The organism is Duganella paludis (assembly GCF_054461335.1).
This window is the reverse complement of sequence record NZ_CM136922.1, coordinates 6,302,114-6,357,350: the sequence shown is the minus strand read 5'-3', so window position 1 is coordinate 6,357,350 and position 55,237 is coordinate 6,302,114. Positions and strand designations below refer to the sequence as shown.

At 65.2% G+C, this 55,237-nt stretch carries 53 protein-coding genes (2 of these 53 cut by a window edge); 22 read left to right on the top strand and 31 right to left on the bottom strand.

Annotated elements, in window-relative coordinates; translation table 11 throughout:
* The 5 genes in view from ACXZ1M_RS28030 to ACXZ1M_RS28010 are tightly spaced (at most 2 nt apart) and all read left to right on the top strand, a layout consistent with a single transcriptional unit that may run on beyond the window.
* Positions 1-1,036: the 3' portion of a TIGR03088 family PEP-CTERM/XrtA system glycosyltransferase gene (locus ACXZ1M_RS28030; RefSeq protein WP_459050865.1), read on the top strand. Its footprint begins 128 nt before the window's first position; the window shows 1,036 of its 1,164 coding nt (coding positions 129-1,164); its start codon lies off the left edge, out of view; its stop codon occupies positions 1,034-1,036.
* Between the two features lie 2 nt (positions 1,037-1,038).
* Entirely contained in the window at positions 1,039-2,961 is a 1,923-nt protein-coding gene (locus ACXZ1M_RS28025; protein WP_459050864.1) for an XrtA/PEP-CTERM system amidotransferase, read from the top strand.
* Positions 2,961-4,169, top strand: coding sequence for a TIGR04063 family PEP-CTERM/XrtA system glycosyltransferase (locus tag ACXZ1M_RS28020; protein WP_459054085.1), 1,209 nt, complete (start codon positions 2,961-2,963; stop codon positions 4,167-4,169). Before ACXZ1M_RS28025 ends, ACXZ1M_RS28020 begins: the two co-directional genes overlap by 1 nt.
* Positions 4,166-6,595 carry a glycosyltransferase gene (locus ACXZ1M_RS28015; protein WP_459050863.1) on the top strand — a complete coding sequence of 810 codons (2,430 nt, stop codon included), beginning with the start codon at positions 4,166-4,168 and terminating at the stop codon, positions 6,593-6,595. The genes ACXZ1M_RS28020 and ACXZ1M_RS28015 overlap by 4 nt, the downstream gene beginning before the upstream one ends.
* Positions 6,592-7,335, top strand: a complete 744-nt coding sequence (locus ACXZ1M_RS28010) for a class I SAM-dependent methyltransferase (RefSeq protein ID WP_459050862.1) — start codon at positions 6,592-6,594, stop codon at positions 7,333-7,335. Before ACXZ1M_RS28015 ends, ACXZ1M_RS28010 begins: the two co-directional genes overlap by 4 nt.
* Here ACXZ1M_RS28010 and ACXZ1M_RS28005 read toward each other — a convergent pair.
* The 5 genes from ACXZ1M_RS28005 to ACXZ1M_RS27985 are packed head-to-tail and all read right to left on the bottom strand — an operon-like array spanning position 7,319 to position 14,457.
* Complete coding sequence (locus ACXZ1M_RS28005) at positions 7,319-8,482, bottom strand: hypothetical protein (protein ID WP_459050861.1); 1,164 nt, start codon at positions 8,480-8,482, stop codon at positions 7,319-7,321. The two genes, ACXZ1M_RS28010 and ACXZ1M_RS28005, sit on opposite strands and share 17 nt — an antisense overlap.
* Positions 8,483-8,484: 2 nt before the next feature.
* Positions 8,485-9,912, bottom strand: a complete 1,428-nt coding sequence (locus ACXZ1M_RS28000) for an MBOAT family O-acyltransferase (RefSeq protein ID WP_459050860.1) — start codon at positions 9,910-9,912, stop codon at positions 8,485-8,487.
* Positions 9,902-10,936, bottom strand: a complete 1,035-nt coding sequence (locus ACXZ1M_RS27995) for a glycosyltransferase family 4 protein (protein ID WP_459050859.1) — start codon at positions 10,934-10,936, stop codon at positions 9,902-9,904. The genes ACXZ1M_RS28000 and ACXZ1M_RS27995 overlap by 11 nt, the downstream gene beginning before the upstream one ends.
* A 9-nt stretch (positions 10,937-10,945) precedes the next feature.
* The gene (locus ACXZ1M_RS27990; protein ID WP_459050858.1) at positions 10,946-12,388 is read right to left on the bottom strand and encodes a lipopolysaccharide biosynthesis protein; all 1,443 of its coding nucleotides are present in this window, start codon (positions 12,386-12,388) and stop codon (positions 10,946-10,948) included.
* On the bottom strand, positions 12,385-14,457 hold the full coding sequence (locus tag ACXZ1M_RS27985; protein ID WP_459054084.1) for a glycosyltransferase: 2,073 nt from the start codon (positions 14,455-14,457) through the stop codon (positions 12,385-12,387). The genes ACXZ1M_RS27990 and ACXZ1M_RS27985 overlap by 4 nt, the downstream gene beginning before the upstream one ends.
* 106 nt (positions 14,458-14,563) lie before the next feature.
* On the opposite strand from ACXZ1M_RS27985, the gene ACXZ1M_RS27980 reads away from it, so the two are divergent.
* On the top strand, positions 14,564-15,823 hold the full coding sequence (locus ACXZ1M_RS27980; RefSeq protein WP_459050857.1) for a putative O-glycosylation ligase, exosortase A system-associated: 1,260 nt from the start codon (positions 14,564-14,566) through the stop codon (positions 15,821-15,823).
* On the top strand, positions 15,820-16,653 hold the full coding sequence (locus ACXZ1M_RS27975) for a polysaccharide deacetylase family protein (protein ID WP_459050856.1): 834 nt from the start codon (positions 15,820-15,822) through the stop codon (positions 16,651-16,653). The genes ACXZ1M_RS27980 and ACXZ1M_RS27975 overlap by 4 nt, the downstream gene beginning before the upstream one ends.
* Here the strand turns inward: ACXZ1M_RS27975 and ACXZ1M_RS27970 are convergent.
* The 3 genes from ACXZ1M_RS27970 to ACXZ1M_RS27960 are packed head-to-tail and all read right to left on the bottom strand — an operon-like array spanning position 16,583 to position 21,212.
* Complete coding sequence (locus tag ACXZ1M_RS27970) at positions 16,583-18,418, bottom strand: asparagine synthase-related protein (protein WP_459050855.1); 1,836 nt, start codon at positions 18,416-18,418, stop codon at positions 16,583-16,585. The genes ACXZ1M_RS27975 and ACXZ1M_RS27970 overlap by 71 nt on opposite strands.
* The gene (locus tag ACXZ1M_RS27965) at positions 18,415-19,641 is read right to left on the bottom strand and encodes a pyridoxal-dependent decarboxylase, exosortase A system-associated (RefSeq protein ID WP_459050854.1); all 1,227 of its coding nucleotides are present in this window, start codon (positions 19,639-19,641) and stop codon (positions 18,415-18,417) included. Before ACXZ1M_RS27965 ends, ACXZ1M_RS27970 begins: the two co-directional genes overlap by 4 nt.
* Positions 19,638-21,212, bottom strand: coding sequence for an acyl-CoA ligase (AMP-forming), exosortase A system-associated (locus tag ACXZ1M_RS27960; RefSeq protein WP_459050853.1), 1,575 nt, complete (start codon positions 21,210-21,212; stop codon positions 19,638-19,640). The genes ACXZ1M_RS27965 and ACXZ1M_RS27960 overlap by 4 nt, the downstream gene beginning before the upstream one ends.
* A 161-nt stretch (positions 21,213-21,373) precedes the next feature.
* On the opposite strand from ACXZ1M_RS27960, the gene ACXZ1M_RS27955 reads away from it, so the two are divergent.
* Genes ACXZ1M_RS27955 through ACXZ1M_RS27930 form a run of 6 tightly spaced genes read left to right on the top strand, consistent with a single transcriptional unit; the run spans position 21,374 to position 25,955 of the window.
* Positions 21,374-22,105, top strand: coding sequence for a GNAT family N-acetyltransferase (locus ACXZ1M_RS27955; RefSeq protein WP_459050852.1), 732 nt, complete (start codon positions 21,374-21,376; stop codon positions 22,103-22,105).
* Positions 22,072-22,314, top strand: a complete 243-nt coding sequence (locus ACXZ1M_RS27950; protein ID WP_459050851.1) for an acyl carrier protein — start codon at positions 22,072-22,074, stop codon at positions 22,312-22,314. The genes ACXZ1M_RS27955 and ACXZ1M_RS27950 overlap by 34 nt, the downstream gene beginning before the upstream one ends.
* Positions 22,315-22,316: 2 nt before the next feature.
* The gene (locus tag ACXZ1M_RS27945) at positions 22,317-23,279 is read left to right on the top strand and encodes a hydrolase 2, exosortase A system-associated (RefSeq protein ID WP_459050850.1); all 963 of its coding nucleotides are present in this window, start codon (positions 22,317-22,319) and stop codon (positions 23,277-23,279) included.
* Complete coding sequence (locus ACXZ1M_RS27940) at positions 23,279-24,106, top strand: hydrolase 1, exosortase A system-associated (protein ID WP_459050849.1); 828 nt, start codon at positions 23,279-23,281, stop codon at positions 24,104-24,106. The genes ACXZ1M_RS27945 and ACXZ1M_RS27940 overlap by 1 nt, the downstream gene beginning before the upstream one ends.
* The gene (locus tag ACXZ1M_RS27935) at positions 24,100-25,344 is read left to right on the top strand and encodes a glycosyltransferase (RefSeq protein ID WP_459050848.1); all 1,245 of its coding nucleotides are present in this window, start codon (positions 24,100-24,102) and stop codon (positions 25,342-25,344) included. The genes ACXZ1M_RS27940 and ACXZ1M_RS27935 overlap by 7 nt, the downstream gene beginning before the upstream one ends.
* Positions 25,341-25,955 (top strand): tetratricopeptide repeat protein, encoded by a 615-nt coding sequence (locus ACXZ1M_RS27930; protein WP_459050847.1) that lies wholly within the window; start codon positions 25,341-25,343, stop codon positions 25,953-25,955. Before ACXZ1M_RS27935 ends, ACXZ1M_RS27930 begins: the two co-directional genes overlap by 4 nt.
* A 12-nt stretch (positions 25,956-25,967) precedes the next feature.
* On the opposite strand, the gene prsR is transcribed toward ACXZ1M_RS27930, so the two are convergent.
* From prsR to ACXZ1M_RS27915, 3 genes are read right to left on the bottom strand one after another with little or no spacing between them, the layout of a single operon-like run.
* Positions 25,968-27,308 (bottom strand): PEP-CTERM-box response regulator transcription factor, encoded by a 1,341-nt coding sequence (prsR, locus tag ACXZ1M_RS27925; RefSeq protein WP_459050846.1) that lies wholly within the window; start codon positions 27,306-27,308, stop codon positions 25,968-25,970.
* Complete coding sequence (gene prsK, locus ACXZ1M_RS27920) at positions 27,295-29,382, bottom strand: XrtA/PEP-CTERM system histidine kinase PrsK (protein ID WP_459050845.1); 2,088 nt, start codon at positions 29,380-29,382, stop codon at positions 27,295-27,297. Before prsK ends, prsR begins: the two co-directional genes overlap by 14 nt.
* Positions 29,382-30,713, bottom strand: coding sequence for a TIGR03013 family XrtA/PEP-CTERM system glycosyltransferase (locus ACXZ1M_RS27915; protein WP_459050844.1), 1,332 nt, complete (start codon positions 30,711-30,713; stop codon positions 29,382-29,384). The genes prsK and ACXZ1M_RS27915 overlap by 1 nt, the downstream gene beginning before the upstream one ends.
* A 207-nt stretch (positions 30,714-30,920) precedes the next feature.
* Here ACXZ1M_RS27915 and nadB point away from each other — a divergent pair, with 207 nt between their 5' ends.
* Together nadB and ACXZ1M_RS27905 are read left to right on the top strand one after the other, a co-directional pair.
* Entirely contained in the window at positions 30,921-32,537 is a 1,617-nt protein-coding gene (nadB, locus tag ACXZ1M_RS27910) for an L-aspartate oxidase (RefSeq protein ID WP_459050843.1), read from the top strand.
* Positions 32,534-33,067 carry a GNAT family N-acetyltransferase gene (locus ACXZ1M_RS27905; RefSeq protein ID WP_459050842.1) on the top strand — a complete coding sequence of 178 codons (534 nt, stop codon included), beginning with the start codon at positions 32,534-32,536 and terminating at the stop codon, positions 33,065-33,067. The genes nadB and ACXZ1M_RS27905 overlap by 4 nt, the downstream gene beginning before the upstream one ends.
* 1 nt (position 33,068) lies before the next feature.
* Here the strand turns inward: ACXZ1M_RS27905 and ACXZ1M_RS27900 are convergent, their stop codons facing one another.
* The 5 genes from ACXZ1M_RS27900 to ACXZ1M_RS27880 all read right to left on the bottom strand — a co-directional run bounded on the left by ACXZ1M_RS27900 (position 33,069) and on the right by ACXZ1M_RS27880 (position 38,423).
* On the bottom strand, positions 33,069-33,794 hold the full coding sequence (locus ACXZ1M_RS27900) for a substrate-binding periplasmic protein (RefSeq protein ID WP_459050841.1): 726 nt from the start codon (positions 33,792-33,794) through the stop codon (positions 33,069-33,071).
* Positions 33,795-33,913: 119 nt separating this feature from the next.
* Complete coding sequence (locus ACXZ1M_RS27895) at positions 33,914-34,693, bottom strand: PEP-CTERM sorting domain-containing protein (protein WP_459050840.1); 780 nt, start codon at positions 34,691-34,693, stop codon at positions 33,914-33,916.
* Positions 34,694-34,797: 104 nt separating this feature from the next.
* On the bottom strand, positions 34,798-35,664 hold the full coding sequence (gene nadC, locus ACXZ1M_RS27890) for a carboxylating nicotinate-nucleotide diphosphorylase (RefSeq protein WP_459050839.1): 867 nt from the start codon (positions 35,662-35,664) through the stop codon (positions 34,798-34,800).
* The gene (gene nadA, locus ACXZ1M_RS27885; protein WP_459050838.1) at positions 35,661-36,815 is read right to left on the bottom strand and encodes a quinolinate synthase NadA; all 1,155 of its coding nucleotides are present in this window, start codon (positions 36,813-36,815) and stop codon (positions 35,661-35,663) included. Before nadA ends, nadC begins: the two co-directional genes overlap by 4 nt.
* A 6-nt stretch (positions 36,816-36,821) precedes the next feature.
* On the bottom strand, positions 36,822-38,423 hold the full coding sequence (locus ACXZ1M_RS27880) for an ABC-F family ATPase (protein WP_459050837.1): 1,602 nt from the start codon (positions 38,421-38,423) through the stop codon (positions 36,822-36,824).
* Positions 38,424-38,561: 138 nt separating this feature from the next.
* On the opposite strand from ACXZ1M_RS27880, the gene ACXZ1M_RS27875 reads away from it, so the two are divergent.
* Both ACXZ1M_RS27875 and ACXZ1M_RS27870 read left to right on the top strand, forming a co-directional pair.
* Positions 38,562-38,936, top strand: a complete 375-nt coding sequence (locus ACXZ1M_RS27875) for a hypothetical protein (protein WP_459050836.1) — start codon at positions 38,562-38,564, stop codon at positions 38,934-38,936.
* A 91-nt stretch (positions 38,937-39,027) separates the two neighbouring features.
* Positions 39,028-39,498 carry a hypothetical protein gene (locus ACXZ1M_RS27870; RefSeq protein WP_459050835.1) on the top strand — a complete coding sequence of 157 codons (471 nt, stop codon included), beginning with the start codon at positions 39,028-39,030 and terminating at the stop codon, positions 39,496-39,498.
* A 15-nt stretch (positions 39,499-39,513) separates the two neighbouring features.
* Here ACXZ1M_RS27870 and ACXZ1M_RS27865 read toward each other — a convergent pair whose 3' ends face one another.
* From ACXZ1M_RS27865 to queE, 5 genes are read right to left on the bottom strand one after another with little or no spacing between them, the layout of a single operon-like run.
* On the bottom strand, positions 39,514-40,434 hold the full coding sequence (locus tag ACXZ1M_RS27865; RefSeq protein WP_459050834.1) for an LD-carboxypeptidase: 921 nt from the start codon (positions 40,432-40,434) through the stop codon (positions 39,514-39,516).
* 7 nt (positions 40,435-40,441) lie between these two features.
* Positions 40,442-41,392: an alpha/beta fold hydrolase gene (locus ACXZ1M_RS27860; RefSeq protein ID WP_459050833.1), complete on the bottom strand. Its 951-nt coding sequence runs from the start codon at positions 41,390-41,392 to the stop codon at positions 40,442-40,444.
* A 41-nt stretch (positions 41,393-41,433) separates the two neighbouring features.
* Entirely contained in the window at positions 41,434-41,916 is a 483-nt protein-coding gene (gene tadA, locus ACXZ1M_RS27855; RefSeq protein ID WP_459050832.1) for a tRNA adenosine(34) deaminase TadA, read from the bottom strand.
* Between the two features lie 2 nt (positions 41,917-41,918).
* Positions 41,919-42,368, bottom strand: coding sequence for a 6-carboxytetrahydropterin synthase QueD (gene queD, locus ACXZ1M_RS27850; protein WP_459050831.1), 450 nt, complete (start codon positions 42,366-42,368; stop codon positions 41,919-41,921).
* A gap of 15 nt (positions 42,369-42,383) precedes the next feature.
* Positions 42,384-43,019, bottom strand: a complete 636-nt coding sequence (queE, locus tag ACXZ1M_RS27845) for a 7-carboxy-7-deazaguanine synthase (protein ID WP_459050830.1) — start codon at positions 43,017-43,019, stop codon at positions 42,384-42,386.
* Between the two features lie 159 nt (positions 43,020-43,178).
* Between queE and ACXZ1M_RS27840 the strand changes: the two genes are divergently transcribed.
* Positions 43,179-43,940, top strand: a complete 762-nt coding sequence (locus ACXZ1M_RS27840; protein WP_459050829.1) for a sensor histidine kinase — start codon at positions 43,179-43,181, stop codon at positions 43,938-43,940.
* A gap of 18 nt (positions 43,941-43,958) precedes the next feature.
* On the top strand, positions 43,959-44,948 hold the full coding sequence (locus tag ACXZ1M_RS27835; protein ID WP_459050828.1) for a sensor domain-containing diguanylate cyclase: 990 nt from the start codon (positions 43,959-43,961) through the stop codon (positions 44,946-44,948).
* Here the strand turns inward: ACXZ1M_RS27835 and ACXZ1M_RS27830 are convergent.
* The 5 genes from ACXZ1M_RS27830 to ACXZ1M_RS27810 are packed head-to-tail and all read right to left on the bottom strand — an operon-like array spanning position 44,945 to position 49,132.
* Complete coding sequence (locus ACXZ1M_RS27830; RefSeq protein ID WP_459050827.1) at positions 44,945-46,663, bottom strand: DUF4214 domain-containing protein; 1,719 nt, start codon at positions 46,661-46,663, stop codon at positions 44,945-44,947. The genes ACXZ1M_RS27835 and ACXZ1M_RS27830 overlap by 4 nt on opposite strands.
* Positions 46,664-46,673: 10 nt before the next feature.
* Positions 46,674-47,105 (bottom strand): hypothetical protein, encoded by a 432-nt coding sequence (locus ACXZ1M_RS27825; protein WP_459050826.1) that lies wholly within the window; start codon positions 47,103-47,105, stop codon positions 46,674-46,676.
* An 11-nt stretch (positions 47,106-47,116) separates the two neighbouring features.
* Complete coding sequence (locus ACXZ1M_RS27820) at positions 47,117-47,365, bottom strand: hypothetical protein (protein ID WP_459050825.1); 249 nt, start codon at positions 47,363-47,365, stop codon at positions 47,117-47,119.
* Positions 47,362-48,138 (bottom strand): DNA/RNA non-specific endonuclease, encoded by a 777-nt coding sequence (locus ACXZ1M_RS27815; RefSeq protein WP_459050824.1) that lies wholly within the window; start codon positions 48,136-48,138, stop codon positions 47,362-47,364. Before ACXZ1M_RS27815 ends, ACXZ1M_RS27820 begins: the two co-directional genes overlap by 4 nt.
* 31 nt (positions 48,139-48,169) lie before the next feature.
* Entirely contained in the window at positions 48,170-49,132 is a 963-nt protein-coding gene (locus ACXZ1M_RS27810) for a helix-turn-helix transcriptional regulator (RefSeq protein WP_459050823.1), read from the bottom strand.
* Positions 49,133-49,218: 86 nt separating this feature from the next.
* Here ACXZ1M_RS27810 and ACXZ1M_RS27805 point away from each other — a divergent pair, with 86 nt between their 5' ends.
* Positions 49,219-49,842 (top strand): LysE family translocator, encoded by a 624-nt coding sequence (locus tag ACXZ1M_RS27805; RefSeq protein WP_459050822.1) that lies wholly within the window; start codon positions 49,219-49,221, stop codon positions 49,840-49,842.
* A 132-nt stretch (positions 49,843-49,974) separates the two neighbouring features.
* Here ACXZ1M_RS27805 and ACXZ1M_RS27800 read toward each other — a convergent pair whose 3' ends face one another.
* From ACXZ1M_RS27800 to ACXZ1M_RS27785, 4 genes are read right to left on the bottom strand one after another with little or no spacing between them, the layout of a single operon-like run.
* Complete coding sequence (locus ACXZ1M_RS27800) at positions 49,975-51,156, bottom strand: glycosyltransferase (RefSeq protein ID WP_459050821.1); 1,182 nt, start codon at positions 51,154-51,156, stop codon at positions 49,975-49,977.
* The gene (locus ACXZ1M_RS27795) at positions 51,153-51,797 is read right to left on the bottom strand and encodes an HAD family hydrolase (protein WP_459050820.1); all 645 of its coding nucleotides are present in this window, start codon (positions 51,795-51,797) and stop codon (positions 51,153-51,155) included. The genes ACXZ1M_RS27800 and ACXZ1M_RS27795 overlap by 4 nt, the downstream gene beginning before the upstream one ends.
* An 11-nt stretch (positions 51,798-51,808) precedes the next feature.
* Complete coding sequence (locus ACXZ1M_RS27790; protein ID WP_459050819.1) at positions 51,809-52,447, bottom strand: FABP family protein; 639 nt, start codon at positions 52,445-52,447, stop codon at positions 51,809-51,811.
* Between the two features lie 33 nt (positions 52,448-52,480).
* Positions 52,481-52,900, bottom strand: a complete 420-nt coding sequence (locus tag ACXZ1M_RS27785) for an ATP-binding protein (RefSeq protein WP_459050818.1) — start codon at positions 52,898-52,900, stop codon at positions 52,481-52,483.
* A 54-nt stretch (positions 52,901-52,954) separates the two neighbouring features.
* On the opposite strand from ACXZ1M_RS27785, the gene ACXZ1M_RS27780 reads away from it, so the two are divergent.
* Together ACXZ1M_RS27780 and ACXZ1M_RS27775 are read left to right on the top strand one after the other, a co-directional pair.
* Positions 52,955-53,395 (top strand): FecR family protein, encoded by a 441-nt coding sequence (locus ACXZ1M_RS27780; protein ID WP_459050817.1) that lies wholly within the window; start codon positions 52,955-52,957, stop codon positions 53,393-53,395.
* Between the two features lie 3 nt (positions 53,396-53,398).
* A complete protein-coding gene (locus tag ACXZ1M_RS27775; protein WP_459050816.1) occupies positions 53,399-53,989 on the top strand; it encodes an OmpA family protein in 591 nt (196 codons plus the stop codon).
* A 7-nt stretch (positions 53,990-53,996) separates the two neighbouring features.
* On the opposite strand, the gene ACXZ1M_RS27770 is transcribed toward ACXZ1M_RS27775, so the two are convergent.
* Positions 53,997-55,237: the 3' portion of a CHASE2 domain-containing protein gene (locus ACXZ1M_RS27770; protein ID WP_459050815.1), read on the bottom strand. 880 nt of this gene lie beyond the right edge of the window; 1,241 of the gene's 2,121 nt are visible here — the last part of the coding sequence; its start codon lies beyond the right edge, outside the window; its stop codon occupies positions 53,997-53,999.

Genomic DNA, 55,237 nt, shown 5'->3' with positions numbered 1-55,237 from the left:
CTGCCTGGAACACGCCAGTGAGTTCCGCCTGCGCATTCAGCGGCCGGATGTGGAAATCGTCAGCCTCAACAAGCAGCAGGGCAAGGACTGGTCGCATTACCTGCGCCTGTTCCACACACTTCGGCGCTTGCGGCCGCAACTGATCCACACCCGCAACCTGGCCGGCATCGAGGCGCAGCTGCTGGCGGCGGCGGCCGGAGTGCGGCTGCGCATCCACGGCGAGCACGGCCGCGACATGAACGACCTGGACGGCAGTAACCGCCGCTACCGCCTGCTGCGCAAGCTGCTGCGGCCGCTGATCGGTCATTTCATCGCCGTCAGCACGGAGCTTGAACAGTGGCTGGTCGCCACCATCGGCGCGCGGCCGCAGCGCGTCACCCACATCTGCAACGGCGTGGACTGCCTGCGCTTCCACCCGCGCCTGGGGCCGCCCGCCGCCATCGGTCCGCCAGGCTTTGTGTCGGAACCGGCCTTCGTGATCGGCAGTATCGGGCGAATGGCCGAGGTCAAGGACCACCTCACGCTGGTGCAAGCCTTCCTGCGCCTGCTGGCGTACGACAGCATTCCGGTCCAGCGGCTGCGCCTGGTCATCATCGGCGACGGGCCGTGCCGACAACCCTGCCTGGACCTGCTGCACGCCTCGGGCGCCGACGGCCTGGCCTGGCTGCCGGGCGCGCGCGACGATATTCCGCAGTTGATGCGCGCCATGAATGTGTTCGTGCAGCCGTCGCTGGCCGAAGGCGCCTCCAACACCGTGCTGGAGGCCATGGCCAGCGGACTTCCCGTGGTGGCCAGCGCGGTCGGCGGCAATCCGGACCTGGTGCAGAGCGGCTGGACCGGCACCCTGGTGCCGCCACGCGACGCCACCGAGCTGGCCGCTGCGATCAGCGACTACTACCGCATTCCCGGCCTAGCCGCCCAGCACGGCGCGCGCGCGCGCCGCCGCGTGTTGAGCGAGTTCAGCATGAAGGCCATGGCGGACGCCTACCTGGCCGTGTACGACCGCCTTACCCATCAGCCATCGACGAAAGGATAGCCATGTGTGCGATCGCAGGAGTGTTTGATCTCTTCCATCAGGCCGATATCGATCCCGGCCTGTTGCAGCGCATGACCGATATCCAGCAGCATCGCGGCCCGGACCAGGGCGGCACGCACCGCGAGCCCGGCGTCGGGCTGGGGCACCGGCGCCTGTCCATCATCGACCTGGCGGGCGGCCAGCAGCCGCTGTTCAACGAAGACCACAACGTGGTCGTGGTCTACAACGGCGAAATCTACAACTTCAAGGCGCTGGTGCGCGAACTTCAACAGTTCGGCCACACTTTCCGCACGCACTGCGACACGGAAGTGATCGTCCACGCATGGGAGCAATGGGGCGCGCGCTGCGTGGAGCGCTTTCGTGGCATGTTCGCGTTCGCGCTGTGGGACCGCCGTCAACGCACCCTGTTCCTGGCCCGCGACCGCCTCGGCGTCAAGCCCCTGCACTACGCCGTGCTCGACAACGGCCAACTGATCTTCGCCTCCGAAATCAAGGCCCTGCTGGTGCACGACAAGCTGCGCCGCGACCTCGACCCGCTCGCCATCGAAGACTATTTCGCCTACGGCTACATTCCCGAGCCGCGCACCGTCTTCGGCCAGGTCCGCAAGCTGGAGCCGGGCCACACGCTGCTGGTGCGCCACGGCGCCAAGCCGGGATCGCCGCGCGCCTACTGGGACATCCCGTTCAAGCCGCAGCCCATCATCAACCATGAACAAGCGGCCGACGAGTTGATCGCCCGCCTGCGCGAGGCCGTAAAGGTGCGCATGGTGGCCGAAGTGCCGCTGGGCGCCTTCCTGTCCGGCGGCGTCGATTCCAGCGCGGTGGTGGCGATGATGGCGCAGCAGCAGGCCGCCGCCGTCAACACCTGCGCGATCGCTTTCGACGAAGCCCGCTTCGACGAATCGCGCTACGCGCAGATCGTGGCCGACCGTTACCACACCAACCATCACGTCGAACGTGTTCAGCAGCATGACGTTTCCATGGTCGACCAGTTGGCCGGCCTGTACGACGAGCCCTTTGCCGACAGCTCCGCCCTGCCCACCTACCGCGTCTGCCAGCTGGCGCGCCGGCGCGTGACGGTCGCGCTGTCGGGAGACGGCGGCGACGAAAACCTGGCCGGCTACCGCCGCTACCGCTGGCACATGCACGAGGAACGCATGCGCGCGCTGCTGCCGCTGGGACTGCGCAAGCCGGTGTTCGGCGCGCTCGGCAAGCTGTACCCGAAAGCGGACTGGGCGCCCCGCCCGCTGCGCGCGAAGACCACTTTCGAAGCGCTGGCGCGCGATTCCGTGGCGGCCTACTTCCACGGCATCAGCATCATGAAGGACGAGATGCGGGAAAAACTCTTCAGCCCGTCGTTGAAGCGCGACCTGCAGCAATACCACGCCATCGAAGTGCTGCGCCGCCATGCCGCCGCCGGTCCCGACGATGCGCTCTCGCAGGTGCAATACCTGGACCTGAAAACCTACCTGCCCGGCGACATCCTCACCAAGGTCGACCGCGCCAGCATGGCGCACGGGCTGGAAGTACGGGTGCCGCTGCTCGACCACACGCTGGTGGAATGGATCTCGGGCTTGCCGCCCGAACTCAAATTGCGCGGCAGCACCGGCAAGTACCTGTTCAAGCAAGCCCTGTGCCCCTATCTGCCCGACGAGATCCTGTACCGCCAGAAAATGGGCTTCTCCGTGCCGCTGGCCGAGTGGTTCCGGGGGCCGCTGAAATCGCGCCTGCAGCGCAGCCTGAGCAGTCCAGTGCTGGCCGGCTGCGACATGTTCAACCTCGACTACGTGCAGCTGCTGTTGCAACAGCATCAATCCGGCCTGCGCGACCACAGCGCGCCTCTGTGGTCGCTGCTCATGTTCGAATCCTTCCTGCGGCAATTACTGGAGACCCCAGACCGCGACACGGAAAGGCAGGCGGCATGATGCGCATCCTGCACATTCTTGACCATTCGGCCCCGCTGCACAGCGGCTACACCTTCCGCACGCTGGCGATTCTGGCCCAGCAGCGCAAGATGGGCTGGAAAACCATCCACTTGACCAGCGCCAAGCAAGGCGTCGGCGCGGCCGAACAGGAACTCGACGGCTGGCACTTCTTCCGCACGCCGCCTTCGCGGCAATGGTGGGCGCGCTTGCCGGTGCTCGGGCAACTGGCGGTGATCGCCGGCCTGGCCCGCCGCCTGCGGCAAATCGCCAACACCGCCCATCCGCACGTCCTGCATGCCCACTCGCCTTCGCTGAACGCGATTGCCGCCCTGCGCGTCGGCCGCGCTCTCGGCATACCGGTGGTGTATGAAATCCGCGCATTCTGGGAGGATGCGGCCGTGGACCACGGCACCAGCCGCGCCGGCGGCCTGCGTTACCGCCTCAGCCGCGCGCTGGAAACCTACGCGCTGCGCCGGGTCGACGCCATCACCACCATCTGCGAAGGGCTGCGCACCGACATCATCGCGCGCGGCATCGCCGCGCCGCGCATCACCGTCATTCCCAACGCGGTCGACGCCCTGCGCTTCCGCACCGCATCGCCGCCCAACCGCATGCTGGCCCAGCGCCTGGGCCTGAACGGCCAGCCGGTGCTCGGCTTCATCGGCTCCTTCTATGCCTACGAAGGTCTGACGCTGCTGGTGCAAGCACTGCCCCGCCTGCTCAAGACCATGCCGACGCTGCAATTGCTGCTGGTGGGCGGAGGCCCGCAGGAACCCGAACTGCGCGCGCTGGTGGCAAGGCTCGGACTGCAGGGCAAGGTACGTTTCGCCGGCCGCGCTCCCCACGACCAGATCGCCGAGTACTACAGCCTGATCGACATCCTGGTCTATCCGCGCCTGCCGATGCGGCTGACCGAGTTGGTGACGCCGCTCAAGCCGTTGGAAGCCATGGCGCAAGGCCGCCTGATCGTCGCCTCCGACGTCGGCGGGCACCGGGAATTGATCGAGCACGGCAAGACCGGCCTGCTCTTCAAGGCCGGCAGTGCCGACTCGCTGGCCGTGCAAGTGCTGTACCTGATGCAGCACGCGGATTTGTGGCCGGGCTTGCGACGGCAAGCGCGCGAGTACGTTGAGCGCGAACGCAGCTGGAGCGGCAGCGTCGCGCGCTACGGCGACATCTATCAACGCCTGCTGGCGCCAGCGCCATGAACGGATTGCGCATCGCCCTGGTCGGTCCGCTGCCGCCACCGGCCGGCGGCATGGCAAACCAGACCGTGCAACTGGCCGGCCTGCTGCGCGAGGCCGGCGCCACGGTGGAACTGGTGCAAGTCAACCCACCATGGCGGCCGGCGTGGGCGGCGCACATGCGCGGCGCCCGCGCGGTCCTGCGGTTGCCACCTTATCTATGGCGCCTGTGGCGCTGCGCCGGCCGCGCCCAACTGCTGCACGTGATGGCCAACTCCGGCTGGTCCTGGCACTTGCACGCGGCGCCGGCCATCTGGATCGGCTGGCTGCGCGGCAAGGCCGTGGTGCTCAATTATCGCGGCGGCGAAGCACCGGAATTCATGGCCCGGCGCGCGGCGCTGGTCTGTTTCACCATGCGCCGCGCGCAAGTGGTGATCGTGCCGTCCGCCTATCTGGCACGGGTATTTGGAGGCTACGGCATCCAAGCCCAAATCGTGCCCAACATCGTCGATCTGGCGCGATTTCAACCGGCGCCGCGAGAGCCGGGCGGCGCGCACATCCTCATCGCACGCCATCTGGAACCGCTGTACGACCACGCCACCGCGCTGCACGCCTTCGCCCTGCTGCGCGCCACCTGGCCGCAGGCACGCCTGACCATCTGCGGCGAAGGCCCGGAGCTGCCGCGTTTGCGCATGCTGGCCGAAGCCCTGCAACAGCAGGACGCCGTCCACTTCGCCGGCAAGCAAGACAATGCCGGCATGGCGGAACACTACCGGCAAGCCGACATCTCCTTGAATCCGAGCCTGGCCGACAACCAGCCCAACTCGGTGCTGGAGGCTTGGGCCAGCTGCGTGCCGGTCGTCAGCACCAATGTCGGCGGCGTGCCCGACCTGATCGCCGACCGGGTGGACGGCCTGCTGACGCCAGCGGGCGACGCCGAGTCCATGGCTGCCGCCATGCGCAGCCTGCTGGCAGCCCCGGCGGAAGGTCAGCGCTTGGCCACGGCAGGACTCGCCAGCGCGCAACGCTACAGCTGGCAGCGCGTGGCGCCGCTGCTGGCGGCCCAGTACCGGCGCGCGCTGGGACGGCGGCGCACGCCGGTCTACACGGCGTTGGTGTCCGGCCTGCTGTTCCCGCTGCAGGAATGGTTCAAGCGTCATCGCAGTCCAGTGTTGCTGCGCCAGATGGAAGGCAGTCAATGGTGGCCGCGTGAAAAGATCGAGCATCTGCAAGTGCAGCGCCTGCGCGCGCTCCTGCTCCACGCATCGGAGCATGTGACCTACTATCGCCAGATGGCGGCGCGCATCGGCTTCGATGCCACGCGCGTCCACGACTTGCGCGATCTGCGCTGCCTGCCGGTCCTGCGCAAAGGCCATATCAACGATCACCGCGAAGATTTTCGCGCCGACGACGCCGGGCGCCTGCAGCGCTTCACCACCGGCGGCTCCAGCGGCGAGCCGCTGATTTTCTTTCTCGGCAAGGAACGTGTCAGCCATGACGTCGCCGCCAAGTGGCGCGCCACGCGCTGGTGGGGCGTGGATATAGGCGACCGTGAAGCGGTGATGTGGGGCTCGCCGATCGAACTGCAAGCCCAGGACCGCTGGCGCGCACGCCGCGACCGCCTCATGCGCAGTGATCTGCTGCCGGCCTTCGACCTGTCCGCAGCGCGGCTGGATGAATATCTGGACCGCCTGCGGAAGCAGCGCCCCGCAATGTTGTTCGGCTATCCATCCGTGATGTGCCTGCTGGTGCAACATGCCCAGGCGCGCGACGTCGCGCTGGATCAGCTTGGCGTCCACGTGGTGTTCGTCACGGCCGAGCGGCTGTATGAAGACCAGCGCGCCTTGCTGGCTGGCGCGTTCAAGGCCCCGGTCGCCAACGGCTACGGCGGCCGCGACGCCGGTTTCATCGCCCACGAGTGCCCGGAAGGCGGTATGCACATCACGGCAGAGGACGTGATCGTGGAAATTCTGGACGCGCAGGAGCAGCCCGTGCCGGTCGGCGAAAACGGCGCCATCGTCGTCACACACCTGGCAAGCAAAGATTTCCCCTTGATCCGCTACGCCACCGGCGACGTCGGCGCGCTCGACCCCAAGCCCTGCGTCTGCGGGCGCGGCCTGCCGTTGTTGAAGCGGGTGGAAGGCCGCGTCACCGACTTCGTGGTCGCGCGCGACGGCAAGGTCATGCACGGCCTGGCGCTGATCTACATCCTGCGCGACCTGCCGCAGGTGCGGGCGTTCAAGATCATCCAGGAAAGTCTCGACTGCACGCGGGTGCTGCTGGTGAGCGTGGACGGCCTGTCGCCAGCGCTGCGGCTCAGCATCGTCACGCAATTCCGCGCGCGGCTGGGCGATAGCGTCGAGATCCTGATCGAAGAAGTCGCCGCCATTCCAGCCGAGGCCTCCGGCAAACACCGTTACGTCATCAGCAAAGTAGGAGCATCGTCATGACCTTGGTACTACTCAGCTGCACCAGCCTGTTCCTGCTGTTGGGCATCATGTACAAGCTGCGCCACGCGCATCTGCTGCTGTTTGAGATGCGCGACCTGACGCGCCAGGAAAACATCGGCCTGTACCGGCAGCTCGAAGCGCTGCAGGGCCTGTACGCCGAGCTGGATCTTAAAAACAGCCTGCCGCCGACGCGCGACTGGGCGGCATCGCCCGACTTCCTGCTCGAACTGGTCCGCCATGCGCGCACCGCCAAGCCGCTGGGCGTGGTCGAATGCAGCAGCGGAACTTCCACGCTGGTGCTGGCGCGCTGCATGCAGCTCAACGGCGGCGGACAGGTGCTGAGCTTGGAACATGATCCGGTGTACGCCGTCAAGACGCGTGCGCTGTTGCGCCAGCACGGTTTGCAGGACTGGGCACGCGTACTGGATGCGCCGTTGCAAACGCAAGTACTGGCGGACGAAAATTGGCCTTGGTATCACTTGGGCGACCTGCCTGCCGGCAACGGCATCGACATGCTGGTGATCGACGGGCCGCCGCAGGCCACGCGTAAGCTGGCCCGCTATCCGGCGGGCCCGCTGCTGTTTCCCCGTCTGAATCCAGGCGCCGCCGTCTTCCTCGACGACTCCGCCCGCGCCGACGAAAAGGCCATCCTGAAACGCTGGGAGCAGGAGTTTCCCGCGCTGTGGCAGGCCACGCGCGTCTGCGAAAAAGGTTGCGCCGTCCTTACAAAACCGACCTGACCATTGCAGTCTCGGCCGGATGCTCCTGATGGTAGCGGTCGCGCGCCGCCCGCTGTTCCGCCTGGTGCGGCGGCAGCGAGGCCGGCGTCAGCTCCACGCCGAAGCGTGCATCGTCCGCGCCGAACATGCGCGCCAGAATCATCTGGCCGACATTTTCCCGGTAGTGTGAGGTCTCCCAGTAGTGCGCCATCTCCGGCTGGCCGCTGCGCTGCGGCGGCGCTTCCGTGGTCACGCTGTTGAATCCGGAAAAGTCGAACAGTCGCGCATCGCAGCCCTGGCGCCGATGCTGGTCGGCCAGCGCCGTCAGCTGCTTCTGCCACTGCTCCAGCGCCGGCCATTTCCCGGCCCAGTACAGGACGTCGCTGGTCATGGCATGGGTAGGATTGATGTACAGCCGCACCCGCGTGCCGGCGCGGCACAGCGACGCCGTCGCGCGGTCCAGTTCCTGCATGGCCTCGGCGGTCGGTCCGCCGCCGCGTGAAAAGTCGCGCACGCGCGGCAGGATGGAAGCTGCCGTACCGCCCAGGCTTTCGATGCGGTCGCGCACGCAGCGGCCATCGCGCTGACCCAGCAAGGCCAGGCTGGACAGGCAAACACTACCGAACTGGCCGCGCAGCACGCGTATCGAGTCCTCCGTCATGTCCAGGCTCAGCGCGCGCCGGAGGTTGATCATCCAGCGCCGCAGCAAATAATGCCGATCCTGCGCCACCAGCTCGCGGTCGAAGTCCGTGTTGCCGATTTCCATGGAAAACGAAGGCGCATCGATGCCCCATACCACCGTTTCCAGCTTGCTCACTGTGGCAGCGTGCCTCGCCATCGCGGCGGCGTCGCCCAGCGAGGCGCCGGACAAGGCCGCGTTGAATACCCGCTTCCCGCCGAACCAGGTGGTGTTCACCGGCAGCCCGAGTTCGGTGCGCGAGTTGCCGACATACAGCACTTGCGGCCTGAACCGTGCCAGCGCATACGTTTTCCCCCAAGGGCTAAGCCTTTCCCGGCCCGGCAACAGCCGCTGCAGGTGCGGCGTATTCCATTGGTGAATCAGGTAGGGGTCGACCTGGTAGTTCAGCGTTGCCACCGCCCCGCTCACCAGCAGGCTGATGCCGCAAAACAGTCCGACATAGCTGCGCCATTGCGCTTGAGTGTCCATGGTCAGAATTGGAAGTAGAGGAATTCGCTGACCCGGTTCATATTGAACAGGCAGCCCAGAAACATCAACGCCATCACGGCGCTGCGCCATTTGGCCGGCGACCAGCGCAGCGGCGTGCCAAAGATTTCCTGCGTATTCGGCGCAAGCCAGGCCAGCGCCATCGCCAGCAACAAGGCGGGTATCGCCGGACCGCTGAAATCGATCCAGCGGATGCCGTCAAACGCGGGACGCCAGCCCAGCGCAGCGAATGGCGTGGCCAACCCGCCAGCACCGCGCGGCAACGAAACGCCGTTCGCGCCCAACAAGCCCTGCAGCACTTCGCCCGCCGTGGCCAGATCCGGGGCGCGGAACACCACCCAGGCCAGCATCACGGCCAGCATGGTCAGCCAGCGGCCCCACCAGCGCGGTCCAGACGCGCCGGCCAGCCGTTGCCAGCCTTGATGCAGCACCAGATAAGCGCCATGCAAGGCGCCCCAGGCCACAAACGTCCAGCCGGCACCATGCCACAGGCCGCCTAGCAGCATGGTCAGCATCAGATTGCGGTAGCGTTGCAGCGTGCCGTGGCGGTTGCCGCCGAGCGGCACATATAGGTAGTCACGCAGGAAACGCGACAGGCTCATGTGCCAGCGTCGCCAGAAGTCGCTGATGTCCGCAGCCTTGTAGGGCGAGTTGAAGTTCAGCGGCAAGCGCACGCCGAACAGGCGCGACAGCCCGATCGCCATGTCGGAGTAACCGGAAAAGTCGAAATACAGCTGGAATGTATAGGCCAGTGTGCCGATCCACGCCTCTACCAGCTGCGGCTGCGCATCAGGCGTAAACACGGGCGCCACCAGCACCGAGATCGGGTCGGCCAGCAGCACTTTCTTGCCCAGTCCGACCACGAAGATCGACAGGCCGATGCCGATATTGGCGGCATCGAAGCGCGCCGGCTTGTCGAACTGCGGCATCATTTCCTTGTGGTGCAGCACCGGCCCGGCGATCAAGTGCGGGAAATAGCTGACGAACAGCGTATATTGCACCAGCCGGTATTCGCCGCGACCGCCCCGGTGGCAATCGACCAGATAGGCGATCTGGGTAAATGTAAAGAACGAAATTCCCACCGGTAGCACAATGCCCAGTCCCGGCCACTGCATGCCCAGCTGGTTCATGCTGTCGACAAAGAAGTTGGCGTATTTGTAGTACGCAAGCAAAGCCAGATTGGCCGCCACGCCGAACAACAGCAGGCGTCGATGCTGCGCGCACCAGTAGTTGAACAGGATCGAGCCCAGCAAGAGAGGCAGGTAGCGCGCGTCCCAATAGCCATAGAAAAACAACGATGCCAACGCCAGCCAGGCGGCGGTCCAGTCCGGCCGCCAGCGCAGCAGCACGAAATAACCGCCCAGCACCACCGGCAAGTACAGGAACAAGAAGCTGAAAGAATTAAACAGCATCGCACACTTCCCGGTAGCAATCCGCGATGCGCAGCGCCACTCTTTTCCAGGTATAGGCCTGAACCAGCGCCTTTACCTCGGCGCGCTTGGGCGGCGCGGCGACGAAATGCTGGATTGCGTCACTCAGCGCGGCAGCATCGTCCCAGCGCAGCTGTTTCAGCGCGAACTCGCCGGCGGGCAGGCTGAGCGCGCTCTCGTCCGTCATCACCACCGGCGTGCCGGTGGCCAGCGCTTCCAGCACGCAGAGCGGGAACACCTCGCCTTGGCTGGGCAAGGCCAGCACCGATGCCGCCGCATAGGCGCTCACCAGCAAGGGATCGCGATGCTCCAATTGCCCCAGCCAGCACACCTTCGGCGACTTCAGCAACTGCTGCAAATATTCCTGATGCTGGCGCATCGCCTGGCCGATCAGCACCACCGGCAAGTCCAGCTTTTCCAGTGCGCGCACCAGCCCCATTTGATTCTTGTACGGCGAGATGGAGCCCACCATCAGCACAAACGGCCCGGTCAGCCCGGTGTGGTGGCGGAAGAGATATTCATCGCCGCGAAAGAAATGATCGCCTATGCCATTCGGTAGCAGGCGGATCCGCGCAGCATCGACGCGAAAGCCTTCGACCAGCGATTTTTGTTCCGCCGGCCCCAGCGCCACCACCAGGTTGGCCAGTTGCAGCGCGCGCTTGGTTTGCGCAAAACTGGTTTGCACCGCCCATTTGGTCAGATGACCGGTCAAGCGGTCGGCAATGCGCGCGCGCATGGCGGTCTGGCGCGTCCAGCCGGGCGACAACAAGGCCGACAATACCACCGGCACGCCCAGCTCGTGCGCCAGCTCCACCACACGATAATTGCCGTTGATGGCGGAGAAAACGTGGATCACGTCGTAGCTGTCGAGCTTTTCACGATTCGGATCCACCAACGTGACATCGAACGGCAACTGACGCAGCGCTTCGATGGTCGAACGCACCTGCACCTGCAAGCCGCCGTCGCGCTGGAATAACATGGGATAGGACAAGATACCGACACGCATGGCCACCTCTCATCTGTTCAGCAGCGCCAACGCCTTGCGCGCCGCCGTGCTGCACTCATCAACCAGTCGATGCCTGACGTAGCGCATCGCCGCCAGCCAGAACAGGAAGCAAATCGCCGCCGGCACCGCCAGCTGCATCACCAAGTGAGCATCCGGCGCTCTGAAATGAATCGCCGCCAGCACGCCGCCCAGCCCCGTAGCAGCAGCGGTCGCGCTGCGCCAGCTCGCCGACGCAAGATCACGCCAACGCAAGCCGACGAATTCACTTAGATAGAGATACGTCAACCAGCTGCGGAACAGCGCGCCCAACACAACCGCCCAAGCCACCCACGCCAGGCCGAACGGCGCCGCCGCCAGCACCGCGATCACGCGCACCGGCACCGCCAACGCATCGAGCCGCGCCTGCGCTCCCACCTCGCCCATCGCCACGAACAGGTAGCGCGCCATGCTGAACATGCTGTACACCGCCGAACTCAGGCAAACGATGCGAATCACCGGCACCGCCGCATCCCATTGATCGCCGTACAGCAGCTGCACCAGCGGCTGCGCCAGCAACGCGACAAAACCAAAGAACGGCCACGCCAGCGCCGTCATGTGGCTGACGGTGGCCAGATAGACCTGCCGCAGGTCACTTCCATCGCGCGCCTGGGCCGAAAACAACGGGAAGATCACCGGCGAAATCGCCGCCGTCACCAGCTGGTTGAACATATTGATCACGCCCATGGCTTTGCCGTAGATGCCGACTTCGGCCAGCCCGCTGATCTTGCCGATAATCAGATCGGGCGCGGCCACGCCCGCTTCGTCGATCAGCGTGCCAGCCGTCGACACGGTGCCGAACGCGAAGATGCGGCGCACGCCGCGCGATGCAGGCAGCCAGGGCATGTCCTTCGGGCGGCAAAACGCAGTCGCCAGCAAGGTCGCAACCGAACCGGCGACCGCGCCCAGTACCAGGCTGAGATAGCCCCAGCCCCGCATCGCCAGCCCGACCGACACCACCAGCTGCGCCAGGCACTGGCTGGCGTTGATGGCAAAAATCGCGGAGAAGCGCATCTGCCGGCGCAGGTAAGGCAAGGCCACCGCACTGAACGGAATCAGCAAGAAGTTGATGGCCAGCAGCTGCAACACCACTCGCAAGCGTGCATCGTTGTAAAAATACGCTGCCGGATAGCTGGCCGCCAGCACCAGCGCCGACAGCGTCCAGGCGATCAGGATGCTGACGCAGAGCGCGGCGCGCAGCTTGTCGCGGTCCAGCGCCTTCTCCTGGATCACGTACGCGCCGACCCCGAAGTCCCGCATCACCTGCGCCAGCCCGACCAGCACCGCGCCCACCGCATACACGCCGACCTCGGCGGGCGTCAGCCAGCGCGCCAGCACCATGGCGCCGACCGTGTTCAGCATCAGCAGCGTGTATTTTTCGGAGAACGACATGGCGAAGGAAAGGTGCGCTCTCATAGCAAGCCCTGGTAGAAAGCCCGCACCTGCGCGCCGACCACGGCGTGACTGTAGCGCTGGATGGCTTCGCGCCGGCCATGCCGTCCCATCTGCCCGCGACGCGCGGGATCGGCCAGCAGCTCGGCCACCATCTCGGTAGCTTCCGCCAGATCGTCGGCCGGCACCAGCAGGCCGGCCGCACTGTCGCCGAGAATGTCGGCGCTGCCCGGCACGTCGGTCGCCACCACGGCGATGCCGCAAGCCATGGCCTCGATGGTGGCGATGCCGAATCCTTCGTTGCGGCTCATGAGGACGTGCAGATCCAGCGCCTGCAACAACTCGTGTATGGTGTCGACAAAGCCGGTGAACGTCACCCACGGCAACACGCCCAATCGCGCCGCCTGCGCACGCAGCGCGCCTTCCAGCGGTCCGCTGCCTGCCAGCACCAGATGCAGATCGCGAAAACGCTGCCGCAAGTTGGCGAACATCTCCAGCAGCAATTCAGGCCGCTTTTGCGCGGACAGGCGCGCGACGGCGCCCATCACCAAAGCCTGCTGCGGTAGTTGCAAACGCTGGCGGGCCATCAACCGCGCTGCGGGCGACGGCTTGAACAACTCGACATCGACGCCATTCGGTATCACCGCCAGGCGGGTGGACGGTAATATATAAGGCTGATAAGCAGCCTTGAAGTGCCGCATGGCCGACTCCGACACCGCATAAATTCCGCGCACGCCGCTGAACGCCTGGCGCAATAATTTGTCGTGCCAGCTGGTGTACGGTTGCCGGGGAAACGCGTTGTGCACGCTGATCACGGCCGGCAGTTTGCAATGATTCGCCAGCCACAGCGTGGACGCGCCGTAGTTGGTCCAGCACAGCGCGACATGCACCAGATCCGCGCGGAAGGCGCGCAGCCGGGCCGTCGAAAACCAGCGCGCGCGCCAGAAACGCAGCCGTCGCCCGCTCCACGCCTCCTCAAAAAATGCCGGCGGGTTGAACTGCGCCACCGTGATCTGCTCACGCGCCAGCCGTTGCGACCAGGCGTCGATGCCATCGAAATGGCGCAACGCCAGCATCCCCGCATGGCCGGCCGTTTGCAGGTAGCGTACTTCCTGTGCCATGCGCAGCTCCATCCCGCCCAGTTCGCCGGAGTAACTGGTGACCAGGACATGGGGGCCGGGTCGCGGCGCGCCGTGCCAGGCTTCGTGAAAATACCCGCGTAGGAAAGCCAGCTCCCAGCGATGGCGGAACTTGCGGCCGACATCGCCGCGCAAGACCGCCGCTGTCCACGCCGCCAGTTCCAGCAGATAGCGCAGCAACATCCAGCGCGGCACGCCCAGCCGTTCCACAAACTTGCCCGGCCGCTCCTGCCGATATTTGCCGCGCCCGAAGCGCCAGGCTTTTTGCAAGATGTAGTCGAGCCGCACCTGGTGCGCGCGGATGTGGTGCGCCACCTGCGGCGCGCGGCAAAACCAGGAACGATAGCCGGCCGCCGCCAGTCGGCGCGTCAGCTCGGTTTCGCTGCCCATGGCATAGTCGGCGCCATTCGGGCCGACGCAGGTATCGAAACGGTGACCGCCGTCGAACGCGGCGCGCCGCACCGCCATATTGGCGCCCCACACCAGGCCCGGAAACACCGGTCCCTCCGGCAGCGATGGCGAGGTCAGGCCGTAGGTTAGTCCCGTGGGGACCAAAGGCAGCAGCCAATCGGCCGGCGTTTCCGCCCAGTCGGGGGTGATGACGCCGCCAAACACGCTGTAGTCCGGCTGCGCGGCGGCGCAGTCCTGCCAGCGCAGCAGCCAGTCCTGCGCGGGCGTGGCGTCGTCGTCGGTGAAGACAAACAAGTCCTGCCCGTCGCCCGGCGTGGCGAGCGCGTCGTCCAGCGCCCGGTTCAAAGCCTTGTTCTTGCCGGGTGACGCTTCGTACAGACGGCGCAGCGGCAGCCGCCCCGTGTAGCGTGCGATCACATCGGCCGTACCGTCGGTGCTGCCGTTGTCGACGATCAGCAAGCGCCAACCGGCCCTCGGCGCCGTCAGGCGGCAATACGCATCTAGCACCCGAGGCAAAATTTCTGCGCCATCGCGTGTAGCCATGAGTATGGTCAACAAGGCACGGTCTCCTCTGGTCTAAGATCGCAAGAGCAAAAAGCCAGTGTACTAACTGGCTCAAACACATCATTGAGCCGCATCAACGACTACCATGCGCGACATACTCGTTACTCTCATCGTCTTTGCCAGCTTGCCGCTGATTCTCAAGAACCCGGTCAACGGTGTATTGATGTGGATCTGGATCAGCGTCATGAATCCGCACACCCTGGGCTGGGGCTTCGCCAACACCTTTCCGTTCGCCCAGATCATTGCCGTGATCACCATCTTCAGCCTGGCCATCGCGCGCGCGCCCAAGACCCTGCCGGTCAGCAGCATCACCTTCACCTTGCTGGCGATGGTGCTGTGGATGAACGTGACCACCCTGTTTGCGATCTTCCCAACGGCGTCACAGGAGCAGTTGGGCAAGGTCATGAAGATCATGCTGATGAGCCTGGTCACCATGGTGGCGATCCGCAGCCGTGAAGACGTGCACCGCATGATCTGGATACTGGCGATATCGCTGGCCTTCTACGGCGTAAAAGGCGGCATCTTCACGGTGCGCGAAGGCGGCAACTTCCGCGTCTGGGGACCGACCGGCACCTTCATCGGCGGCAACAACGAAATTGCGCTGGCGCTCATCATCGCCATTCCGCTGATGCGCTACCTGCAGCAGAGCAGCGACAAGCTGTGGGTCAAGCGCGCCTGGACCGCCGCCATGCTGCTGTCGGCCATGGCGGCGCTCGGTTCCTACTCGCGCGGCGCCCTGCTGGCCATCGCCGCCATGATGATGTTGATGTGGATGAAGAGCCGCAGGAAAATGCAGGGCGCACTGCTGATCGCCCTGTTCGCGCCGTTCGCCCTGTATTTCATGCCGGACCGCTGGACCGAGCGCATGGACAGCATCGCCGAATATGAGGTCGACAATTCCGCCATGGGCCGCATCAACGCCTGGAACATGGCCTACAACCTGGCCAAGGACCGCTTCTTCGGCGGCGGCTTCGAGATCGCCGAGCCGCTGGTGTTCAACCTGTACGCCCCCAATCCGTCCGACGTGCACGCCGCGCACAGCATCTATTTCCAGGCGCTGGGCGAGCACGGTTTCATCGGCCTCGGCCTGTATCTGCTGCTGGGAACACTGACCTGGCGCTCGGCCGCCTGGGTGGTGCGCAACAGCCGCAACGACGCCGAACTGGAATGGGCCAGCAATCTCGCCAAGATGATCCAGGCCAGCCTGATCGGCTTTGCCGTCGGCGGCGCCTTCCTCAGCCTGCTGTACTTCGATGTTCCCTACTACCTGATGGCCGCCGTGGTCGCGCTCCGCTCACTGACCGAGCAACGCCTCGCCAACCGTCCCAAGGAGGCCGCGCCATGACCCGCCTGTCGATTCTGATCTATCACCGCGTGCTGCCCCACACCGACCCGTTGCTGCCCGGCCTGCCGGACGTGCGCCGCTTCGACCGCCAGATGGCGCTGCTCAAGCGCTGTTTCAATGTGCTCCCCCTGAGCGTCGCCATCCAGTACCTGCAAGAGCAGCGCCTGCCGCCGCGCGCCGCCGCCATCACCTTCGACGACGGCTACGCCGACAACGCCACACTGGCGCTGCCCATCCTTCAAAAGCACGGCCTGAACGCGACCTTCTTCATCGCCAGCGCCTACCTGGACGGCGGCCAGATGTGGAACGACGACGTCATCGCCAACGCGCGCAGCAACGGGCTGGGCCCGCAGGGGCTGGACCGTCTGCTGATGCAACTGAAATACCTGCCGTTCGAGGAGCGTTTGCGGGCGGCGCGTACCCTCGCGCCGCCACGCAGCGAAGAACTGATGATGTCCACGGTGCAATTGCGGCAACTGGCGGCCGCCGGCATGGAAATCGGCGCCCACACGCACCGCCACCCCATCCTGTCCACCATGCCGGACGCAAAGGCGCTGGCCGACATCAGCCAGGGCAAGGCAGCGCTGGAAGACATCATCCAGGCGCCGGTGCGCATGTTTGCCTATCCGAACGGCAAGCCTGGTGTCGACTACCAGCAGCGCCACGTCGACATGGTGCGCCAGCTTGGTTTCGAAGCCGCCTTCAGCACCGTCGCCGGGGTCGCCTACGAAGGCAGCGACCTGTTCCAGCTGCCGCGCTTCACGCCCTGGGAAGCGGATAGCCTGCGGTTTCTACTGCGGCTGCTGGGGCAACGGCGGGTTGCGGTGTAGCGTGCTGCTGCAGCCACTGCTCCAACATCATCAGCACCCACACCATGGTGCCGTGATAGGCCGGATGCTCGTGCACCAGCGTCCGCGTCAGCTGATCGATAAACTCCGCGCGCACGATGCGGCGTGCTTTCAGGTCGCTCAGGCTGTCGTAGGCCAGCGCGCGCAAATGCGCATCCTTCAGCAACCATTGCCCGAACGGCATGCCGAAGCCGTGCTTCTTCTTGCGCAAGATGGCGCGCGGCAAATGCCCGCGCAAGGCGTGCTTGAAGAAATAGCGCAGGCGTGTGCCGTTGAGCTTGTCTTTCGGCGGCAGACGCGCCGAGAAGGCCAGCATATCGTCGCTCAGGAAAGGAAACTCCGCCGCCACGCCGGCCAGATCGCAGGCCGTCGTCACCTTGCGCAGATCGTTGTCGGCCAGCGTGTAGCGCAGGTCCAGTGCCTGCATGCGGTTGATCGGCGCGATACCGCGCGCCTGCCAGTAGCATTCGCTCAGCTGCCGCAACGGCGCACCCTCGTCGACCGAGGCCAGGAAATCCGCATGCAATACCTGCGCTGCGCCATAGCGCTGCAGCAGGTTGTAGCTCTCCAGCCGCGTCGGCATCGGCAGCAGCGCCTGCTCGATATAGCTGCGCGCCTTGCGCAGCAGCGCCAGATCCACGCCCTTCGCCAAGCCGAACAACACCGGTTCCAGCAGCACCTGCCGCACGCCGGAGGGCACTTGCTCATAGCGCGCCAGCACGGCCTGACGCGCGTAACGTTCATTGCCGCCGAATAGCTCGTCGCCGCCGTCGCCGCCGATCAGCCGCGTCACGCCGTCGGCACGCGCCATCTGCGCGCAGAAATAGGCCGGCACGATCGATGAATTGCCGAACGGCTGGTCGCAGGCGCCGGCAATGCGCGGAATCGCATCGGCGACATCGCCGGCGGTCAAATAGTATTCGTGATGGCGCGTGCGGAAGTGGTGAGCGGCGATGCGGGCGTAGGCCATTTCATCGTAGCCTTCGACATCGAAGCCGATCGAGTAGGTGCGCGGCGCCTGGTCGCTCAGCTTGCCGAGCATGCCGGCCAGGGTCGAGCTGTCGGTGCCGCCGCTGAGGAAGGCGCCCACCTCGCCGTGGGCGGCATGGCGCACCGCATCTTCCAGCACACCGAGGAACTGCCGTTTTTTCACCACAAACGGCGCTGCGCGCTCTTCGTGAAAGCGCATTTGCCAGTAGACGCCGCGCTCGACGTGACCCTGCCGGTATTCCAGATACTCGCCCGGCAGCAGACGCCGCTGGTTGCGATAAATGCCCAGCGGCGCCGGGATCATGTGGAAGTACAGGTAGTTGTACAAGGCCTGCGGGTCCAGCTCGCAGGCCGGCAGCGCCGTCGCGGCACTGGCGAAGCGCAAGCCTTGCGCCGTGCTCTGATAGTGCATCGCATGCACGCCGCTACGGTCCACCGCGAGCAGCACCTGCGACGAGGCGCTGTCGACGATGCAGATCGCGAAATGTCCGCTCAATCCGGCACAGGCTTGCGCGCCGCGCGCGCGCCATGCTGCGACCAGCCGCTCGGCCAGCCGCTCGCGGCTGCCGTCGAGGAAAGCCCGGCCCCAGACCGCCGCCAGCAACCCCTGCTCCTGGTGCAAGCTCACGCTGTCGTCCGGCGCGGCCACCGCGACGCCGCTGTTGCCGTCGACCAGTTTCCGGAATGGATGACCGCCGATGCGCGCGATGGTGTCGCACGCCATGGGCGCATGCAGGTAGCCGCACAGGCCGCTCATACCAGCACCTCCACCGGCAGCGGATGACTAAGGAATCCGGTCGGGCTGGCGGTCAGGCCGTAGGCGCCGGACTGGAATACCACGACAAAGTCACCCGGCTCCACGCGCGCCAGCTCCATGCTATCGGCCAGCGTGTCCAGCGGCGTGCACAGCGGGCCGACCACGGTGGCCACCTCGCGCGCGCCACCCTGCATGCGGTTGCCTATCGCCACCGGATAATTCTTGCGGATCACCTGTCCGAAATTGCCGGACGCGGCCAGATGATGATGCATGCCGCCATCCGTAATCACAAACACCTGCCCGTGCGACAGCTTGCGCTCCAGCACCCGGCACACGTACACGCCGGCCTCGGCCACTAGGTAGCGGCCCAGCTCCAGCACCAGCTGCGTGTTGGGCGACTCCAGCGACAGCACCCGTTCCAACTCGTGCAAGCCTTCCGCCACGGCCGCCAGGTCCAGCGCCCGCTCCCCGGGAAAATACGGCACGCCGAAACCGCCGCCGATGTTCAACACGCGCATCGGCGCCGGCGCATGGCCGGCCAGGCGCAGCGCCAACTGCACGCACATGCGCTGCGCTTCGCCGATGGCCGTGGCGGACAGGTTCTGCGCGCCGCAAAACAGGTGAAAACCGTGAAAATCCAGCCCCAGCGCCGCCATCCTGCGCAACATCGACGGCACGCGCTCGGCGTCCACGCCGAACTGCCGCGCGCCGCCCGCCATCTTCATGCCGGCCGACTTTAGCTCGAACTCGGGATTGACGCGCACCGCCACCCGTGGCGTCAGCCCCAATAGTTCGCCGATGCGTGCGGCGCGCTCCATTTCATCTTCCGACTCCAGATGCAGCAGCACGCCGGCGGCAATCGCGCTGCGCAGCTCGCCATTGCTCTTGCCGGGACCGGCAAAGCTGATGCGCGACGGCGGCATACCGGCATCGAGCGCTGTTTTCAGCTCGCCGCCCGAGGCCACGTCGAAGCCGTCGACCAGTGTGCCCATCATCTGCACCAGCGCAGGCATCGGATTTGCCTTGATGGCGTAGTGCAAATGCATCGCCGTCGGCAAGCTATTACGTAACAACGCGACGCGTGACTGGATGTGCTCGCGCTCATAGGCATAAAACGGCGTGCGGCCGACGCGCTCCGCCAGCCGGGGCAGCGTGATGCCGCCCAGTTGCAGGCAATCGTCCAGCACGGGAAACTGGCGCTGCTCGGCGTGGACGGGCGTCATTTGCGTTCCTCCGGCTGTTGTGCAAGTTCCCGCGCCAGCAGGGTGCGGTCGATCTTGCCGTTGGGATTGCGCGGCAAAGGCTGCTCGCGGATATCGATGCGCGAAGGCAGCATGTAAGCCGGCAAGGCACGCTTGCACGCGGCCATCAGGGCGTCGCTATCGAGCTTCGGACCGACCGCCACCAGCGCCACCGTCTGGCCCAGCAGGGAGTGCGGCAGGCCGAAGGCGGCCGCTTCGGTGACCAGGCCGGTGGCATACACCACCTCCTCCACCTCGGCCGGACTGACGCGGTAGCCGGAGGTCTTGATCATGTCGTCGGTGCGGCCGATGAAGTAGAGATAGCCTTCCTCGTCCGTCCGCACCGTATCGCCCGACCACACGGCCAGTTCCGCCAGCGGCAGGCCTTCGGCGCGCGCCGGCAACGGCTTGAAGCGCTCGGCGGTGCGGGCGACGTCGTTCCAGTAGCCCATCGACACCAGCGCGCCGCGATGCACCAGTTCGCCCGGTTCGTTGGGCGCGCAGCAGGAACCGTCGGGACGCAGCACCAGGATCTCCGCGTTGGGAATGGCCTTGCCGATGGAATCGGGACGCACGTCCAGCTGCTCCGGCGCCAGATAGGTAGAGCGGAACGCCTCGGTCAGGCCATACATCAGATAGATCTGCACATGCGGCAGCGCGTGGCGCAGCGCCTTCACCGTGCGCTGTGGCATCACGCCGCCGGAGTTGGTGATGTAGCGCAACCGGCGCGCATGGTGCCAACTCAGGTCGGCAAGTTGTATCCACAGCGGCGGCACGCCGGCCAGCCCGGTGATGCGGTCGCGGTCGATGGCGTCCAACACATCGCGCAACAGCAGGTGGTTCAGCAGCACGGCGCAGGCGCCGACCGAAAACGCCGTGGTCAGCTGGCTCAGGCCGTAGTCGAAGCTCAGCGGCAGCACGCACAGGATGCGGTCCTCGGCGGTGTTGTTGAGATAGCTCACCACGCTATTCGCGCCCGCCACCAGATTGCGGTGCGACAGGATCACGCCCTTGGGCTTGCCCGTGCTGCCCGAGGTGTACAGGATCGCCGCCATGTCGGCGTCGATGCGCGGGTGCGGCTGCCGGGGCTGGGCGGCGGCCATGCTCTCGCGCCAGGAATGCAGTTCCACGCCCTTGATCGGCGCCAGCCCCTCCATCGAGCCGATGACGATCACCGTGTGCAGGTCCGGGCAAGCGGCCAGCGCGCCGACCAGCTGGTTCAGGCGTTCGCGCGATGTCACCAGGATGCGCACATTGCAATCGGCCAGGATGTAGGCCACCTGCTCCGGTTTCAACACGGGATTGACCGGCACGAACACGCCGCCGGCGGCGGCGGCGCCGAACAGCGCGGCCACCGTCTCCTCGCGTTTTTCCAGGAACACGGCCAGACGCTCGCCGCGCTCCAATCCGTGTGCCAGCCAGGCATCCGCCGCCTGGCTCACCATGTGCGCCAGCGCGCCATAGTTCAGGCCTACGCCCTGGTAGGACAGCGCCTGCCGGTCCGGCATGTCGTGCGCGGAAGCGTAAATGAATTCGTGGATAAGCTGCGCCATGACGATAGGCCTCGATGGTGGACGGGACTTTCCATCATCGGGAGATTCAGGCTGGTCGTTTTTGACATACATCAAACACTGCGCACGCTTGTGCTGGCGCAAACCGGACGCGCGGCGGCCATAGTTTAATCGTCATTCCGCCGCCCACCGCATCCATCGCCATGCCCACGACCGAAGGCCTGCGCCGCACCTACTCCGAACTCGGCTGGTTGAACACCGCCCTGTACGGGCTGGCGCGCGTGCTGGAACGGCTCAGCGGCGGGCGCTGGGCGCTGTTTCGCTACTACTTCGTCGCCCAGTACGTCAGCGACGCGCCGTTGACGCCGATGCGCGGCGCCGACATCGATATCGTCGCGCTTGGCGTCAACGATCCACTACCGGCCGGCTACCCGCGCCCTGCGCACGTGGTGCGCGATCGCTACGCCCAAGGCGCGCAAACGCTGGCGGCATGGCGCAACGGCCAGCTGGCCGGCTTCCTCTGGATGATCACCGATGCTTACCAGGAGGACGAAGTCCGGGTCCGTTACCGCCTGACCTCCTCCCGCGCCGGCTGGGATTTCGATGTCTGGGTGCGGCCCGAGGAGCGCCTCGGCTGGGTCTTCCGGCGGCTGTGGGAAGCGGCGCGCCAGCATCTGCGCGGGCGCGGCGTGCGCTGGACCTGCAGCCGCATCTCCGCGTTCAATCCGGCGTCGCTGCGCGCGCACGCGCACATCGGCACCGTGCGGCTTGGCCACGCCGTGTTTTTGCGCTGCGGCGCGTGGCAATGGATGTTTTCCAGCTTGCGCCCCTACTTTCACCTGTCGCGCTGCGCCGCGTCTTATCCACAACTGATGTTCGACCTTCCATCACAGGAGCCGCCATGCCACATCTCCAACAAGTCTGCCGGATATTGAGGACCACGCTGGGCCTGGGCCAGCAGCCGCTCGACGAAAACACGCCGCTGCTGGGCAGTCTGCCGGAACTTGATTCCATGGCGGTGGCCAACCTGATCGTGGCGTTGGAGCAGCACTACGGCTTCGAAGTACGCGACGACGAAATCAGCGCGCGTCACTTCGCCACGGTCGGCTCGCTGTCCAGTTTCGTCGCCAGCAAATTGGACTGACCGTGGATATCGCATCCTTGTCCGCCCTGCCATTTTTCCTCAGCGCCGACGAGGGCGAGCGCTTTTGCCTGTACTACGAGCCGGAGCCCGGCGTGCCGCCACGCGGCGCGGTGCTCTACGTCCCGCCGTTTGCGGAGGAGCTGAACAAAAGCCGCCGCATGGTGGCCTTGCAGGCGCGCGCCTACGCGCAAGCCGGCTTCGGCGTGCTGCAGATCGACCTTTACGGCTGCGGCGACAGCAGCGGCGAACTGTCCACGGCGCGCTGGGACATCTGGCTCGGCGACCTTGCGCACGCGTGGCAGTGGCTGGCGAAGCGCAATCTCGGACCGCGCTATCTGTGGGGATTGCGGCTAGGGGCCTTGCTGGCGCTGGATTTCGCCACCAGGGCCAGGCCGGACGGATTGATACTGTGGCAGCCTGCGCTCAGCGGGCGGGCGCACCTGAACCAGTTCGCGCGCCTGCAAAGCGCGGCCCGGCTGTTTGCCGGCGCGTCCGCCGTGGAGCAGGACACTGAAATCGCCGGCTACCTGATGGAGCCCGCGCTGTCAGCCGCCATCAACCAGCTCGACGCCGGCACGCTGACGCCGCGCTGCCCGGTGCAGTGGATGGAATTGAGCGCTCCGCCCGCGCCCGCAAGCGACGGCGCGGCGGAGTACGCAGCCGCAGTCGCCGCGAATGCGCTGGCCGCCGACGACGCTCACGATCAGGCCCGGGCCAACGCCGTCGCCCTCCCCGGCGACACCTCGGTAGCCGGCTCCGCATCCACCGCCGCAACGGTGGTCGCCTCGGCCACGCTGCAACCGGCGTCCGCGCTGCTGATCGAGCGCTGGCGCAGCGACGGCGCCCGCATCGACGCCTATCCCATGCATGGCGAGCCATTCTGGAGCAGCGCCGAAATCGGCATCGTGCCCGAGCTGCTATCGGCAACCAGCGCCGCTTTGGCACTGCCTCTGGAAGCCGCGTGATGGCACATCAACGGGTACTCCGCTTCCTGTGCCAGGGCTGCTGGTTGATCGGCATCCTGCACGTGCCGGACCAGCCGCTCACGCGCGGCGTCCTGATTGTCACCGGCGGCCCGCAATACCGCATCGGCAGCCACCGCCAGTTCGTCCTGCTGGCGCGCCACCTGGCTGAACGCGGCGTCCCCGTGATGCGCTTCGACTATCGCGGCATGGGCGACAGCGAAGGCGACATGCGCGACTTCGAATCGATACAAGACGACCTGGAAGCCGCCGTCGGCGAATTCTTCACCACCATGCCGACCATGAAGGAGCTGGTGCTCTGGGGCCTGTGCGACGGCGCCACCGCCGCCGCCTTCCACGCCTGGAGCGATCCGCGCATCACCGGCCTGGTGCTCGCCAATCCCTGGGTGCGCACCGAACAAGGCCAGGCACGCACCACCCTGCGCCACTACTACCTGCGACGCCTGGGCGACGCCGAATTCTGGGGCAAGCTGGCGCGCGGCGGCATCGGGCTGCGCGGCGTACTCGGCGGGGTTAATCGCCTCATGGTGAGCGCGCGCGAGCCTGCGGCGCCGGCCGACTCGCTGCCCGAACGCCTGTATCTCGCGCTGCAGCGCTTTCGCGGACAAGTGCTGTTCATCCTGAGCGGCGCCGACCTTGGCGCGCGCGAATTCATGGCCCTGCCGCGCCAGCATGCGCACTGGCGCGCCTTGCTGGCCGCGCCGCGCGTGCGGCAGGCGGTCATCGCCGACGCCAACCACACCTTCGCCCGAAAAATCTGGCGCGACGAAGTGGCCGACCTTTGCGAGAAATGGATACGCACATGGTGAAGCGCGTATTGATGATCGCTTACCACTACCCGCCCATGCACGGCGGCAGCGGCATCCAGCGTACCGTGTCGTTCACACAGTACCTGCCGCACTCGGGCTGGGAGCCGCTGGTGCTGACGGTCAGCCCCAACGCCTACACGACTCGCGACCAGGTGGGCGACATGGCCTCAAGCGTGCACGCACATCGCAGCTTCGCGCTGGACGCCGCGCGCCACCTGTCCATACGCGGACGCTATCCCGCCCTGCTGGCGCAACCGGACCGCTGGGCCACCTGGTGGCTGAGCGCCGTTCCGGCTGGCCTGCAACTGATCCGCCAGCATCGCCCGAGCGCCATCTGGTCCAGCTATCCCATCGCCACGGCGCACCTGATCGGTCTCACCCTGCATCGCCTCACCGGCCTGCCCTGGATCGCCGACCAACGCGACCCCATGATCGACGGCGACTACCCGCCGGACCCGCAACGTCACCGCATCCACCGCTGGATAGAGCGCCAAGCCATGCAGCGCAGCGCAGCCGTGGTCTGCACCACGCCGGGCGCGGTGCGCGACCTGCACCAACGCTATGCCGCGCACGCCGACGGCCGCGTCGCGCTGATCGAAAACGGCTACGACGAATCGGGCTTCATCGCCGCCGAAGTCGTGCCGGTGCGCCGTCGCGCGCCGGGCAGTCCGTTCCGCCTGCTGCACAGCGGCGTGATCTATCCCTCGGAACGCGATCCGCGCGCCCTGTTCGCCGCGCTAACGCGCCTGCGCGCTTCCGGCACGCTGCACGCGGCCAATTTCCGGCTGGTGCTCCGTGCCACCGGCCATGACGACTATCTGCGTGGTCTGATGCACGGGCTGGAAGACATCATCGAACTGGCGCCGCCGCTGCCCTACCGCGAAGGATTGGCCGAGATGGTCGACGCCGACGGCCTGCTCCTGCTGCAGGCGGCCAATTGCAACAACCAAATTCCGGCCAAGCTCTATGAATACCTGCGCGCCGCCCGCCCGCTGCTGGCGCTAACGCACCCCGATGGCGACACCGCCGGCGCCCTGCGCCGCGCCGGCATCGACACCATCGCCCGGCTCGACGACGCCGACGCCATCGCCACCGCGCTGACGCGCTTCCTCTACCTGTGCCGCGAGCGCTGTGCACCGTTGCCCCACGCCGCGCTGATCGCCCAACACTCGCGCGCCGTCCGCGCACGCGACCTGGCGGCGCTGCTGGACCGCATCCACCGTAAGGAACAACCATGAAACCGCATACACTCGTACTCGTGCTGATGTTGGCCAGCGCCTCCGCGCGCGCCGCCGACGACTGCCCCGCCTACGTCAAGCACGATCCCGGCGGCGACTACACCAATCCCGAAGACCGCCAAGGCCTGGCCGTAGTGGAGAACTTCCACTTCACGCAGAACGTGGAGCGCTTGATACGCGGCGCCAGCGGCGCGCTCGGTGCGGACATCAGCTACACACTGGAGCACTTCCCCAACCATCATCGCGCCCTGGCCGCCATGTCGCGCCTGGCGCTGCGCGACAAGAACCGCAAACCGCCCGGCGCCCGCTACACCATCGAATGCTTCTTCGACCGCGCGCTGCGCTACCGGCCCGACGATGCGCGCGTCCACGCCCTGTTCGGCGCCTACCTGCTGGCACTGGGGCAGACCGACGCCGCGCTGGAACAGCTGGAGCATTCGGCCCGGCTGGAGCCGGAGAATCCCACCGCGCACTACAACCTCGGCCTGCTCTACCTGAAGAAGAAGGACTACGACAAAGCCCGCAGCAGTGCGCAGAAGGCTTACGGCATGGGATTTCCGCTACCCGGCCTGAAAAACAAGCTGACCGCCGCCGGCGAATGGCGCGACTGAGCTGCGGTTGCGCTACTTCAGCCCATGATGCGCCATCAAGTCATACAAGGTCGGACGGCTGACGCCCAATAGCTCCGCCGCCTTGACGATATTGCCGTCGGCGCGCGCCAATGCTTGCACCATCACGCGGTACTCGGCGGCGTCCCGCACCACGCGCAGATTCAGGTCTTCCTCCGCGCCATCGGGCAAGCCCAGGTCGGCCGGCATGATCTGCGGCCCGTCCGCCATGATCACGGCGCGGCGGATGCAGTTCTCCATCTCACGCACGTTTCCGGGCCAGGTGTAGGCTTCGATCGCGGCCAGCGCCTCCGTGCTGAACGCCAGCATCGGGCGCGCCTCGCCGGCGCAAAACTTGTTGCGGAAGTGATGCGCCAGCAGCGCGCGGTCGCCGGCGCGTTCCCGCAGTGGCGGAATGGCCAGCACGATCTCGCTCAGCCGGTAGTACAAATCCTCACGAAAAGCGCCTTCCACCGCCAGTGCCTTCAGGTTGCGGTGCGTGGCGCAGACCACACGCACGTCGATGCGGATCTCGCTACGGCCGCCCACGCGTTCAATCACACGCTCCTGCAGAAAGCGCAACAGCTTGGCCTGCAACGCCATCGCCATGTCGCCTATCTCATCGAGGAACAAGGTGCCGCCGTGCGCCAGTTCCAGCTTGCCCTGCGTCTGGCGCTGGGCGCCGGTGAAGGCGCCGCGTTCGTAGCCGAACAATTCGCTCTCCAGCAGATTCTCCGGAATGGCCGCGCAATTGATGGCGATAAAGCGCTTGTCGCGGCGCGTGCTCAGTTGATGCAGGCCGCGCGCGATCAACTCCTTGCCGCTGCCGGAATCGCCAAGCAGCATGGCGGTGGCCGACGATGGCGCCACCTTTTCCACCACGCGGCACAGCTTCAGCATCGCCGGATCGCGGCTGATGATGCCCGCCAGCGGTGAATCGGACTGGATTTGCAGCATGCGCCGGTTCTCCTGCTGCATGGCGTGCAGGTAGAAGGCGCGTTCAATCACCAGGCCCAGGGTGTCGGCGTCCAGCGGCTTCTGATGAAAATCGTAGGCGCCCATGGCGATGGCCTTGAGCGCAAACGCGCGCTCCTGATTGCCGGACAGGATGATCACCTTGGTGTCCGGTGCAGCCGAGAGTATCTGCGCCAGCAGCGCCAGTCCTTCGCTGGCACCATCGGGATCGGGGGGCAGGCCGAGGTCCATGGTCACCACCGCAGGATGGTGCCGGCGCAGCTGCGCCAAGGCGGATTCGCGGTCGTCGGCGGTGACGACATCGTAGGCGTCCAGGCTCCAGCGCAGTTGTTTTTGCAGGCCGGCGTCGTCCTCGACCACCAGCAGTTTATTTTTCCCCATGTTCAGGCTCCTTATGCAGCGGCAGGGTCACGCGGAACGTCGTTCCTCGCGAGGGCGCGCTGGTCACGTGCAGTTGGCCGCCGATTTCGCGCAGGTATTCCTGGCTCTCGAAGACGCCGATACCCATGCCGGCGGCCTTGGTGGAAACGAAGGGCCGGAACAACCGCTCGCGCATGAACTCTTCGCTCATGCCGTGGCCGGTGTCGCAGACCTCGATAAGGGCGGCGTCCTCGGTCGTCTGCAGCCGCGCGACGACGCTGCCGTTGCGCGGCGTGGCCTCGATGGCGTTCTGGATCAAGTGGCCAATCACGCGCTCCAGGCGCTGCGCGTGGGCCAGCACGATCACGCCGGCGGTGTCCAGTTCCAGCAACGGTCTCGGCTCGCCGCCGACGTGCGCTTGCACCGCCCGCGTAAGCAGCCGGTCCAGCTGCAGCGGCGCCGCAGCCTCGCTTGCCGGCGCCGGATCGTGGCGCAGTTTCAGCAGCATGTGCTTCATTTTTCCCAGCGAATGGGAGAGCGTCTCCAACATATCGTTCTGGAACGCCGGATTGGCCTTGTGCTTTTCAGCGTTCACCAGCAGCAGAGAAAGCTGGGACACCAGGTTCTTCATATCGTGCACGATGAAGGTCGACATGCGGTTGTAGGATTCGAACTGGCGCGCCACGGCCAGACTGTCGGCCGATGCGCGGTGCGCGATGTAGCTGGCGGCCTGGCTGCCGGCGATCTTCAGCACGTCGCGCACTTCCCAGTTGAGTTGCAGAGGACTGCGCGGCGGCGCCAGGCAGAGGAAACCGAACAGGCTGCGCTCCAGCATCAGCGGCACGATCAGCCACACGTCCGCGCTCCACGGCGGCGGCGGCTGATTGTCATAGCGCGCCGGCGAACTACGCCACTCCACCAAATCGATCACCCAGTTGCGGGCCATGAGCATGCTGCACAGCGCCGCACCCGCGTGCTCCGCCGCCTGCGGCAGTGGCATGTTCCAGCGCGCCGCCGGCTGGAAGCTTAGCTCGTCGTGGCGCAGCCACAGCACGCCGGCCGGGCTTTCGACCAGCGCGGCGACGGCCTGGATGGCGCGTTCAGGCAGCGCCGCGCCATCTTCCTCTTCGCTGCGGTGGCCATCCCCGGCCAGCGTGCGGGTCACGCGCCGCCATTCCTCGCGGTAGTCATAGCGGCCTTGAAAGAAATGCTTGCCGATGAAGAGTTTGAGGCGCGATCGCATCGTGCCCGAGAACAGCACGCCCGCCAGCAGCAGCACCGCGCCGCCGAGGCAAGCAGCCTGCATCAGCGGTCCCCATGCGCCGCCGACGTAGCGCAAATACCATGCGCTGAGCGCCATCGCCATCAGGTAGATGGCGGAACCCAGCAACGCGGCCGAATGAAACATGATCTGGCGGGACAGCTGCAAGCCAGGCGTCCACGCCGGATTGCGCGTCATGGCCATGGCCAGCAGCGGTGCGGCCAGCGCGTTGACAATGCCACGCGCGGCCCAGATGTCGGGATGAACGCGGCGGAACAGCAAGGCGTCGCTGTACAGGTAGAAGTCGAAAGCGAACAATGCGCCGATCGCCAGGCAGGCGAACTTGATGCCCCAGCGCGCCTTCTGTGGCGCGGCGCGGTACACATGTTCGACCAGCAGCATGCCCAGCACCGACACGGCCAGCGGCACGGCGGCCCGCAGAATCGCCGGCGTATCCGCAAAGGCGGCAGTCAGCAGGCCTGCGGCGGGCAGCAGCAAGGCCCCGGCCAGCCAGCGCCGGCTAGCACCGGAAAATAGCAACAGCACCAGCAACCAGCAGGCGCCGCGCAGTGCCTCGGGCGCATCGAGCAGCACCAGCGACTGCCAGCGCTCAGCCGATGGAGAAGACGCCGCGCCGCTCAGCACCGCCGCGATGGCGCAGGCGGCCCACAGCGCGGTGGACAACGCGGCCACGCTGATCGCAGTGCTCTGCCCGCGCTGACGCGCGCACGCCGTGCCCTCTTGCAGCATCAGGCGCACCGCCAGCGCGCCGAAGGCCGCCAACGCGACTCCGTGGCTGAACACCGCAACCGCTGGCGCGCCGTCCCACAGCATCAGCGCCCGCCCTTGCCGAACAAGACCACTTGCACCGTATCGACCAGTATCAACAAGTCCAGGAACAAGCTGTTGTTCTTCACATAGTACAAATCGTATTGCAGCTTTTGCAGCGAGTCTTCCACCGACGCGCCGTAGCGATAACGCACCTGCGCCAGGCCCGTGATGCCTGGCTTGATCCCGTGCCGTACGTTGTAATAGGCGATCTGCTCGCACAGCTGCTCGACGAAGAACGCCCGCTCCGGACGCGGCCCGACAAAACTCATCTCGCCCCTAAACACGTTCAGCATCTGCGGCAGTTCGTCGATGCGCAGCTTGCGTATCCAGTGCCCCACCAGCGTCACACGCGGATCGTCTTCGGACGCCCAGCGCGGCCGGCCATCGCGCTCGGCGTCGTCGCGCATGCTGCGGAACTTCAGCACATGGAACAGTTTTCCTTCGCGCCCCACACGCTCCTGCCGATAAAATACCGGCCCGCCATCCTCGATCTTGATGGCGGCGGCCGTCGCCAGCATCACCGGCATGGTCAACAGGGCGATCGCCGCACTGGCCACCAGGTCGAACAGGCGCTTGACGGCGGCCCGCAACAGGCTTTGATCGAAGCCGCCGCCAAAAATCAAAAAGCTCGGCTGCAGGGAATCGACCCGGATCTGGCAAGCCTCGCGCTCGAAGAAGGCCGCCGCATCGGTCACCGGCACACCGCCCAACGCGCACTCCAGCAACTGCCGCACCGGAAAGGCGCCATTGCGGCGGTCGCCCACGGTCACCACGATTTCATCGGCCGCGTAGCGCCGCGCCAGCGCAAGCAGCGGCAAGTCTGCCGGCAGCAGCATCGCCGGCGGCACCGCCCGCAGTTCGCCGGCCACCGGCACGAAGCCCACCACCCGGAACGGATGAAAGCCGGCGCTGCTGGCCGCCAGGTCCAGGCATTCGCGCGCGATCGCGCCGTCGCCGACGATGATCAACCGTTGCTCCAGCATGCCCGACTGCGCCGAGGTGAACACCACCAGCCGCGCCAACAGCACCGCACCGCCCCCCAGCAGAAACACCATGCTACCGAAGCGGCCGAACTGCATGGCCGGCAGCAGCTCCGCCAACAGGTGCATCAAGCCGAAACCGAGCACGAAGGACGGCGCGATGCGCAGCAAAATGCTTTTGATGTCCTCGCGTGACTGGTCATGCTGGTACATGCCCAGCGTGCTCATGCTGAACACCATCACCAGCGCGAACGCCAGCGCCGGCCCGTACAATGGACCAGGCCCCGTCAGCCACAACGGCGCGCTGGCCATGGCCGCCGCCAACAAAATAGATAATTCCAGCAACAGCAGCATGAAGGCTATTCTGGAAACATAATGATGAAAGATTCTGATCACGATGCGCTCCCTCGACAGAACATCCATCATGAGTAACACCGCAGGAAACCATGTTGAGCGCCCACAATGCAGACGCAATCCCCGTGACGAAAAGGGCTATTTGTGACGCGACTATGACAAATAGTCTATAGTCATGGTTCTCTAGTGCATTTCACACACGTAATCATGAAATTTGATGTTGCAATTGTCGGCAGCGGATTGGCGGGCCTGTCGGTCGCCCTGCACCTGGCCGAGACCCGAACCGTCGCCATCGTCTCCAAGCGTGCGCTCAAGGACGGCGCCAGCAACTGGGCCCAGGGCGGCATTGCCGCCGTGCTCGATTCCGGCGACAGCCACAGCCAGCACATCGACGACACCCTGGTCGCCGGCGGCGGCCTGTGCGACGAAGCGGCCACCCGCTACATCGTCGAGCACGGCCGCGAAGCGATCGAATGGCTGATCGAACAAGGCGTGCCTTTCACGCGCGACGAGTCGGCGGAACTGGGCTTCCACCTGACGCGCGAAGGCGGCCACAGCCAGCGCCGCATCATCCACGCGGCGGACGCCACCGGCAACGCGGTGCAGACCACGCTGGAAGAGAAAGTACGCGCCCATCCGAACATCACCCTGTTCGAACACCACTGCGCGGTCGACCTGATTACCTCGGACAAGCTGCACCCGGTCAAGCAGGCCAATGCCCAGCCCAAGTGCTACGGCCTGTATGTACAGGACGAGCAGACCGGCCAGGTGCACACCTTCGCCGCCGAGCACACGGTGATGTGCACCGGCGGCGCCGGCAAGGTCTATCTGTACACCACCAACCCGGACACCGCCAGCGGCGACGGCATCGCCATGGCCTGGCGCGCGGGCTGCCGCGTATCGAACATGGAATTCATCCAGTTCCATCCGACCTGCCTGTACCACCCTTACGCCAAGTCGTTCCTGATCACCGAAGCGATCCGCGGCGAAGGCGGCCTGCTCAAGCTGCCGCCGGAAGCCGGCGCTGCGGCCGGCACCCGCTTCATGCTGGCCCACGACGAACGCGCCGAACTGGCGCCGCGCGACGTGGTCGCCCGCGCCATCGACTTCGAAATCAAGAAGCGCGGCCTGGATTACGTCCACCTGGACATCAGCCACAAGCCGGCCGAATTCCTGATCGAGCACTTCCCGACGATCTACGCGCGCTGCATGGAACTGGGCATCGACATCACCAAGGAGCCGATCCCCATCGTGCCGGCCGCGCACTACACCTGTGGTGGCATCGTCACCGACCTGCACGGCCGCACCGACCTGCCCGGCCTGTACGCAGTCGGCGAAACCGCCTGCACCGGCCTGCACGGCGCCAACCGCCTGGCCAGCAACTCGCTGCTCGAATGTGTGGTCATCGGCCGCGCCTGCGCGCTCGACATCACGGCCAAGGAAAAAGGCGAAGTGCCGTATCTGCCGGATTGGGATGAAAGCCGCGTCAGCGACGCCGATGAAGAAGTGGTCATCGCCCACAACTGGGACGAACTGCGCCGCTTCATGTGGAACTACGTCGGCATCGTGCGCACCACCAAGCGCCTGGAACGCGCGCAGCACCGCCTGGCGCTGCTGAAGGAGGAAATCGACGAGTACTACCAGAACTTCCGCGTCAAGCACGACCTGCTGGAACTGCGCAACCTGGTGGAAGTGGCGAGCCTGATCGTCAACAGCGCCCTGCTGCGCCGTGAAAGCCGTGGCCTGCACTTCAGCCGTGATTATCCGGAAACCCTGGCCAAGGCGCTGCCCACCATCCTGACGCCGCCACGCCGCAAGAAATGATCGCAGTCCGCCACGCCACGCAAGCCGACATCCCGGCGATGGAAGCGCTGATCGCACGGTCGGGCATCGAATTGAGTGAAGGCTTCTACACCAGCGAGCAGGCGCAAGCCGTCACGCGTCACGTATTCGGCGTGGACACGCAGCTGGTGGCGGACCAGACGTATTTTGTAATCGAAAAGGACGGCCAGCTGGCCGCATGCGGCGGCTGGAGCAAGCGCAGCACCCTGTTCGGCGCCGACCGCACCAAGCAAGGCGCCGATCCCTTGCTGGACCCGGCGCGCGAAGCGGCGCGCATCCGCGCCTTCTTCGTCGATCCCTCGGCAGCGCGCCAGGGACTGGGCAGGCTGCTGCTGCTGCACTGCACCGAAGCGGCCGTCGCCGGCGGCTTCCACACGCTGGAACTGGCGGCCACCATGCCCGGCGTGCCGCTCTACACCGCCTGCGGCTTTGAGGTCGTGGAAAAGCTGGAACTGGATCTGCCGGGGAACGTGAAAGTGCCGCTGGCGAAAATGCGCAAGGTGGTCGGCTAGGCTATTGAGGCAAGGTCACGCCATAACGGCGTGCCAGCTTTTGCAGCTCGCCGCTGGCCGTCATCGCGGCCAGCATCTGGTCCATCTGCTGCGGCGTCTCTTGCAGGCGCGGCGTCAGCGGATACGCAAAGAACGCATCCTGCACATCGATCAACGGCGCCAGCGCCAGCAGCTTGTTCTCCAGCCCCAGCCCGAGCAGCACCGGATCGGTATCGCGCCGGTTGGTGGCGAACATCTCCACGCGGCCGACCGCCAGCATCCGCAAGCCGCTTTCGACGGAATTGGTCACGCTGATGTTCAACTGCGGCGCGGCCTTGCTGAAGGCCGGCCCATAGTTCCAGCCGTTCAGCGTCGCGATGCGACGTCCCTTGAGCATGCTGTAGTCGCCCTCCCATATCGGCATGCTATTGGCGCGCACGTAAAACGCCACCTGATCCTGGAAGAAGCCCTGCGCGCTGAAGCGCATAAAGCGCAGGCGGTCGGCCGACCTGTACGGCCCCACCAGCACGTCCGCCTTGCCGGTGTGGATCAACTCTTGCGCGCGCCGCCAGGGATAGATCTCGAAGCGCAGCTGATAGCCGTAGCGCTGCGCAAACAAGTGCAGCAAGTCCACGCCCATGCCGGAAAATTCCCCGCCGGGACGCTGTTCGTAAATGCTTTCGAAGCGGGTGCCCGCCACCACCAGTTCGCGCGTGGCCGATGGACCGGCCCATGAGAAATGCGACAAGGCGCCTAGCGCAATGCCGCACATGCCAATCAACGCGTGCCGTCGGCTGTCAGAACAGAGCAGTGAAGCCTGATGGCTCAAACAGCCTCCTCATACCGGCGACACCGGTTGAAGTCATTCTATGCCGACTTCTTGCGGCGCGCTACTACGCCGACCAAAGCGAGGCCGGCCAGCAACATGCCATAGGTTTCCGGTTCAGGCACCGGCAGCGCGGCGCCGAAGCCGTCCAGATAAGCGTAGCCGGTGTGGGCGGTCGGATTGCAGTCGGCCGCCAGCAGCGACAACGTGAAGCTGTGGCCGGACAGCGAGGCGTCGATGCTCAGCGATTCGACCTGCCACTGCGGCGTGTAGAACAGGCTGCCTTCGCTGGAAAAGCGCGCATCGACGCCAGAGCCGGTATAGCCGGCATTGTAGGTCCGGCTGACCAGCAGCTGGCCGGTGGTGTCGTCGGTCAGCGTCAGCTTCATCAGCGCAGATTCGTCCTCGACGTGGCCGCCGTTCTCCAGCACGGCCTTCCAGGCGAAAACGATCTGCGAGTCGGTGTAATTGTTGACCTTCTGGCTGATGGCGGTGCCGTAACCGCCGGTGGACGTGTCTTCCGCGCGGTAGGCGTACTGGCCGCTGTAGACGGTCGAGCCGATCAGGCTGCCCAGCAGCGGATCGACGTAATTGCCGTTGATTACCTGGCCGCGCTCGCCGCTATCGGCGTTCAATGCGCCGCCCGGCAGCAGCTGCGCCGGCGTCAGATCGGCATTGTAGACACTGCCGCGATAACCGCCACCGGTGGTCCAGCCATCGGTGCTGCCCGCTTCAAAACCGCCGTTGACGAAGCCGTCTGCATGAGCGGCTCCTGCCAGGCACAACATCCCCACTACACCCGCAACGTATTTCAGTTTCATCTGATTTGCTCCTTTGTTAAAAAGAGCACAGATTTTATTGTTTTATTTAATACTTTTTTTGATAATTTCAATCGTGCGCGGGTCGAGTCAACAATAATATTTTGTTAACCGATTATTCGTAAAGAATAGTCCGTGGCCCGCACATCCTTGGTCAGGGCGCCGATCGAGATGCGGTCGACGCCGGTTTCGGCAATCGCGCGCACCGTGTCGAAATTGATGCCGCCGGAGGCTTCCAGCAGCGCGCGGCCGGCGTTGATGGCGACCGCCTCGCGCATCATGTGGGTGTTGAAGTTATCGAGCAGGATGGACAGCGCGCCCGCGTCCAGCGCTTCGCGCAGCTGGTCCAGCGACTCCACTTCCACCTGGATCGACACACCCTTGTCCAGGCGCTTGGCCGCCATCACTGCGTTGGTGATGCCACCCGCCGCCGCGATATGGTTTTCCTTGATCAGGATGCCGTCGTACAGCGCCAGGCGCTGGTTGTGGCCACCGCCCACACGCACCGCATACTTCTGCGCCAGGCGCATGCCCGGCAAAGTCTTGCGGGTGTCCAGGATGGCGGCACGGGTGCCGGCGATCACGTCCACATATTTGCGGGTGGCGCTGGCCACGCCGGACAGCAGCTGCATGAAATTCAGGGCTGCGCGTTCCGCCGTCAGCAGCGCGCGCGCCGGACCTTCGATGGTGCAGACCACGCTGTCGGCCTTCATCATGTCGCCTTCGGCGTACTTCCAGTCGATCTCGATGCCGGCCTGCATGCAGTTCATGATGCCTTCGAACCATGGGGCGCCGCACAGCACCGCATCTTCGCGCACGATCACGCGCGCCTTGGCGCGGCCGCCTTCCGGCACCAGCAAACCAGTCAGGTCGCCAGTGCCGACGTCTTCCAGCAGGGCCGCCAGCAGATTCGCTTCAAAGGCCGTCTTCAACGCGTCGTCGAACGGCGCGAACTTGTTCAACAAAGTGCTCATGCAGGACCGATTCCCGAAAACAGTTGTGCTTCTTGCGCCAGGTCCGGACCCGGCTGTACCTTGGCCTTCTTGGCCGCAGCGAAGTCCAGCATGCGCGTGATCGAGGTCACGGCCTGCTTGCCGATTTCCGGATCGACGAATACTTCGTGCGCCGCGCTGATGGCCGGGCTGTCGAGGTTTTCCAGCAGGTCGGCCAGATTCTGCAGGCCGTTCATGGCCATCCATGGGCAGTGGGCGCAGCTCTTGCAGGTGGCGCTGTTGCCGGCGGTCGGCGCTTCGATGAAGCGCTTGTTCGGCGCGGCGGCGCGCATCTTATGCAGGATGCCGTTGTCGGTGGCGACGATGAAGGTATCGGCGTCCGACTCCACGGCGGCGTTGATGATCTGCGTGGTCGAGCCGACCACGTCGGCCAGCGCCACCACGTTGGCCGGCGACTCAGGGTGCACCAGCACTTTCGCCTGCGGGTACTGGGCCTTCAGCAGTTCCAGTTCCACGCCCTTGAATTCGTCGTGCACCAGGCAGGAGCCCTGCCACAGCAGCATGTCGGCGCCGGTCTGCTTCTGGATGTAGGAACCGAGATGCTTGTCCGGCGCCCACAGGATCTTCTTGCCCTGCTCGTGCAGGTGCTTGACGATCTCCAGGCCGATGGACGAAGTCACCATCCAGTCGGCGCGTGCCTTGACGGCGGCGCTGGTGTTGGCATACACCACCACCGTGCGGTCCGGATGGGCATCGCAGTAGGCGGCGAATTCATCGGCCGGGCAACCCAGGTCCAGCGAGCAGGTCGCGTCCAGGTCCGGCATCAGGATGCGTTTTTCCGGGCTCAGGATCTTGGCCGTTTCGCCCATGAAGCGCACGCCCGCCACCACCAGCGTCTTGGCCGGATGATCGCGGCCGAAGCGCGCCATCTCCAGCGAATCGGAGACGCAGCCGCCGGTTTCCTCGGCCAGGTCCTGCAGGTCGGCGTCGACATAGTAGTGCGATACCAGCACCGCCTGCTTTTCCTTCAACAGGCGCTTGATGCGTTCTTTGAGTTCGATGCGTTGCTCAGGGCTTGGAGTCGCTGGCGTGCGCGCCCAGGCGTGGGCGGTGCAGCTGGCTCCGTCTTGTGGATGCTCGTACTCGACGGGTTTGATCTCGATGGCTTGCATAGTCTTTTAAGCGATACCTTGGCTGGTCAGATATTCTTCGTAGTTGCCGCGGAAATCGATGATTTCGTTTTCCTTGATTTCCAGGATGCGGTTGGCCAGCGAGGAAACGAACTCGCGGTCGTGCGATACGAAGATCAGGGTGCCGGCGTATTTATCCAGCGCGATGTTCAGGGACTCGATCGATTCCATGTCCATGTGGTTGGTCGGTTCATCGAGCAGCAGCACGTTGTGACGGCCTAGCATCAGCTTACCGTACATCATGCGGCCCTTCTCACCACCGGACAGCACGCGCACCGACTTCTTCACCTCGTCGCCGCCGAACAGCAGGCGACCCAGGATCGAACGCACGGCCTGGTCGTCGTCGCCCTCCTTGGTCCACTTGCCCATCCAGTCGGTCAGCGAGATATCGGTGGCGAAATCTTCGGTCGGATCTTGCGGCATGTAGCCGACGTTGGCGTTTTCCGCCCACTTCACCATGCCGTGGTCGGCGTGCAGGCCGGCGATGTCGTCACCGCCGATGCAACGCAGCAGCGTGGTTTTACCGGCCCCGTTGGCGCCGATGACAGCGATGCGTTCGCCCGCTTCAACCATGATGCTGAAGTTGTTGAACAGCGTGCGGTCGTATTTCTTGCTGATGCTGTCCGCTTCAACGGCCAGGCGGTGCAGCTTCTTCTCGCCTTCGAAACGCACGAACGGATAGGCGCGCGACGATGGCTTGATGTCTTCGACCTTGATCTTCTCGATCATCTTGGCGCGCGACGTCGCCTGGCGGGCCTTGGACTTGTTGGCCGAGAAGCGACGCACGAAGTCCTGCAGCTCGGCGACTTTTTCTTTCGCCTTGGCGTTGTTCGACAGCTGCTGGTTGCGCGCTTGCGTCGAAGCCAGCATGTAGTCGTCGTAGTTGCCTGGGTAAATCTTCAGCGTGCCGTAATCCATGTCGGCCACGTGGGTGCACACCTGGTTCAGGAAGTGACGATCGTGGGAAATGATGATCATGGTGGAGTTGCGCTCGTTGAGCACATCTTCCAGCCAGCGGATGGTGTTGATGTCCAGGTTATTGGTCGGTTCGTCGAGCAGCAGGATGTCCGGATTCGAGAACAGCGCCTGCGCCAGCAGCACGCGCAGTTTCCAGCCCGGCGAAACGGCGCTCATCGGACCGTGGTGCAAATCGATGGCGATGCCGACGCCCAGCAGCAGCTCGCCGGCGCGCGACTCGGCGGTGTAACCGTCGTACTCGGAGACTTTGCCTTCCAGTTCGGCGGCTTTCATGTAGTCGTCGTCGGTGGCGTCCGGGTTGGCGTAGATCGCATCGCGTTCGGCGATGGCCGCCCACATCTCGGTGTGGCCCATCATCACGACGTCCAGCACGCGCATGTCTTCATAGGCGAACTGGTCCTGGCGCAGCTTACCCAGGCGCTCGTTCACGTCCAGCATCACATTGCCAGCCGACGGGTCGAGATCGCCGCCGAGGATTTTCATGAAGGTGGACTTGCCGCAGCCGTTCGCGCCGATCAGGCCGTAACGGTTGCCATCCCCGAACTTGACGGAGATATTTTCAAACAGCGGCTTGGCGCCGAATTGCATCGTGATGTTTGCTGTACTGAGCATTGTGATTTAGGGCTTTTTCGAATGAAATCATGCCGTTAGGCGGAAAGGCGACATTATACAGCACCATGCGCTTGATGGACCTCAAGTCACAGCGGCACGCGGATTGACAGTGCCCCGGGCCGGGAACACCATGATCGCATGGATAATCCATCAATCAAAGACTACATCGACGCCAAGGACGAGTCCATCTCGACCGAGGCTCGTCAATATTACGCCTTGACCGAAGCGCGGCTGGCGGAAATGGATGCGCGCGTCGTCAACCGGCTTGCCGAGATGGAAACACGCCTGGTACGCGGCCAGGCCGATATGGAAACGCGCCTGGTGCGCGGACAGGCGGAGGTGCTTAAATGGTGCGTCGGCATCATGATCGCCGGCATTACCATCACCACCACGGTGACCACTTCGGTGTCGGTTTATCTCTACAACTCCACGCTCAATCGGGTCGACGCCGTGGCACGGCAGGTTGAAGTCCTGTCGCAGGAGGTGCGCGCATTGCGTACCGCCAACAAATAGAACCGGCCAAGGCTGACGCCGGGACTTGATGCCGATATAATCCAGAGCAGTGGCGCCCGGCTGGCGGCGCCCGCAACCTGGAAAGAGTTCGATGAAAGCTTTGGTTCTTTTGCTGGCAGTATCCGGTTCCGCCCTGGCCGCAGACGCCGATCTGCTGCGCTGCCGCACCATCGCCGACGTGGCCGGCCGCGTGGCGTGCTACGACGCGATTCCTGTCACAACCACCGCTCTAGTTGCCGCAGCGCAAGCCGCTGCGCCGGCCCAAGCATCGACGCCGGCCGCCGCCCCGGCCGCCAATTTCGGACTATCGGCCTCGCAGATGCGCAAATCCGATGAACCTAATTTCATCGAAAGCACCCTGCTCGGTCGTATCGAAGGCTGGAGCCCCTCCACCCAGTTCCGCCTGGCGAACGGCCAAATCTGGCGCGTGGCCGACGACAGCGCCGGCTCGGTCAACGAAATCGAAAACCCGAAGGTCAAGATCACCCGCAACAACCTGGGCAGCATGTTCCTTGAAATCGAAGGCACCAACCAGGCGCCGCGCGTGCGCCGGGTACAGTGATTACAGTGTCGCGCATCACAGCGTCGGATAGTCGCTGATCGTCAGGTCGAATCCGCGTTCATCCGACACCAGATGCGCCATGCCGCCATACGGCAGCGTGGCGCGCTCCTTGATATGCCCGAACGGCAGCCCGGTCAACACCGGTATCGGCAGCCGTGCGCGCAGATAGGCCAGCATGGCCTCGAAGTCGTAGCCGTTGTCCATAGCCGTCAGCTTGTAGCCGGAAAAATCCCCCAGCACCAGCGCCCGCTGACCGTCCAGCGCGCCGGCATAGAACAGCTGTAGCACCATGCGCTCGATGCGGTAGGGATGCTCGCTGATATCCTCGATGAAGCAAATGCCCTGCTCCAGCGCCTGGAAATACGGCGTGCCGAGCAGACTGACCAGCATCGCCAGATTACCGCCCCACAGCTTGCCGCCAACGTCGACCAGCGGATTATCGGCGCCGCCTTCCGCCACCGCGCCGCGCACCTTGTGCACCGGCCCGCGCAGGCAATCCCAGAACTGGTTCAGCGTGTACGTCACCGGCTCCGGACGGATGAAATCGTCGCACATCATCGGCCCGCCGAAGCTGATGCGGCCGGTCTGCTTCAGCAGCGGCATCTGGAACGCGGTGAAGTCGCTGTAGCCGGAAAACAGCTTGCCGCTGTCGGCCATCTTGCGGAAATCGATGGCGGGCAGCAGCCGCGACATGCCGTAGGAGCCGCGCAAGGCCACCACCACCTGCACCGCCGGATCGGCCGCCGCCGCGTTCAGCTGCGCCAGTCGACCTTCATCGGTGCCGCCGAAGCGCTGGAATTTCTTGTCGTCGTCGTAGTAGTCGTGGACCAGGAAGCCCTGCTGCCGCAGGCGCTGCACGCCCAGCAGGTAGGCTTCAATGTCGAGGGGACGGCCGCTGGGCGCGGCGATGGCGATGCCGATGTTCGGTGTACTCAAAATATCTCTAGCTTCGTTGATGGGTGCCGCTGCCGGCGCGATGCGTGGAGCGCGGAGGAAGTTCCGGCGCCATCTTACCGCGCAGGTGCTGGTCGAGCAAGGCAAGCAGACGCTCGATTAGCTGCGGCGGCAAGTCGTGCCCCATCCCTTCGATCACCTCCAGCCGCGCGCCCGGTATCGCCTTGGCCGTATCGGCGCCGCAGGCCACCGGCACCAGCGGATCGGCCGCGCCGTGGATCACCAGCGTCGGCGCGTGGATCTTGCGCAGCAGCGGCGTGCGGTCGCCGGAGGCGACAATCGCCACCATCTGCCGCGCGATGCCGTCCGGGTTGATGCTGCGGTCCAGCGAGCGCTCGATGGCCGCGCGCAGCACCCGCTCCGGCGTAGGAAAGGAAGGACTGCCGATCAGGCGCATCACGGCGATGCCGCGTTCCACCACTTCCGTGCGGCTGAGCGGATTGGCCGGCCCGCGCATCAGTGCGTTGCGCGCCGCCGGCGTCGGGCCCGGCAAACCGCGCCGGCCGCTGCTGGACATGATGGACGTCAGGCTCAGCGTGCGCGAAGCGAAGCGCGCCGCAAAAATCTGCGCGATCATGCCGCCCATGGAAGCGCCCACCACATGGACGCGTGCTATCCCCAGCGCATCGAGCAATCCGAGCGCATCGTCGGCCATGTCGTTGAGGGTGTAGGCGGCGGACTGTTTCAGGCCCACCAGGGATTTCAGATAAGCCAACAGCAGATGCGGCTTCTTGTGTTGATGCAGCTTGCTCGACAGGCCGGCGTCGCGGTTGTCGAAGCGGATCACGTAATAGCCCTGCTCCACCAGGCCGTCGACCAGGTCCTGCGGCCAGGAGATCAGCTGCATGCCCAGTCCCATGATCAGCAGCACCGGCGGATCGGCCGGATTACCGCTGATTTCATAGGCGATCGTGATGCCGTTTGCTTGCGCGGTAGCCAAGACCATCTCCCAAATCGTACTTGGGATTTAGCATACCATTTTTATTCCTGGGTGGCGCGTTTGGCCGCCGCCAGCGCGGCGCGGCGCGCGGCGAAGAAGTTTTTCAGCATGGCGCCGCATTCCTCGGCCATCACACCGCCGACGATGCCGGTGTGGTGATTCAGCTGCTCCTGCTCAAACAGGTTGAGCACCGAGCCGCAGGCGCCGGTCTTGGGATCGGTGGCGCCATACACCACCCGCGCCAGGCGCGCATGCATCATCGCGCCCGAGCACATCACGCATGGTTCCAGCGTGACATACAACTCGCAACCTGGCAGCCGGTAATTGCCGAGCTTCTCGGCGGCCGCGCGCAAGGCCACGATTTCCGCGTGCGCGGTCGGATCGTGCTTGCCGATCGGCTGGTTGCAGCCGACCGCTATCACCTCGCCATCCTTGACGACGACGGCGCCTACCGGCACCTCGCCCAGGTCCCACGCCTGCTGCGCCTGTTCCAGCGCCAGCTGCATGAAAGCCGCGTCAGACATGGTCAGACACCATCGGTGATTTCAGCCCAGCAGTTCGGGGTTTCGTGCAGCACCAGCTTGTGCAGGTGCAGGCCGGTGCCGTAGCGGTCCTTGTAGGCCGCCTTGAGGATGCCGAACGCCACGTGCGCCAGGTTTTCCACGGTCGGAATGCGGTCGATCACCACGGTCTTGTGGTCCGGCAGAGAGGCCAGGAAATCGCGCACCGACGCGTCTTTTTCGTAGACGATGAAGGCGTGATCCCAGACGTCGACCAGGTGTTCCTTGGCCAGCGCCTTGATGTCCGAGAAATCCATGATCATGCCGTTGTCGGAATTGCCTTCAACGTCGATGATGTTGCCGGTCAGGGTGATTTCCAGCGTGTAGCGGTGGCCGTGCAAATTGCGGCATTGGCTCTTGTGGTCGGGAATACGGTGGCCGGCGTCGAATTCCAGCTTGCGGGTAATGGTCAGCATAAGGTCGGTCTTAATTCAGGGTATCTGTAAAAGTTTATGGGTTTGCAGGCTCAGCTTCCATTTCGGATTGCGCTTGCAGGTTTCGATCGCCAGCGTGGTATTGAAGGCGGCCAGCGGGCCGTCCATCGCCTGCACGTAGAAATTCTCGAAGTCCAGTTGTTCGTAGGCCGACAGGTCTTGATTGGTCTGCGGAATCACGACCTTGATTTCATTGCCTTTTTTCACCACCAGTTCGGAACCCATCTTCGGGCTCACGCAGATCCAGTCCACGCCTGCCGGCACCGGCAGCGTGCCGTTGGTTTCAATCGCGATGGTGAAGCCGACCGCGTGCATGGCCTCGATCAGCGCGGTATCGAGTTGCAGCAGCGGCTCGCCGCCGGTGAACACCACGTATTTGCTGGCCGTGTAGCTTTCCGGCCACAGCGCGTTGATGGTGGCGGCCAGCTCCTGCGGCGTCTTGAACTTGCCGCCGCCTTCGCCATCGGTGCCGACAAAGTCGGTATCGCAGAACTGGCACACGGCGCTGGCGCGGTCGATTTCGCGGCCGGTCCACAGGTTGCAGCCGGAAAAACGGCAGAACACGGCCGGACGGCCAGCGTGTGCGCCCTCACCCTGCAACGTGTAGAAAATCTCTTTAATGCTGTAAGTCACGATAGTTCCTGATTGGACAACCCTCAATTATATCCCACGTCACACTTTTCCGGAAAGCATCACCAAAATTGATATTTCACAATGCTTCCAAAAGGCAAGCACGTTATGTTGGCTTGTGGACCATGCCAACGTTTGTCATCCATCACAGGAAGATACACCATGAGAACCGCGCCGCCGCTTCTGGAAATCGATATCGTCTGCCTGGCCGTTTGCCTGCTGCTCTGCGCCGCCTGCCTGCTGCTGTGGTGGCGCCAGCGCGCGCAGGGAGCGCATGAACTGGCCGAGGCGCGGCGCCAGATCGCGCGCCTGAGCGCCAGCCAGCAATCGCTGCGCGACGCCGAACGCCGCCGCATCGCCCGCGACCTGCACGACGACCTGGGCCAGCAACTGCTGGCGCTCAGCATGGACGCCGGCGCGCTGGCCGCCGCCCACCCTGTCCTGCAGCGGCCGCTGGACCAACTGCACGAGCGCATCCAGCAAGCCATCCGCGCCATGCGCGCCATCGTCGACGACTTGCCGGCCGAGGCCCTGCACTCCGGACTGGAAGGCGCGGTGCACCAGCAGATCGCCCAATTCTCGCGCCTGAGCGGCATCCGCTGCCAGCTGGATGCCGAAGCGGCCGCCTTTGCCGGCCCCGCCGCCGGCATCGAGGGCGTGCTGTACCGCGTGCTGCAGGAATCGCTGAGCAATATCGTGCGCCATGCGCAAGCCTCCGAGGTCAGCGTCGGCCTGCGTCGCCAGGAGCAGCGCCTGAACCTGACCGTGCGCGACAACGGCGTCGGCCTGGCGCAGGCGCCGGCCCGGCGCGGCAACGGCCTGCGCAACATCGCCCAGCGCGTGAGCGAGGCCGGCGGCCGGTTCGACGTCGCCAGCACGCCCGGCGCCGGCACGGCGCTGACCATGTCTTTTCCCATTCGATAACAACAGAAAGCGGCGCCCATGAGCGGAACACAAAAAATCCAGCACCTGATGGAGTTTCCACCGGCAGACCAGCAACACGGCTTCGCCCTGAAGCTGATGGAGCTGCTGGTGATCCCCACCTTCGTGGTCGACATCAACGGCAAGGTCATCATCTGGAACCAGGCCTGCGAGCGCCTGACCGGGGTGCCGGCCTGGGAAGTGCTGGGCACCTCGGACCACTGGAAGCCGTTCTACGAAGAGCAGCGCCCGACCTTGGCCGACCTGGTGATCCAGGGCCGCAGCGCCGATCTGCACCGGTTGTACCGCCAGCACGCGCGCCGCAACGACACCGACAACAACCTGTGCGCGGAAAACTGGTGCGACATGCCGCGCGTGGGCCGGCGCCGCTACCTGGCGGCCGACGCCAGCCCGATCTTCGACAGCGAGGGCAAGCTGGTGGCCGTGGTCGAAACCCTGCGCGACGTCACCGAGGAAAAACGCGCGCAGGTAGCGCTGGAACAACTGGCCACGCGCGACGGCCTGACCGGCCTGGCCAACCGCCGCTGCTTCGACGATACGCTGAGCGCCGAGTGGCAGCGCGCCCTGCGCCATCAGCTGCCGCTGTCGCTGCTGATGGTGGACGTCGACAACTTCAAGCAGTACAACGACGCCTACGGCCACCTGGGCGGCGACGAGTGCCTGCAGCGCATCGCCAAGGCGGTGTCAAGCGAGATGCGCGCCAACGACCTGGTGGCGCGCTACGGCGGCGAGGAGTTCGCGGTGATCCTGCCGAATGAATCGCTGACCGGCGCGGCCATCGTAGCCGAGCGCATCCGCTGCCGAGTCGAGCAGCTGCGCCTGCCCAACCTGGGCAGCCAGCAGCACGTGGTGACGGTCAGCATCGGTGCGGCCACCGCGCTGGCGGCGCCCGAGAACGATCCGAGCCAGCTGGTGGCGACGGCCGACTCGGCGCTGTACCGCGCCAAGCACATGGGCCGCAACCGCATCAGCCTGCCGGAATTGGATTAACCCAGCGCCGGCAGGTACGGCACGTAGGGAATGCCGACCGGGATGATGTGGCTCATCACATCTATATTCTCGGCGGAGTCCGAGAAGCCGACCAGCGCTTCGGCGCGCGTCACCACCTTCAGCGAATCGAGCCAGAACTGCAGGCCGGCGGCGTCGGGCGCGCGGTGCAGCACGTTGCTGTACAGCGCGGTCACGAACACTTCATCGCTGGCGTTGGCGCCGTAGATGCTGATGAATTCCGCGCTGTCCACGAAGCCGGCGGCGGTCGACGTTACGCGGCCGCCGTTGTCCAGCACCTTGAGCCAGTAGCCCATGCCCGCTTCGTCCGGCGCGCGGTTGAACATGGCGCTGTACAGGCGGTACAACTGGCCGGCGGCGCCGTTGGTGTCGAGCGCCACGGCGCCATCGGTAAAGCTCAGGCGCTCCACGCCGGTCAGCAAGTCGGTTCCCTCGCTTCCGCCCTGGTCAATCAGCGAAACTGCCGAACCGGCGGCGTGCAAGGAGACGCTGGCGCGCGTCCCGGCGATCACCAAGGTGTCGATGCCGGCCCCACCGGCGATCAGCTGACTGCCTGCCGACGCCATCAGCACATCGTTGCCGGCACCACCCGCCACCAGCGCGGTATAGTCATACAACTGGATGTTGACGTCGCTGAACTGCAGCCTGTCGATGTCGGTCAGCAGATCGTTGCCGTCGCCGCTGACACTCAGCGCGCCGAAGGAACCGCTCAGCGCATAGGCCGACAACGCCCCGCCGAACACCACGGTATCCAAGCCGCCATTGCCGCTGATGGTATCGCTGCCCGCCCCCTCGTAAATCACGTCGTTGCCGGTGCCGCCGGTGATCACGTTACCGTAGGCGTTGGCGTAGATGGTCGATCCGCCGCTGCCGGCGATGGCGCCCTCGATCGCCACGTTGTAGGCGATCGAAATATTTTGATATCCCGGCGCGGTGGAACTGAAGGTGCCCGCGTTCAGGTTGATGAGCGTGGCCCCGGTGCAGCCGGAAAAGTCCAGCGTATCAACGCCGCCCGCATCCCAGATGCATTGCAGCGCCGCATCCTTGAGGAAGACGTAGCTGTCGTTGCCGGTGTGGTAGCCCATGTTGGCGCCATACAGGTACTGGATCGCCTGGATGTCGTACAGCATCGGCGTGATGCCGTAGTTGTAGTTCAGCTGAAACCCCGCGCCCGTGTGATACGACATCTGCGAGTAATCGATGGTATCGGTTTCCTGCGGCAGGAACGGGCCGGAGATATCGGCGCCGGTGGAGTCGTAGTCGCCCGGATGCTTGAAGCCCAGCGTATGGCCCAACTCGTGGATGAGCACCGACACGCCGAAATCGCCAGGCGCAAAGCTGAAGTTGTAGTCGTTCTGATTGTTGATGAACAAATAGCTGGGATCGTGGCCGTTTGGCAGATAGGCGTAGCCGCTGCTGGTACGGCCCTGGTCGTTGGTGCCCATCTGGATATCGCCATCGGCCGCCACCTCCTGGAAGGTGATGTTGGCCACTGCGGCCCAGGTGGCCAGCGCATCGCGCGTGGCGGCTTGCTGCGCCGCCGTCATGGCCTTGAAACCGTTGGCGTCGTTATTGGTGGCGTCGCTCGGCAAGCGCGTCATGAAGCTGTAGGTCAGCGTCACGGCTTGGCCGGGAGCCGCAGCCCAGCTGGTGCCAATCAGCGAATCGATGGAATTTATACCGGATGTCAGAGTCATATTAAAGTTTTCAGAATGGCAGGGCCGCGCGGTCCGGGTCTATCCAGCCCAAGCGCGCGTCCTTCGAGAATAACACTTCCGCCGTCCAATATTGTGTCAGCCACGATTTATTGCCGTAAGGACTCTGCAAGAGCTGCTCGCAAGCCACATGCAACGGCGTCCCCGCCGGCTGCCGCGCCAGGAAATCGGCCACCGCCCGCAACGACGCCAGCGTAATCGTGTGGTGATAGCCGCCGGTATCGGTGTTGGCGGTGCCGCTGGCCTCGTTGTAGGCGCGGATGATGCCGGGCATTTCCGCCTGCGCATCGATATCGGGACGCGCCGCCAGCAGCCAGGCCGCAGCCGCCAGATGGGCGGCGTGGGTCCAGGCGGCCTTGGGCAGCGTACGGTCCAGCAGGCCGGCGCCGATGACGTGGATCTCTTCGTCGGACTGAAAATGCATGGGCAAACTCACTATTCGAACGGGTTGGCGACGATGGTGTTGGCGGCCGGCGGCAGCGTGGCCGGCAGTTTCTGCGCTTCGAGCCGGGCGACCACGTCCGCCAGCAGCTTCTGCAGCGCGCGGGCGTCCGTTAGGCCGGCCTGATCGGCGGTCAAATCGATATCGCCGCTGATGGTGATGCGGTCCAGGCGGTTCTCGATGGTCAGGCCGCCGATGTGCAGCACGTCCGACTCGTTTTTATAAGGCACGAATTTGCTCATCGCTTGCTCCCTTCTTTACGTTGTCTCACCTTCGGCAGGCGCAGCATCGCCTGTTTTTCCGCCGCCGGCAGCGACGGCAGCAGATTGATGCCGACCTTGTCTTCCAGTTCGGCGATGCTCAGCAGTTCGTAGCTCACATCGGCGCGGTTCTCGATGAAGAACGCGGCGCCGGCACGCTGGCGCGGGCTGTACACCAGTTTATACAAATGCGTGGGCACCAGCACATTGCCGACTTTTTCCAGATTGCCGCCGATGAAGGCCGGGCCGGTGATCACGTACAGATCGCCTTCCTTCTGCGCCAGCTTGCGCACCACGCCCTCGATGCCGGCCCAGACGTGACGGTTGTTCTCGGCGTTTTGCGGCACCATGTTGGCCAGCGTGAAGCTCTCGTGCTGGGTGCGGCGGTCCGGCATGTCGCCGTTGGGCGCCATGTGGCCGCGATCGTAACCGCTGCGGGCATAGTCGGCCAGCTCGGCGCGCGCCCTGCCCGGCAGCCTCGGCTCGGGATGGAAGGAGTTTTCGCGCGACAGGTCCTTGGCCGCGTCGATGTTTTCGGCCGTCAGGTGCTCGGCCGACCACAGCGGCGTGCGCGTGATCCCGGAGTGCATCACGCCGAACACGCCGTAGCAGAGCTCGGTGGTGGCGGCGGTCATTTTGGGGTTGCGGATTTCCGGCAGGCGGCCATCGACGTAGTGGGCCGGGCATTCGCCGGCCGAGGCCAGGCTGGCGGCCAGCAGCGCGGCAATCGCCAGCGATCGTTGAAACAGAGACATAGCTTCCTAAAAACATTGCTGAGGCAGCATTCTATCGGACGCCGGCCGCGCGCAACAAGCGCTCCGCAACCGCGCGCAGCTCCGCGAGCAGCGCCGGCGGTTCCAGCACCACCACTTCGAACGGCGCGGCGGCCAGTTGGCGCGCGAACCAGTCCAGCTGGTCCGACTGGTTGTGCAGCAGCACGCCCTCGCCGGTTTCCTCAAACAGGCCGATGGTGTCGATGAAACTGCGGCGCGCCTGCTCCAGCGTGGTCTTCAACAGTACCTTGGCCGCGAATTTGCGCGGCAGCATCGCCACCGACAGCCGCAGATGTTCGAGCGCATCGAAATCCGGCGGCCGCACCGCCAGGCCGGGCGCCGGGCGTACCTGTTCCACACGGTCGAGGCGGAAGGTCCGCATCGCCTGCCGCAGATAGCAATAGCCGACCATGTACCAGTAGCCGCCGTAGTAGGCCAAACCGTAGGGATCGACATCACGTTCGCTGGACTGGTCTCCGGCCAGATAGTGCAGGTGCACGCGGCGGCCCTCCTTGGCGGCCAGCGACAGCGGGCCAAGCGCGGCGTTGGCGGACGGCGGCTCCCGCCGGAACGATGGCGTGCGCAGGTCCAGCTTTACCGTGTTGCCGATGGCCCCGACGCGGTTGCGCAAGCCGTCCGGCATGATGCGCTCCAGTTTGGCCTGGGCGCTTGCCACGGCGGGCGCGGCCTCCGCCAACCCCAGTCCGCGTGCCGCGAGCAAGCCCAGCGACAGGGCCAGCGCCTCGTCGTCGGTGAACATCATGGGCGGCAATTTAAAGCCGGGCATCAGGGCGTAGCCGCCGTGCCGCCCGCGCTCGGCGGTGATCGGTATGCCTATCTGCTCCAGCATCACGATGTAGCGGCGCAGGGTGCGGCCGTCCACCGCCAGTCGGGTGGCCATCTCGGCCCCGCTCATGCGGCCGTGGGTTTGCAGCAGTTCCAGCACTGCCAGCACGCGTGTGGTTGGGTGGTACATGGCGCAAAGATAGCATGTTTATAGGGCGAAATCTGTCCTGATTAAGCCCTAAGCTGGCGTCAACAACAACTTTGCAGGAGTTAAAAATGTCGCAAACCGCCAATCTTTGGCTGTATTTCATTGTCGTGTTTGGCGTGATCGCGCTACCGGGTCTGGACATGGCGTTCGTCATGGGCAGTTCCATGCTCGGGGGCAGGCGCTCGGGGATGGCGGCTGTGGCCGGCATCATGGCCGGCGGCGTTTGTCACCTCTGCATGAGCGCGCTGGGCGTGGCGCTGGTGCTGCAATACTGGCCGCCGCTGTACCAGATCATGCTGCTGGTCGGCGCCGCCTACATCGCGTGGATGGGCTGGCAGCTGCTGCGCAGCGACAGCATTTTCCATCCAGCGCCAGGCGCGGCGGTCCTCGGCAACGCCGTCATCTTCCGTCGCGCATTGACGACCAGCCTGCTCAATCCCAAGGCGTATATCTTCATGCTGGCCATCTTCCCGCAATTTCTACGTCCCGCTGACGGGCCGCTGTGGTTGCAGTCCGGCGTGCTGGGCGCGATCACGGCGCTGACGCAACTGGCGGTTTACGGGGCGCTGGCCTATGCCGCCAGCGGCGCCAGCGGCTGGTTCGCGCGGCATCCGGCTGCCGCGACCGTGGCGGCGCGCATCATGGGCCTGCTGCTGATCGTTACTGCCGTGCTCAGCGCGAGCCGGGCGTAAAAACAAAAAAGGCCGGCGTTCCTGGAACGCCGGCCTTTCCAAACATCCAACCCTACCAGAGGCAATGTTTTTAATTTCAATTGCTGCAACACTGATTACAATTGTACATTAATTCGCGGGGCTTATCTACTATCAAGCAAGTAACTCCTCTATCTTCAGCGCCAGCGCTTCGTTCATTTGCCGCTGACTGTAGCCGGGATGGCGCGTCGCAAAATCCTGCGCCGCCGCGCGGTAGCCGGCCTGGTGGAGCAAAGGCCGCAGCACGCCGCGCCAGTCCGAATCGGGCGTCAGCAAGGCGGCGTTATAGCCGGCGCCGGACATGGCGACGCGGCGCGCGGTGAGGAATTGTTCGGTGTGGGACGGCAGCATCAGCAAGGGTACGCCGGCCAGCAGCGACTGCGCCAGCGTGGCCTCGCCGGCGTGGCACACGCACAGCGCTGCCTCGGCCAGCGCCTGCGGCAGCGAGACCGGCGACTCGGCATACACGATCTGCTCACTGAGCACCGGCGGCGCGGCGCCGAGCGCCACTTCGGGCACATAGGCCAGCACGCGGCAGCCCTCCTCCACCAGCGCCTTGAGCACCGCGCCATGCGACGGATGGACCGACTTCACATACGCAAATACCTTGCGGCCCTCGCCCTCGGGCCAGTACGGCGCCAAGCCGCCATCGGCGGCGAAGCTGGGCCCCAACCATTGTGCCTGCGTGCGGCCTTCGCAGTGATCGAGTTCCGGCCAGGTGCACAGCAATGGCAGGTCGCCGAGGAACACGCCGGCCGCGTGCGCGTGCGGCGGCGCCTGGAATTCGGCCAGCACCGCGTTGGCCGTCGCCAGCATGCGCGCTTCGGATGACGCCAATCGTGCCGGCGGCGCGTCCTTCCACGAAGGCAGTGGCTGATCCGGCGGCGGGCTGTTGAAGCCATTGCCGACCGAGGCGCTGCGCAGTCCCATGCTGCGCGCCGCCAGCAAGGCGGTCGGCGCGAAATCGGCCACCACCAGATCCGGTTGCAGCACGCCGAACATATCGCGCCAGCCGGCCACCATGCCGCGCAGCGCGGCCGGCTCAAGGTAACCGCAGTGGAACAGGATCTCGGCCAGGTTGGCGGACGGCGGCAAGCCCGCCGCCTTGTGCAGCCAGACCGGCGCCTGCAACGTGGGGACATCCAGATCGGCCAGCAAGGCGTTGGTCTGCATCAGATCGCGCACACTTAGAGTGACGCGGTGGCCGCGCGCCAGTAGCGCTTGCGCCAGCATCTTCAGGCGGCCCGCATGTCCCAGGCCGCCGCCCAGTTCCCAGCACAGGTGGATATGGCTCACAACAATGACTCCACCGTCGCCCGAACTTCCGCCATGGTGTCGACCACGCGCCAGGCGCCGGGAAAGTCATGTTGCCGCGTCAGCGCATTGCGCAGGATGATGCAGCGCATGCCGGCCGCCGTCGCCGCCTGCAGGCCGCGCGGCGAGTCCTCGATCACCAGCGCTTCCTCGGCGCGCACGCCCATGCGCTCAAGGCCCAGCAGATACGGCTCCGGCGACGGTTTGCTGTGCGTGTAGCATTCATGCGTGAGCACGAATTCGAAGTGGCGCAGCAAATCCAGCCGCTGGTGGATGATCTCGAAGTGGTCGCGATTGGAACTGGTCACCACGCCCATGCGCACACGCGGCGACAAGGCCGCCAACGTATCAGCCACGCCGTCGATGGCCGGAATGTGCTCGGACGCCAGGCGTGCCGCATAACGCTCGTTACGCACCGCGCGCAGCGACTCGGCCTGTTCTTCGGACAGGCGCGGCGCCAGCAAATGCCAGGCGCCGCAGTTATCGGCCAGATACCAGTCGAAGAAATGCTGCGCGCTCAGTTCCAGGCCCAGGGGCTGGAACAGTTCGCGGTTCGCTTCGTAAAACAGCTGCTCCGTATCGACCAGCACACCGTCGTTGTCCCACAGGATGGCCCGCAGCATGGCGCGCCGTCTTAAGCAGGAACGCCGCTGGCCATGGGATTCGGCAGCGGTTCGGCCACGCGATGCAGCAGGTTGCGGTCGCGGTGATGGAATTCCTCTTCGCCGCGCAGCAGCATCACGGTGTCTTCTTCGTAGCCCCAGGTGCCGTCGTCGTTGATGGTGACCTTGATGCGGTACTCCACCGTCTTGAAGCCGTATTCCAGGAAGGGATTGGAACGGATGCCGTAGGTATCGGACTCCAGGCGCGCCACCAGTTCGAACTCCTTGGCGTCCGGCTCCACCACGGCCGACGCCATGGCGATCTGGCCGCGCGGGATGCCCAGCGTCTGGATCACGGTCTTGGTCTTCGGCTCCCACAGCCAATAGCCCACCTGCTCGTGATAGGTCTTCACGTTATCGGGCTTGTTCACGATGATCAGGTAGCGCAGGCCGTAGAACAGCTGCGGGCCGTTGGTCACCGGATCGATGGGCGTCAGCTCGATGCGCTCGACATAGGCCTGCTTGCGCGCGCCGTCGGCCTTGGGCTTGATATCCAGGCCGCGTTCACCCTTCCAGATGCCGGCCATCGCCGTCAGCGGGCCGAGGTTGTTGAGGGTGTTGACGTCGATCGGGCTAGGTTCGGTGTAGATATCGGTAGAAAACTCGGTCATGCGCTGGTCCTGGATGGTGGAATGAAACGGACGCTATTGTAATGTGATCTCGATGCGGTTGTGACCTGCGCTATAGGTATAGGCCAGCGCACTGCCCAACTGGCGTATCAGCAGCAGGCCGATGCCGCCCACCTGCAGTTCATCCGGCGGCAGCCCCGGATCGGGCGGCGGCGGGCCTTCGGTCAGCGGATTGAATGGCGGCGCGGCGTCTTCGTAGCACAGCACCTGGCCGCGCACGCCGACCCACACGTCGTGCGCGCTGTCGCCGCCGTAGCCGTGCAGGATGCTGTTGCGCAGCAGCTCCTCCAATATCAATTCGGCGCGCGCCACCAGGCCCGGCGCAAGGCCGGCCCGGTTCAACGCCATGGCGGCAAACGCCATGGCGCCGGGGACCGCATCGAGTCGTGCCGGAAAACGCAGCAGATGCGTGATACCGGTTTCTTTTTCGTCCATTCAAGCATATTATCGGAATGCTTACGGCAGGAGAAGAACCTCAGGAGAAGAACAGTGAAAAGAATAATCGCCGCAGCATGCGCCGCCATGGCCATGCTGTCCACCGCCGCCGAACTCCCCGCCGGCATGATCAAGACCGCCAAAGGCAGTGCTTCCATCGAACGCGAAGGACAGAAAACGCCCGCCAAGGCCGGCGCCGCGCTGATGTCCAGCGACCGCGTACTCACCGGCGCGGACGGCAGCGTGGGCATCACGCTACGCGATGAAACCCTGCTGGCTGTAGGCCCGAACAGCAATGTGTGGCTGGAGAAGTACGCGTTCGATCCGACCTCGCACGAGGGCACGCTGAACGCCACGGTCAAGAAAGGCACGCTGGGCGTCATCTCCGGCAAGCTGTCCAAGCAGTCGCCGGGCGCGGTGCAGTTCCGCACGCCGACCTCGATCCTGGGCGTACGCGGCACCGAGTTTGTCATCGACGTCAAGGACGGGGAATAAACCATGGCCTTGCTGCTTTGGGCCGTGTGCCTGCTGGCCGCTGTCTCGCAACTACAACGCGGACCGACCGAACAAATCACTTTGCTGCCGAACCAGGACGGCAAAGCCAGCGCCGTCATCATCACCACCGCCGGCAAAGAGACGGTGCTGGACAAGCCGTATCAAACCGCCGCAGTCGATAGCCATGGCGCGGTCGCCACCAGCGGTGACGACGCCGCGATCAAGAATCGCTACGGCGCCCTGCTGGACACACTGCCCCAGCGCGCCGCCGTGTTCATCGTCTACTTCATCACCGATACCGACAACCTGACCGCCGAATCGGCGGCGCAGCTGGCGCAGATCAAATCGCAGCTGGCCTCGCGCCCGGCGCCGGAGATCATCGTCATCGGCCACACCGACACCGTGGCCAAGCGCGAATACAACGACGCCTTGTCGTTACGTCGCGCCGCCACCGTCAAGCAGATACTGGTGGAAGCCGGTATCGCCGAAGACCAGATCGTGGTGCAGGCGCGCGGCGAGCGTGAACTGCTGGTGCCTACCGCCGACGGTGTCGATGAACCGCGCAACCGCCGCGTGGAAATCCGCGTCCGCTAGTTCCTCTTCAGACTGCGCCGTTCCAGCGCAGCACCAGCAAGGTCAAATCATCCGAAGCCTCGGCGCCGTCCACGTGACGGCGCACGTCGTCGCGCACGGCCTGCACCAGGGCCGCCGGCGCGGTGGTCGCCGCCGCCGTCAGCAAGCGGTCCAGGCGCTCGTTCCCATACAGTTCGCCGGCCTCGTTCATCGCCTCGCCGATGCCGTCCGTGGTCAGGCACAGGCTTTCGCCGGGCTGCAGCTGGTACTGCTGGACCGGATATTCGAAATCGTCCATCACGCACAAGGGCGGGCCGTCGGCCGATTGCAGCAGTTCGACCCGGCAATCGGCGGTGATGCGGCGCGGCGCGTCGTGGCCGGCGTTGCACAGCGAGACGCGGCCGGTGGCGGCGTCCAGGATGCCGGCGACGCTGGTCACAAACAGCATTTCCGGATTCTCACGCACCAGTTCGCGGTTGGCGCTGTTCATGATCAGGCCCATGTCGGCCTCGCCGCGCAGCGCGATGCTGCGCGAGAGCGCCTTGGCCACCACCATGAACAGGCTGGCCGGCAGGCCCTTGCCCGAGACGTCGCCCACCATGAAGAACACGCGGTCCCGGTCCAGCATGAAGAAGTCATACAGGTCGCCGCCCACTTCCCTGGCCGGTTCCAGCAGTGCGCCGACTTCGAAGCGGCGCTCGCCGGGGAAGGCGGTTGCCGCCTGCGGCAGGGACGCCATCTGGATGCGGCGCGCGGCATTCAATTCGCCGGCGGTGCGGGCGGCCGATTCACGCGCGGCCTGCAAGGCGCGTTCGGACATTTTGCGGTCGCGCACCGCCACCGCCAGCATGCTGGTCAAAAGACTGAGGCAGACCGCCGCATGGCCCAGCGCCACGCCGCCCGCGTCGAACAGCAGGCCGGCGCGCGCGAACAGCAAGGCGCCGGTGCCGAACAAGGACACGCCCAGCCCCACCGCCACCGGCACGCCAACGAGCAGGCGCTGGCGCGGCAGCAGCCAGATGGTCAGCAGGCTGCACGCGCCGAAGGCCGCCAGCTCGGCCCAGCGCATCCACTGCGGACGGCGCAGGAAAGAGCCGTCGAAGAAGCTTTCGATCATCTGGGCGTGCGTGTCCACGCCGGGCAGCAGGTCGCCGCGCGCGTTGGTTTTGTAGTCGCTCAGGCCCAGGCCCGTCATGGCGACGATCACGATCTTGTTCTGCAGGACGCCGGGGTCGATGCGGCCGCGCATGACGTCCAGCGCCGAGACGT

What these genes read in the sequence shown, in the direction of transcription:
- nadB (WP_459050843.1), top strand. Translation starts at nt 30,921, where the DNA reads ATGAAATTTGATGTTGCAATTGTCGGCAGCGGATTGGCGGGCCTGTCG.
- ACXZ1M_RS27785 (WP_459050818.1), bottom strand. Translation starts at nt 52,900, where the DNA reads ATGGACGAAAAAGAAACCGGTATCACGCATCTGCTGCGTTTTCCGGCA.
- ACXZ1M_RS27820 (WP_459050825.1), bottom strand. Translation starts at nt 47,365, where the DNA reads ATGAGCAAATTCGTGCCTTATAAAAACGAGTCGGACGTGCTGCACATC.
- tadA (WP_459050832.1), bottom strand. Translation starts at nt 41,916, where the DNA reads ATGTCTGACGCGGCTTTCATGCAGCTGGCGCTGGAACAGGCGCAGCAG.
- ACXZ1M_RS28015 (WP_459050863.1), top strand. Translation starts at nt 4,166, where the DNA reads ATGAACGGATTGCGCATCGCCCTGGTCGGTCCGCTGCCGCCACCGGCC.
- nadC (WP_459050839.1), bottom strand. Translation starts at nt 35,664, where the DNA reads ATGAGCACTTTGTTGAACAAGTTCGCGCCGTTCGACGACGCGTTGAAG.
- ACXZ1M_RS27960 (WP_459050853.1), bottom strand. Translation starts at nt 21,212, where the DNA reads ATGGCGCAGCTTATCCACGAATTCATTTACGCTTCCGCGCACGACATG.
- ACXZ1M_RS27840 (WP_459050829.1), top strand. Translation starts at nt 43,179, where the DNA reads ATGAGAACCGCGCCGCCGCTTCTGGAAATCGATATCGTCTGCCTGGCC.
- ACXZ1M_RS27905 (WP_459050842.1), top strand. Translation starts at nt 32,534, where the DNA reads ATGATCGCAGTCCGCCACGCCACGCAAGCCGACATCCCGGCGATGGAA.
- ACXZ1M_RS27995 (WP_459050859.1), bottom strand. Translation starts at nt 10,936, where the DNA reads ATGCGTGTCGGTATCTTGTCCTATCCCATGTTATTCCAGCGCGACGGC.
- ACXZ1M_RS27915 (WP_459050844.1), bottom strand. Translation starts at nt 30,713, where the DNA reads ATGCTGCTGTTGCTGGAATTATCTATTTTGTTGGCGGCGGCCATGGCC.
- ACXZ1M_RS27955 (WP_459050852.1), top strand. Translation starts at nt 21,374, where the DNA reads ATGCCCACGACCGAAGGCCTGCGCCGCACCTACTCCGAACTCGGCTGG.
- ACXZ1M_RS27940 (WP_459050849.1), top strand. Translation starts at nt 23,279, where the DNA reads ATGGCACATCAACGGGTACTCCGCTTCCTGTGCCAGGGCTGCTGGTTG.
- ACXZ1M_RS27950 (WP_459050851.1), top strand. Translation starts at nt 22,072, where the DNA reads ATGCCACATCTCCAACAAGTCTGCCGGATATTGAGGACCACGCTGGGC.
- ACXZ1M_RS28005 (WP_459050861.1), bottom strand. Translation starts at nt 8,482, where the DNA reads ATGGACACTCAAGCGCAATGGCGCAGCTATGTCGGACTGTTTTGCGGC.
- ACXZ1M_RS27835 (WP_459050828.1), top strand. Translation starts at nt 43,959, where the DNA reads ATGAGCGGAACACAAAAAATCCAGCACCTGATGGAGTTTCCACCGGCA.
- ACXZ1M_RS27790 (WP_459050819.1), bottom strand. Translation starts at nt 52,447, where the DNA reads ATGACCGAGTTTTCTACCGATATCTACACCGAACCTAGCCCGATCGAC.
- ACXZ1M_RS28000 (WP_459050860.1), bottom strand. Translation starts at nt 9,912, where the DNA reads ATGCTGTTTAATTCTTTCAGCTTCTTGTTCCTGTACTTGCCGGTGGTG.
- ACXZ1M_RS27990 (WP_459050858.1), bottom strand. Translation starts at nt 12,388, where the DNA reads ATGAGAGCGCACCTTTCCTTCGCCATGTCGTTCTCCGAAAAATACACG.
- ACXZ1M_RS27985 (WP_459054084.1), bottom strand. Translation starts at nt 14,457, where the DNA reads ATGGCTACACGCGATGGCGCAGAAATTTTGCCTCGGGTGCTAGATGCG.
- ACXZ1M_RS27805 (WP_459050822.1), top strand. Translation starts at nt 49,219, where the DNA reads ATGTCGCAAACCGCCAATCTTTGGCTGTATTTCATTGTCGTGTTTGGC.
- ACXZ1M_RS27810 (WP_459050823.1), bottom strand. Translation starts at nt 49,132, where the DNA reads ATGTACCACCCAACCACACGCGTGCTGGCAGTGCTGGAACTGCTGCAA.
- ACXZ1M_RS27870 (WP_459050835.1), top strand. Translation starts at nt 39,028, where the DNA reads ATGAAAGCTTTGGTTCTTTTGCTGGCAGTATCCGGTTCCGCCCTGGCC.
- ACXZ1M_RS27875 (WP_459050836.1), top strand. Translation starts at nt 38,562, where the DNA reads ATGGATAATCCATCAATCAAAGACTACATCGACGCCAAGGACGAGTCC.
- ACXZ1M_RS27975 (WP_459050856.1), top strand. Translation starts at nt 15,820, where the DNA reads ATGACCCGCCTGTCGATTCTGATCTATCACCGCGTGCTGCCCCACACC.
- ACXZ1M_RS27980 (WP_459050857.1), top strand. Translation starts at nt 14,564, where the DNA reads ATGCGCGACATACTCGTTACTCTCATCGTCTTTGCCAGCTTGCCGCTG.
- ACXZ1M_RS27880 (WP_459050837.1), bottom strand. Translation starts at nt 38,423, where the DNA reads ATGCTCAGTACAGCAAACATCACGATGCAATTCGGCGCCAAGCCGCTG.
- ACXZ1M_RS28025 (WP_459050864.1), top strand. Translation starts at nt 1,039, where the DNA reads ATGTGTGCGATCGCAGGAGTGTTTGATCTCTTCCATCAGGCCGATATC.
- ACXZ1M_RS27895 (WP_459050840.1), bottom strand. Translation starts at nt 34,693, where the DNA reads ATGAAACTGAAATACGTTGCGGGTGTAGTGGGGATGTTGTGCCTGGCA.
- ACXZ1M_RS27815 (WP_459050824.1), bottom strand. Translation starts at nt 48,138, where the DNA reads ATGTCTCTGTTTCAACGATCGCTGGCGATTGCCGCGCTGCTGGCCGCC.
- ACXZ1M_RS27935 (WP_459050848.1), top strand. Translation starts at nt 24,100, where the DNA reads ATGGTGAAGCGCGTATTGATGATCGCTTACCACTACCCGCCCATGCAC.
- ACXZ1M_RS27775 (WP_459050816.1), top strand. Translation starts at nt 53,399, where the DNA reads ATGGCCTTGCTGCTTTGGGCCGTGTGCCTGCTGGCCGCTGTCTCGCAA.
- ACXZ1M_RS27830 (WP_459050827.1), bottom strand. Translation starts at nt 46,663, where the DNA reads ATGACTCTGACATCCGGTATAAATTCCATCGATTCGCTGATTGGCACC.
- ACXZ1M_RS27795 (WP_459050820.1), bottom strand. Translation starts at nt 51,797, where the DNA reads ATGCTGCGGGCCATCCTGTGGGACAACGACGGTGTGCTGGTCGATACG.
- prsR (WP_459050846.1), bottom strand. Translation starts at nt 27,308, where the DNA reads ATGGGGAAAAATAAACTGCTGGTGGTCGAGGACGACGCCGGCCTGCAA.
- ACXZ1M_RS28010 (WP_459050862.1), top strand. Translation starts at nt 6,592, where the DNA reads ATGACCTTGGTACTACTCAGCTGCACCAGCCTGTTCCTGCTGTTGGGC.
- nadA (WP_459050838.1), bottom strand. Translation starts at nt 36,815, where the DNA reads ATGCAAGCCATCGAGATCAAACCCGTCGAGTACGAGCATCCACAAGAC.
- ACXZ1M_RS27965 (WP_459050854.1), bottom strand. Translation starts at nt 19,641, where the DNA reads ATGACGCCCGTCCACGCCGAGCAGCGCCAGTTTCCCGTGCTGGACGAT.
- ACXZ1M_RS28020 (WP_459054085.1), top strand. Translation starts at nt 2,961, where the DNA reads ATGCGCATCCTGCACATTCTTGACCATTCGGCCCCGCTGCACAGCGGC.
- queD (WP_459050831.1), bottom strand. Translation starts at nt 42,368, where the DNA reads ATGCTGACCATTACCCGCAAGCTGGAATTCGACGCCGGCCACCGTATT.
- ACXZ1M_RS27930 (WP_459050847.1), top strand. Translation starts at nt 25,341, where the DNA reads ATGAAACCGCATACACTCGTACTCGTGCTGATGTTGGCCAGCGCCTCC.
- ACXZ1M_RS27825 (WP_459050826.1), bottom strand. Translation starts at nt 47,105, where the DNA reads ATGCATTTTCAGTCCGACGAAGAGATCCACGTCATCGGCGCCGGCCTG.
- ACXZ1M_RS27970 (WP_459050855.1), bottom strand. Translation starts at nt 18,418, where the DNA reads ATGAGCGGCCTGTGCGGCTACCTGCATGCGCCCATGGCGTGCGACACC.
- prsK (WP_459050845.1), bottom strand. Translation starts at nt 29,382, where the DNA reads ATGCTGTGGGACGGCGCGCCAGCGGTTGCGGTGTTCAGCCACGGAGTC.